Consider the following 57,671-nt stretch of genomic DNA (forward strand, 5'->3'; position numbering starts at 1 on the left):
TGCCGCTCTACGCGTCGCTGGGCTTCCATACGACGGAGTACTGGCAGGTGTGGTCGCGGCCTCGGTGGGTGCTCGGCGCCGCGTGACGGCCGACACACTTTCCTGCCTTTGTCTTGGTGGGCGGGCGCGAAACACGATGCCCATCAGTGAACGGCTTTCGATGTGGAAGCCGCGGTCGGTCTTTTTCACACCGCCGTGTATCGCAAGTCTCTCGGGGCGGCGCGTCGCGTCGTGAATGCGCATTTCTTTGCTTGTGTATGGGCAGGCGCCGAGCGGGGGCAGGAGGTGCGCCGACCACGATGGTGAAGGGGTAAACCATGAACGACAGAGGTCCTTCGGGTTCGCGGCTCGACCGCCGCGCATTGCTCATGGGGGGACTGGCCGCTGGAGTGGGCACCACGCTCGCGGCGAGCAGCATCCTCGCGCAGGCCGACGACCCCGTGGCCGTGACCCTCGCGGCGGGCGAGACCGACCCCGGCGCCCTGCTCGGGTGGGTCAACGTCAAGGCTGCCCCGTACAACGCGAAGGGTGACAACGCCGCCGACGACACCGCCGCCGTCGCCGCCGCGTATACCGCAGCGCAGCAACAGAACCGGCCGCTGTACTTCCCGCCCGGCATGTTCCGGGTGCGTTCGCTCCCACAGTTCGCCAACTACGCCAGCGTGTTCGGAGCCGGCGCCGATCTGACGACGATCGTGCACACCAGCTCGGGCACGCTGCTCACCCTCAAGGGCCGTCAGCGCGTCGCACTGAAGAACCTGGGCATCTTCTCGCTGGATCCCTCGTCGCTGGCCGTGCTTCTCGACGGGTGCTTCCGCTGCTCGTTCGACTCGGTGGTCTTCCGCGGTAACCACACCCCGCAGAGCTACCCCCGGTTCCTGCCGCAGAAAGGCGTGTCGCTGATCAACAACACCGGCGGAACATCGTTCGTGAATTGCGACTTCAACAATTACGGAACGGCGATGTCGACGACGGCCATTCAGTCGTACATCGCCAACTGCAAGTTCGCGACCAACTGGATCGGGCTGCTGGGAACGGGCAACAATTTCGCGTCGGGAATGTCGATCGTCAACACCGAGTTCGTCTCCGACATCAATGCGAACACCACCACGTCGCATCTCGTCGTGGACGGCCGGGCCAACGACTGGTGGCTCACCAACGTGTGGTTCGAGGGAGCGGCGACGGCCCTCACCATCGGTAAGGCGGGCACGGGCGGACCCTCGCAGTTCGGCATGGTCAACTGCAAGGTCGCCGCCCGCGGGATCTGCCTCGATCTGCAGCACTGCCGCCAGCCGTACCTCGCCAACGTGGCGTTCGACGCCGACCAACAGTCGAATCCCCAGCTCATCAGGGTGAACGCGCAGTATGTCGCGGAGGGGACCGCGATCAACCTCATCACCAGCCAGGGTGCCGACTTCCCCGGCAACACCTTCCCTGGTGGCTGGTCGGTGCTCGGCCGCGGCAAGCTCTTCTCCGCCGGCGGCGGACCCGTCGTCAAGTCGCCGGACGGCAAGAGTTGGCGGCTGTCGATCAGCAACACCGGTGTGGTGAGCGGGCAGAACCTCGGGGTGCTGTAGCGGTCAGCGCGGCCGATCGGTGCCGAGGGACTCGGTACTCAGGGTTCCGTCCGTCCCCACCACCAGACGCCAGTACGCGTTGGACTCGTCTTTGAGCACCACGCCCGCCTCGCGGCGGTCGGACAACCAGGTGCCGTCGGACAGGACGGCGGCGGTCACGGCATCGCCGCTGTCCCGCGCCTGCAGCAGGTCGACGTCGTCCTGCACGGTGCGCGTGACCACCGTGCTGGTGAAGGTGGGCCCCGACATGGTGCCGCGACCGATCACGGTCCACGCATCGGGGAAGACCGCGCCGTTCACGTCGTCGTTGACGCCCGAGATCAGGTTCACCGCGGTGCCCGTCGGGACGTGCTCCGCGTCGATGACCAGCTCGGCGGGCCGGCTGTTCGGGTCCGGATCGAAGATGATGTTGGCAAGGTAGGGCTGCCGGCAGTACAGCAGCTCGACACACGTGGTGCGCGCCGAGATCTTGCAGTTGACCATGCCGAACTGGGACGGCCCGCCGGTCTCGCGCGTGCCGATGCTCAGGGCCACCTCGGACCCCTCGAACCAGACGTTGGTGAACCACCAGTCGTTCGCGGGACCGTCGACGCGGACGTGCCGATCCGTCGTGTCCGGGTCGTTGTCCGACACGAACTCGACGTTGGTGAACGCCATGCCGGCGTTGAAGTCGCCACCGGTGCCGAGCACCCCGACGCGGTTGCTCGTGAACTTCGAGGCCGTCACGTAGTTCTGGATGCACTCCGACGTCAGGCCGATGCCGTAGTTGTTGATGTCGCAGTTGGTGAACGTGGTGCCGCCCGTGTTGTCGGTCAGCAGCACTCCGCGCTGGTTCTCGTACTGCGGGAACGTGGACGACGAGTGGTTGCCGCGGATGGTCACCGAGTCGAACGAGCAGCGGAAACACGCGGACAGTGAGAAGCACGTCGACGTGGCGCCGGTGGTGAAGAACCCCATCCGGCGGAAGTTGACGCGCTGGCGTCCCCGCAGGTCGATCAGAGTGCCGTTCTGTTCGTACAGGACGGTGGTGACATCGGCGCCGTCGCCGTACACGGTGGCGTAGTCGGCCATCGCCGGCCACGCCGTCACCCGGTAGGTGCCGCCGGGCAGATAGACCGCAGAGGCCTGGGTGATGCCCTCGAACGCCCGCGCGATCGCCTCGGTGTCGTCGGTGGTGCCGTCGCCCGTCGCCCCGAAGTCACGCACGTTGCGCGCAGCCGGGGTGTCCGTGACGTTCGGCGACTGGAACTGCACCGACTCGGCGTCGTCGCGCGAACACGCGACCGCGAGCGGAACGGTGGCGGCGACGAGGGTGCCGGTGAGCAGCCGTCGCCGGCCGAAGGAACTCGCGGTCACGCGGTGACCTGCTGTCTCTGCGGTTCGATGGTCCGGGCGAGCACCGAGGAGATGATCGTGCGGCGCATGTCGGCGTGGTACGCCGAGTGGTCACCGACGGGCGCGCTGACGATCAACGGCACGGTGCCGCTGCGGCGCTGGATGCGCGTGAGGCCCTCGGGCCCACGCTGATCGACGAACCAGCGGTGATCGGCCGGAGCCAGGATCACGGTGGCGTCGACGTCGTTGTCCGCCAGCGAACGCAGGATGACCTCGGGAACCTGGGTCACGCCGCGCACACCGAGCAGCCGCCACGCCCGGTACGGCAGGTGCGTCTGCAGTGCGTTCTTGATGCGCGCCCGGGGCGTCTTCTGCCACGCCGGATCCGACCGCGGGATCCCCAGATCGGCAGGATCGATCTCGCCCTGCGTCGACTTCTTGCGCTTCCAGCTCCACGCGATGGCGTTCACCATGACGGCGCCGCCGGCCCCGATCTCCGTGGCGGCGTGGGCCGCGTTCCACGACCCGGAGCAGATGCCCGTGAGCACCACGCGACGCGGATCCGCATGCGCCGCACGGGCGGCCGCGACCACGTCGTCGGCGCTCTCCGCCGAGTAGATCGGAGTGTGCTCGTCGGCACGCACCACCTCCGATTCACCGGTTCCGCGTCGGTCGAAGCGCAGCGCGGACGCACCGGAGCGCGCCGCCTCGCGAGCGAGCTCGACCCACAGCCGCGCCGGTCCGGTGCGCGTGTCGTTCGCCGTGGCGCAGAAGACCAGAGTGGGTGCGGAGTCCGGTGTCCCGACCGGAGTGGATCGGATGCCGAACAGGCCGTGCGCACCGATGCTCTCGATGTGCTCGGTGAAGGTCGACCCGTCGCTCGCCTGGTGCGTGACGCTCGTGGTCGGGGTGAACTCGACCGCGCAGTCGCGGGCGGAGTCGTGTGCGCCGTCGAGGATGTCGACGACCGCGCGGATCGCCGTGTTCGGCAACGGCACCAGGAAGCTCTCGGGCGTGACGAACTCGGTCATCGTGCCGACGTGCCGCACCGTCGCCCCCGACCGCTCGATCGCCTTGTCGAGCCGAGGCGAGGAGTACCCGTCACGCAGCGCGAAGATCCACTGCGACACGGCGGGTGACGCCGCGGTGAGCTCGAGGGCGGACAGCGCTGCCGCGGCCTCGGTGGACAGCGAGTGCCCGATGGTGTGCAGATCGGTGTCGTCGGTGTCGGTTCCGACGGTGTCCGTGCCCACGCCGAGCCGGTACAGCGCCTGCTGCTCGCGCAGGTACGCGCGGCCGCGCGGCACCGGATCCCACAGGACGACCGTGTGCAGCGGGCCGACCGCGTCCGCAGCGCGATCGAGAAGCAGGGCGCCGGCGCGCAGGCCGACGGCGGAGACCGTCGTGCAGCCGAGCGAGCGCACCAGGCTCACCGCGTCCCCGATACTCGCGAGCCACCCGTCCATCGCCGCAGCGTCGTTCTGGTCGCCGCCCGAGTCGCCCACACCGAGGTAGTCGAACCGCAGCACGGCGAAGCCGGCCGCGGCCAACTCCTGCGCGAGCAGCTTGAGGCCGCGGTAGGTGTCGACGTGCTCCTTGCCCATCGACGGGCACAGCACGATCCCCGCGCGCGCGTGGTCGCCTTCGGGAAGGTGAACCACGCCGAACAGGCAACGGCCGTCCGATCCGAACCAGGTCGGTGTCGTCGACATGGGTGCTCGGTCCTCTCGGGAGTGCGAGCCGATCGGGCTCGGGGTGCGGGTGGAGTGGAGGGTCTGCGTCACTTGGTGACCCGGAAGGTGCGGCGGCCGGTCTGCGTCCGAGGGCGGACGGGCCGCGAGGTGGTGGGCTCCGCGGGACGGGTCGCCTTCGTGACCGTCGTGTCCTGCGCGGCCTTGTCCGCCTTGTCGGACGCGGCCGGCGTGGTCGTGTCGGCCTTGGTGATCGAGACCGGCTCGGGCGTCGCGCTGGTGTCGGCGTCGTCCGTCTCGGACTCGTCGGTGTCGACGTCCTCGACGTCCGCGGTGATGGTGTCGTTCACCTCGGACTCGGTCGAGTCCTTGTCCGCGACACCATCTTCTGCGTCGTCCTGCGGAACCTCGATCGGCTCCGCCGTCACCGCGTGGAAGCGGTCGGTCTCGGCGTCCGCCGGCGACTGGACCACGTCGTAACGCTCCTCCTGGCGGGGCTCGGGACGGGCGGCGCGCTCGGCACGAGGTGCCGGCTGGACGGTGTCCCAGCGATCCTGGTGATCGTCCCGGTAGCCGTCGGTGCGGTAGCCGTCATTGCGGTGGTCGTCGTTCCGGTGGTCGCGGTCGCGGTAGTCGTCGTTCCGGTACTCGGACTCGTGGACCGGCGACGGCGCGCGGTAGGACTGCGGTGCGGTCGGACGCGCAGCGGTGGTGGTCCGGGTGGTGGTCGGCACGTCGCGCACCTCGGCCACGGGAGCAGCCTTCGGCGACGTCGCGGGCACGACGTCGTCCTTCGCGGCGGACGACTTCAGCAGCGACAGCGGCCAGCGGCGAGCCGAGACGTGCGGCACCAGAACGGTTCCGGCCACGGCGACCCCGATGCTGTCGAGCTCGGTCAGCAGTGCGCGGAGCTGCGCGGCGGTGGTGGTGCCGTTCTCGACGGCCACGACGACGTGGTCGACGTGCACGGCGATGGCGAGCGCATCGGTCGCGTCCGCCACCGAGGTCGCGTCGATCACCACGTAGTCACGATCGGCCTTCAGGCTCTGCACGATGGTGCCGAAGCGCGGGGAGGCCAGGAACAGGGTGGTCCGATCGTCACCCACGCCCATGGGCAGGATGCTCAGACCCTCGACCTGGCTCGGCCGCGTGAGATCGGTGGCCGACCGCTTGGGCGAGCGTGCGAGATCGGCGAGCCCGCCGGCGTTCTGCATGCGAGACGACACTCCGGTGCCGTCGGTGCAGGCGTCGACCACGAGAGTCGGGCGGCCCAGTCCGCTGAGCGCACGCGCCAGGGCGAGGACGGTGTCCGACCCGCCGGCGGGGGAGACGCCGATGACCGCGATGGAGTGCGGGGTCGTCCGGCCGACCGGGGCGTCGAGGCGCAGTGCGGCGCGCCGTGCGTCCGCGGTGCGCGTGGCCGCCTTGACGTCACCGAGGAACGTGGTGGGAGCGACCGCGGCGACCTGGCCGGTGGTGCGGATGCGCTTGTCGAGCCGGTCACGCAGGTACGCCGCAGCGCAGCCGAGCAGCATGCCGGCGACGGCGCCCATGAGCAGGGTGCGCATCGGTGCCGGCCCGCCCACGGCGGCCGGGGTGGTCGCCGGGTCGACGACCGTCACCTTCGCCGCGGGAGCCGCGCCGATCTCCGTGGTCTCGATCTCGTTGACCAGATCACGGAACTCGGTGACCACCGCGTCGTTGATCGCCCGCGCGCCGTCCGGCGTCGTGTCCGACACCGAGATGCCGATGAGCACGGTGGCCGGCGCGAAGGACGTGGTGACCGTCGACGCGAGAGCCGCCGGCGTGGTGTCGAGCTGCAGATCGGAGATGACACCCGACATGACGCGCTCGCTGGTCACCAGGTTCACGTAGGACGTGACACGCTGCTGCGCCGCCATGTTGCCCTGGTAGGCGTCCGACACCGAGGTGCCGGTCGCCATCGAGACGTAGAGACGGCTCGATGAGGTGTAGGAGTAGCTCAGCGTCGACGTGTACGCCGCCGCTGCCACCGTTCCCAACACGACGAAGGCCAGGATGGTCATCCACCGGCGTCGTGCGATGTTCACGTAATCGATCAAACCCATGATGCAGATCCTTTGCTCGAAGAGCGGTCGAGTGTGGAGATGTCGTCGGGAACGTGCGTGGTCGGAGGGGGTGTCTCCGCGCACTGTCGGGAGTACTCGCCGACGAGAAGCGTCACGATCCACACGAGAATGGCCAATTGGAGTGATTTGCCGATGGACTCGGTCGTCCCGAGGATCCCGCGCTCGAACAGCACCGGATACTCGATGAGCGTCAGCCCGAGCACCACGAAGAGGAAGTTCCTCGCGAGGAGCCATCGAACGGCGACCAGCACCATGACGAAGGTGAAGGTCATGGTGACGGCCACGCCGGCGTACCCGCCGAACACGAAGCCCTCACTGATGTTTCCCTCGGCCAGGGAGACGGACACGTTGCGCATGTCCACCGACGACCCACGGACCTGGTTGGCCCACGCGGTGCCGGACTGGAACTTCTCCGATCCGAGGAGCTGGGACGGGATGAAGTTGAGGAGCGCGTTCTTCACCACGTCGCCGTGCGAGATCCATTCCCGGCCCTGCATGTAGTACGCATCCGTCGCGGCCTCGAGGAGGTCGAAGCGGCGCAGGATCGGCAGGAACGGTTGCACGACAGGGGGATAGCTGGCCTCGGCGGCCGCCGAGATCGCGCGGGCCTCGGGATCCACCTTCAGCGACTGCAGGATGCCGAACGCGCCGATGGCGCCCGCCGAGATACCGAGCACGCCGAGGATGGTCCCGCGCGTCCACCCGATGAGGGCGAAGCGCACGGCGACGGCGAGAGCCGCACCGAGCACGGGGGTCTTGGACTCCACGATCACGGTCCACACGAGCTCCATGCCCATCAGGCCGAGCAGCAGGACCGCGGTCTGCCACAGCTTCTCCGGTCGCGCGAAGACGATGAGGCCGAGGGCGCCCACCGTCGCCATCGTGGCGGCGAAGTCGAGGAGCGGGTTGGAACTGCTGACCTCACCGGCGGATCCGGTGTTGCCCGTCGCGAAGGACACGAAGCGTCCGCCGAGACCCAGCACGTAGATGGTACCGAGGCTGCGGAAGAAGTACGGATCCGCGACGGCCGCGCCGATGGTGGTCCGCTCCTGCGGTCCCCGGCGCCACCGACGGAACAGCACGTATCCGACGACGAGAGCCACGTAGAACCACAGACCGAACACGACGGGCTTCAGCACCTCGGCGATGCCGATGTCGTAGCCGATGTTCGCCAGTCGCGGGTCCGCCAGGCTGTCCGCGAACTGCGGCTGCGGGAGCGTCCACAGCAGGACGAGGGGACGCGCCACGTAGCTCAGCGACCAGTAGGCGGACTGCGCCAGCAGGAACACCTTGGCGACACCCGGCACGAACATCGCGGACACGACGAGGGCGACGATGGCCGCAGTGGTGAGCGCGACGGCGGTGTAGGCGGTCACGACGCGGCCCCCGTCGGGCGGCGCAGGGCGACGATGTCACAACGCATCGGTCATCTCCCGTGCTCGGTCCACGTACGCGTGGTGATCACCGACGATCCGCAGCCGGCCGCGCTCCGCCATCTCTCTGGCTGCATCAGGTTCGGTGCGGCACCATGCCAGGATGTCATCGAGTTCGTCCGAACTGGAGAAAAGACGGCAATCCCGTCCGTCCTCCAGCAGCGCCATGTGCTCGTCCGTGCGCTCACCGACGAACAGACCGCCGGCCGCGGGCACCTCGAACGTGCGGCACGTGTGGGTGTCGCGGTTGTCCGAGTTCAGCAGGACGAGGTTGGCCAGCACGGCCGACACCGCCACCGAGAACCCCTCGCCGTACACGGCGCCGCCGATGTGAGCCGACGTCGTCCGCAGCGCGGACACGCGTCGCCATCCCGGACCCTGGACCGTCATCGCGGAGCCGTGCGTGCGGGCGAGCTCCACCATCGAGTCGCGGCGGTCCGGTCGGCAGGCACCGATGAAGCCGACGAGGTACTCGGCCGGATCACGACGGGCGGTCGGACGGTGCCAGGCCGGGTCGTACGCGCTGTGGACGAAGAGCGTCGACTTCGCGCCGCGCGACTCCAGCTCGGGCACGTTGTGCCGCTTGGTGGTGACGACGAGGTCCCAGTCGGCCTCGCGGCGCAGGTACTCCGGCGTGGTGTTGTACGGGTTGGACACGTCGTCCGGGCTGTAGTGCACGTGCAGACCCGCCGGCAGAGCCAGCAGTCGGTCCTGGTCGAGATGCACGGTGCGGAACGCGAACAGCATGTCGGGGCGGAACTGCGCTGCCGCCGCCTCGATGCGGCGGTGCAGCGCCTCGAGCACCCAGGGGGCGCGGCCGCGGCCGAGCTTGCTGTACACCCACGGCGGGGACAGCCGGGTCGGCAGCGCGACCGGAGTGGTGTCGACGACGAGCACGGTGTGGCCGGCCTCGCGGAACCCGTCGGCCATGGACCGGGCGTTGCTGCCGATCCAGTCGTCTCCGAGGAACAGGATCTTCATCGACTTGCCTCCCGGAAGCGGCGAACGGCGAGGGGAACGGTGGGGGCATCGGAGGCGACCACGGCCATCGGCACGGTGGGTGCCTCCGATTCCGCGTGCAGCGCATCGTCGTTGCGGCGATGCAGCATGCGCACCCGGAACAGGTACCAGGCCGCGACTGCGACCTCGCAGGTGAGCGTGCCGTAGACCAGCGCCCACACCGACTCGGTGGACAGCGCGGTGGCCAGCGCTCCCGCGGCGAAGACGGTGCCGACGACGGCGCCGATCAGCACTCCCTTGGTGTCCTGGCGGACCGGCAGGATCGCGGTGGTGACGAACGAGGTGATGGCGGTGAAGGGCAGGATGAACACCTGCACGCGCATGATGTCCACCGCGGACGAGAACTGATCGCCGAACACCAGCGAGATCAGCAGCGGCGCGCTCACCCACAGCCCGACGGTGGCCACGACGGCCACACCCACGCACGCGGTCAGTCCGCGCAGTGCGTTCTGCCAGAAGTGGTCCTCCCGGCCGCGGGCCAGCCGCGGCAGAAGGCCGTAGCCGATGGCGTCGAGCAGCGACTGGAACGCGCGGATCAGCCGGTCGCTGGCGGAGAAGATGCCGAGCGACGCCGCGGACAGCGCCACGGAGTAGAAGGTCGCGGCGCCCTGGCCGTAGCTGGTGATGAGCAGCCGCGAGGTCAGGACGGGCACGCCCATGCGGACCATCCCGGTGACGTCCTTCGGCTTGCTCGGCGGGCCGAACTCGCGGATGGTGAGCCGCCAGGTCAGGGCCACGGACACCACCGACGACGCCAGCAGGCACAGCATCGCGACCGCGGCGCTGGGGAACATCGGCAGCAGCGTCACCAGCAGCACGAGGTACAGGATGCGGCCGATGCCCTGGTAGACCACGCCGATGCCGAAGCGGGCCTGGGCCACGAGCACCCAGTCGTCGCCGAACGACGCGAAGCCGCCGGCGAAGAGGCCGAGCAGGATCATGTGCAGATGCACGTGCGCACCGACCAGAAGACTCGCTAGCAGCCCGGTGCCCATCACGGCGAGCACCGTGGCGCGCAGCGCGAGGTAGTTGCCACGCAGCTGGTTGAGGTTCTCGTCGTTCGCCATCGCCGCGAGGAACGTGGTGATGCCGAAGTCGACCAGCAGTGAGCCGATGAAGTACGCCGACATCGCGATCGCGAGCAGACCCAGCCCCTCGGTGCCGAGGATGCGGGCCGTGAGCGGCAGCGTGACGATCGTGACCAGGTACTGGCCGTACTTGCCGAAGCTGACGAAGGCGATGTCGCGTACCGCCGACAACTTGTGCAGCGATCCACGGCGGTGCTTCGGGGGCTCGGTGGTGGGGCCGCCGCGCGACCCGCCACGAGTGAGTTCACCGACCATGACGCACGCTCACGGTGTCGAGGACGTCCTCGAGGAAGCTCTCGACGGTGCGGGCCGATTCCTCGATGTCGAAGTGCGCGGCACGGGCCGGCGCGGCGGCGGACAGGCGCGTCCGCAGGTCACGGTCGGCGACGACGCGATCGAGCATGGCGGTGAGGCCCGCGCGGTCGCCGGAGTCGACGAGCATGCCGTTGACACCGTGCTCGACGATCTCTGCGGGTCCGCCGGGCCGCGACGCGACCACGGCGCAGCCGGCGAGCATGCCCTCGACCACGACCTGACCGAACGGTTCCGCCGTCAGGGTGCAGTGGACCAGCACGTCGGACATCCGCATGTAGTCCCGCGGATCGTCGACGTGGCCGGTGAAGGTGACGGGCAGGTCGAGCTCGGCGGCCATGGCCTCGAGCTCTGCGCGGTACGGCTCCTCGCCGAAGAAGGTGCCGCCGACGAGGAAGACGTGCGCCGGCCGGGTGGTCATCGCCGCGACCGCCTCGAGGAAGAGGACGTGTCCCTTCCACGGGGTGAGGCGGGCGACCAGACACAGCACCGTGTCCGCGGGAGCGGACTGCTCGGGGCGGGCACCCACCGGGCGGTCCGCCGACCCGTCGACGCCGGGGTAGGCGACCACGGCGGGCCGACGCCAGGTGGGCAGCGAGGCCAGTGTGGACGTGCTGTTGGCGATGAAGCCGCGGCACGCCGTCCAACCCAGAACGTGGAGGACGGCGGTGAACAGCGTGCCGAAGTACTCGCGGGAGATGCGGTCGTGGGAGTGCCACACCAGGGGCACGCCCGCTCGCCGAGCGGCGATGGTGCCCATGAGCAACGCCTTGGACGACTCGGCGACGACCACGTCGGCTCCCGACTCGCGAACGACGGCGCCCACGGCCCACCCCAGCCGGAGCAGGCCGGTGACTCCGCCGATCATGCGGCGGACGGACATGCCCTCGATGGTCACGGAGCGGCTGTCGAACGCGCCGTCCACGACGACGGTGTCGATGCCGTCGGCACGGAGCTTGTCCACCATCGGACCCGTCTCGGTGAAGACGACGGTGACCTCGGTCTTGTCCATGGCGCGCACCAGGCGGTGCAGCGCGATCTCGGCGCCGGACGGCGCCGCGGTGTGGGCGAGGAACAGTGCGCGGGTCATCGCTGGACCAGCTCTCGGTACACGTCGACGTGCCGGCGAGCCGAGGACTCCCACGAGAACGACTCGGCATGGGCGCGGCACGCGGCGGCACTCGGCACGTCGCCGCTCAGCGCGGTGGACAGGCGGTGGGCGAGTGCGTCGACGTCGCCGGCGGGCACCACGAGGGACGGATCGAGGCCCGCGACGGCGTCGGGCAGGCCGCCGCAGTCGGTCACGACGGGGGCGCGTCCGCTGGCGCAGGACTCGAGGGCGATGAGCCCGAAGCCTTCGAGGCTCAGGGTCGGGACCACGGAGACGGTGGCCTCGGCGTAGAGCGCTGCGAGGCGCTCGTCGCTGGTCCGGCCGGTGAAGACGATGGAGTCGCCGGCGGTGGACTCGGCGGCCTGGCTGCGCAGTGCCGCCTCCTCGGTGCCGGTCCCGACGACGACGAGCTGCGCGTCCGGGTGGTCCGCCGCGACCGCGGGCCAGGCCGCGACGAGCCGGTCGATGCCCATGCGGCGCTCGAGTCGGCGCACGCAGAGGACGGTGGGGCGAGCGTTGCTCGGTGCCGGGGTGACGGCGAAACGGTCCAGGTCGACGCCCGGCGGGATGATCGTGATCGCGGCCGGATCGACGGCGTAGTCCTCGGCGAGGATGCGGGCGGAGTGCCCCGACAGCACGATGAACCGGCGCACGTCGAGGAAGCGCAGACGCTCGACCCAGTACTTGGCGCGCACCACCAGATCGCTCTCGCCGGACATGGCGCTCTCGGCGGCCCAGGGTCCGTGGAAGTGCGCCACCGACGGGTGCGCACCGCGCAGGCCGACGGTGGGGCGTCCGAAGAGGCTGAAGTGGCGGTCGATCACCGTGTTCCTCGGCAGACCGCGATCGGCGGAGAGGGCCGACCAGACGCGCGAGAGCGTGGAACCCGTCGAGGGCCCCCACGAGGACGTGCCGTGGTGGCCGTCGTCCAGATCGGAGTCGCCGAACGCGGACGCGGAGGCGCTGACACCGTCGAGGGCGGAGAGCGCGACGTAGAGATCGGTGAAGTAGCGGTTGAGGCCACCCGGCGAGTCGGCGAACCACTCGGCGCCGGTCATGTGTACCTGCACCGTGGCCGTGCGGTCACGAGTAGCGGGTGCGGGGATCATCGGGGTCGACAGCCTTTCGTCTCGGTCCGGTGCTCGTCGGTGCGTCCACGGCGCCGGGTTTGTGACTCCGAACCAAACTTCTGGATCGGAGCGTCCGGTGCGCCGCGTCTGCATCGGCGAAGCTCGGCCGTGCGCGTCGGCCCCGCTCGACACGCTGCTCGGTGAGGGATTTCTGCGATCGATGTGCCACTGACAGTCGCCCTGGGGCCCTACCTGGCAGTAAGGTGTGCCCGGTCGCATCCACGACCGGTATCGATCTCGCAGTTCCCTATTTCATCGTTTAACATACCGGAAGATTCTTTTGGGCGCCATACAGCAGGAGCTGTCCGGTTCCTGCGCTCGAAGCGGGTGCGACGTGAACAGGGCTGTGACAAGTGACAACGCAGGGGAATCACCATCCACCGAGAGGAAGCGCCGACGGATGTCCGACACCGAAGCTGTGACGTCGGTCCCTCGGGACGTGGTCGATTCGGGCGTTCTGTCCGGTCTCACCACGGTGTTGCTCTACGACCTGGGCCGTGGCGGCGCGACGGCGAGCCTCGTGGACGTCGACGAGATGGCGGTCCTGGGCTCCGTCGACTCCTCGGTGGCCGGCGGGGATGTCTTCGATCACATCGTGCTCGATCACATCGTCGACCGCGGCATTCTGGAGCGCCCCGCCGAGGGCGCGGACGACACGGACGTCATCGTCTTCTGCCGCCGCGTGAAGGAGTCGCTGTCCTCCGCGACCGTTGCGCGCACCCCCGGCGGCGGCACCACACTGATCACGCGTCAGGAGTTCGAGACCGCGGTTCGCCCTCTGCTCGACCTCTCGCTCGACACCGCGGCGTCGCTTCTCGGCGAGCGCGACCTCGACGCGGTGATCCTCGTCGGGGGCGGTTCGCCCATCCCGATCCTGTCGATCGCCGCCGCGGAACGCTTCGGCGTTCCGGTCCTCACCGCGCTGGACCCGCGCGCGACGCGTGTGTCGGTACCGGCGCCGGCGCCCGAGCCCTCGTCCACGGATCGGACCGTCGCCTTCGCGGCCGCCCCCGCTGAGCCGGAACGCGAGCCCGACGCGTCGGCGCCCGCGGACGTCGTCGACGTGGGCGGGGAACCGGTGCCCGATCCGAAGCGCAGCAGGGTCCCCGTCGCCCTCGTCCTCGCCTTCTCGTGCGCCGTCATGGCGGGCGCCGCGGCGTGGGCCTTCACCTCGATGCCCGAGCCGATGGACCCCGCCACGGTCAGCACCCCGTCCGTGGCACCCACCAGCGCGGTGGCGCCCGTCGGGTCGCGTGGAGTCCCGCCGCCCGTCACCACCACCGCCGACCCGTTCGCCGACGAGACCGACGGGGACTTCGGCGGTGGCGGGGACTTCGGTGGCGGGGACTTCGGTGGTGGCGGGGACTTCGGGGGGTTCTGATCACCTCTCTCGCGGCTACTGTCGTGCGTGATGTGAACGCGTGGGCCGACACCTCGTGTCGACGACCAATGGAGGAGCAGTGACGGTGAATCTCTCGGCGACGCCGGTGGGCGGGTCCCCGTTGCCCGCGGACCTCGATCCCGCGACGTACCGATCGCACTCCCTGCACTCGTCGGAGCGCACGTGGTCCGAGACCAACTGCTACGTCGACCTGTGGATCGAACTGCTGCACGCGATGGGCGCAGATCCGACACCCGCACTGGCGTTCGCCCTCAGCGCGGGGTTCGACGGCCGGCAGTGGGACTTCGTGAAGTTCCAGCCCGAGGATCTCCGCCTCCTCTACGGGGTGGACGTCTCCGAGATGAACATCTGGAAGCCGTTCGGAGAGCACCTGATCGAGAACATGCACGACGGTGTGCTGAGTACGGTCGAGATCGACGCCTTCTACCTCCCCGACACCGACGGCACCAGCTACGGCCGGGAGCACACCAAGACGACGATCGTGCCGACGGCCATCGATGCCGACGCGCGCCGGCTCGACTACTTCCACAACGCCGGTCTGTTCCGCCTCGAGGGTGACGACTTCGACGGCGCACTCGCTCGGTCGCTCGCTCCCGGAACGGTGGCGCTGCCGCCCTACGTCGAACGGGTCGTCGTCGACCGTGACGCTCTGACCGCCGGTCCGGAGACCGACGATCACGACCTGCAGGTGGTGCGTGCTCACCTCGAGCGCGCCGATGCGGGCAACCCGGTGGAGCGCCTCGGAGAGCGGGTCGTCGAGGACGTCGCGCTGATCCAGCAGGCGGGCCCGGACTTCTTCCACCTGTGGTCGTTCGGCACCCTCCGTCAGTGCGGCTCCACCGCCGAACTCGCGGCCGACCTGGCCGAGTACCTCGAACGCCGCGGGGTCGCCGGTGCGGCGGCTGCCGCCGAGCCCTTCCGGGAGGTGGCGTCCGGCGCCAAGTCCGTGCAGTTCCGGATGGCGCGAGCCGCTCGGGGACGCGACGTCGACGTGCGTGACTCGATGGCCGGCATGGCAGCGGCCTGGCAACGCGGTATGGACGCAGTGCGTTCGGCGCTGTGACCGCGCCGATCGATCTGCTGGCCGACGCACACTGGACGCTCCTGTCGACCGATGCCGGTGCCGTCGAGAGCCCCGATGGTCTCTCGGACACCGATACTGCTGTGCCCGCACGGGTTCCGGGTACAGTCGCCGGCGCGCTGGCCGCGGCGGGGCTGCCGATCGAGGGCCTCGACGGGCGCGACTGGTGGTTCCGCACCGAGGTGTCGGTGCCGGACGGGACGGAGTCGATACGGCTGCATCTCGAGGGCATCGCCACCCTCACGGAGGTCTGGGTCGACGGGACGCTGACGACCACCAGCACGTCGATGTTCGTTCCCGTCACCGTCGAGGCCCTCGTCGCCGGCACCGTCTCGATCGCGCTGTGCTGCCGTTCGCTCGACGCGGCACTGGCGAAGCGCCGCCCGCGCGGCCGGTGGCGATCGTCCATGATCTCGTCGCAGGGCCTGCGGTGGATCCGCACCTCGATGCTCGGCCGCGCCCCCGTGTTCACCGGCGCCCCGGCTCCTGTCGGACCCTGGCGCGCTGTGCGCTGTGTCGCCGTGGACGTCCCTGCCATGACGGTGCGCGCGCTGGTGCGGGACGGACGCTGCGTCCTGCAGGTCGACGGCACGGCCGCGACCGGCGCTGCTGTGCGGATCGAGTTGGGCGACAGCGTGTTCGAGCTCTCGGCCGATGCCGACGGACGAGTGACGGACGAGATCGACGCGGGTGAGCGGGCCCTGTGGTGGCCGCACACGCACGGTGATCCGACCCTCCACGACGTCACCGTGACCGCCGACGGTCACGTCGTGCACTTCCGAGTGGGGTTCCGCTCGAGCGCACTGCGCGACACGACGCTGCTCGTGAACGAGGTGCCCGTCTTCTGCCGCGGCGGATGCTGGGTCCCGCTCGACCCGATCACGCTGCAGAACGATCCCGACCACCTGCGGGACACCCTGACCTCGTATGTCGAGGCCGGGCTGAACATGGTGCGACTCACGGGCACGATGGTCTACGAGTCGGCCGAGTTCCACACGCTCTGTTCGGAACTGGGCATCATGGTGTGGCAGGACGTCATGCTGGCGACCATCGATCCACCGGACGATCCCGCCGTCGAGTCCGCCGTCGTCGACGAGGTCCGGGCGATGCTCGCGACCGCCGGTGGGCCCTCCCTCGTGGTGGTGAGCGGAGGTAGCGAGACGTACCAGCAGCCGACGATGCTCGGGCTCGCCTCGGACGAGTCACGGATACCACTGCTGGACAGCATCATCCCAGACGTGGTGCACGCTTTCTCCGGTGTCGCGTACGTCCCGTCCACCCCGTCGGGCGGCGACCTCGCCACCCACGTGGGCTCCGGCTTCGCGCACTACTTCGGCATCGGCGGCTACCTGCGACCTCTCTCGGACGTGCGGTACGCCCGGGTGGCATTCGCGACGGAGTGCCTGGCGTTCTCCGTGCCCCCGGAGCGGCGCGTCGTCGACTCCGTGTTCGGCTCGGCACATCCGGCGGGCCACGATCCGCGCTGGAAGGCCACGGTTCCGCGTGATCGGGGAGCGTCGTGGGACTTCGAGGACGTGCGAGACCACTACGTGCGCACCCTCTTCGACGTGGAGCCGTCCGCGGTGCGCCGCGACGATCCGGAGCGCTACCTCGACCTGGGTCGCGCGGCCGTCTGTGAGGCGGTGACGCAGTCGTTCGGGTTCTGGAGGCAGGTGGACTCGGGTTGCGGGGGAGCGCTGGTGCTGACTCTGCGCGACCTCGAGCCAGGCGCGGGATGGGGATTCACCGACAGCACCGGCATCGCCAAGGCGCCCTGGTACGCGGTGGCGCGGGCCAGCGCACCGATCACCGTCCTTGTGACGGACGAGGGGATGGACGGGCTTCGTCTCGACGTGATCAACGACGGCGCGGATCCCGTCGCCGGAACACTCACCGTGCGGGCGCATCAGCGCACGGGAGCCGTTGCTGCCGAGGGTGTTCGGCAGCTCGCTCTCGATGCACACTCGTCGTGGACCGGTACCGCGGACGGTGTAGTCGGCAGGTTCACCGACATGACGCACGCTCACCGATTCGGGTCGCGCACCAACGACGCGGTGAGTGTCGTGCTGGCCGCCCCGGACGGCACCGTGCTCGCCGAGGCAGTGCATCTGGTGGAGAACGGGCTGCTCCCGCTGCAGAACTCGGTGGGTCTCACCGCGTCGGCGGCCCCGGAGGGCGACGGCAGGTGGACCCTCACCGTCGCGTGCACGGATGCCGCGCAGTACGTGTGCGTGGACGTGGACGGCTACCGGGCGTCCGACTCGTGGTTCCACCTCGCCCCCGGAACGAGCCGCGCCCTGACTCTGCTGCCACGCTCGGGTTCGACCACGCCGCGAGGGCATGTCCGAGCGGTGAACAGCACAGCCAGGGCGACGGTGACGGTTCTCGAGAGGTAGATCAGCTCAGGCGGAGCGACGCCGGCCACTGCGAGGTGTCGAGGCCGTGAGTACGCACCATCGCGAGGGCGATGCGCTCCATACCGAAACCGACACAGGCACTGTGGGCCTCGTTGCCGTCCGCGGTGCGGATGTCGAAGGTCTGGCCGAAGTGGTCACGGTGGCAGTTGCACGACACCACCGCGGTGCCCTCGTCCAGGTCGCCGTAGAGTCGCACGACCAGCTCGGTCTTGAGGTTCTCGTTGCGCTGGTTCGCGGCCAGCATGCGTCCCGCGCGACCGAAGAACGGGTCGTTGGCGATGACGGGCGAGGCGTCGAGCCCGAGATCGGACAGCACCGTCATGCCGCGTTCGATCCACGACTCACGGTGCTCCACTGCCTGATCGGGCGTGCCGACCTGGACGAACTCGTGCATCCGGAACGCCTGCATGCGAGCAGGATCCACGGCGGGCTCGTGGCGGAAGCAGTACCCGTAGACGTCGAGCATGGTGCCGCCGTCGGGAAGCTGACCGGTGAGCATGGAGTAGGACGGGTGGCACGCGGCCGACACAAGCATGGTGCCGGCGGACTCGAGCCAGTGGTCCCAGTCCTTGCCCTCGGACCGTGCCGCGAGCAGCTCGGCGTGGGCCTTGTTGTCACCGGAGAAGGTGGTGATGGCACCGGTGAGGTTGGGGAACGAGGCGATGTAGTCGGTCTTCTCGAACGCGTCGCGCGGGAACACCGGCGGGAACCGGAAGCGGCGCAGCGCATCTCCGTGTGCGGCAGCGCCTGCGGCCTTCACCTTGGAGTCGATGAGATCGATGATGTCCTCGAACTCGCCCGAGCGGCCGTAGAGACCGTCGAGGGAACTGGGGACGAGGAGACCGGCGCCGACGAGCTGATCGCGGAAATCGGCACGGGCGAGATCGAGATCGGAGACCACGTCGCGGTCGAGTGTGGAGGTCATGGTCAGATCCCCTTGTAGACGAGCGAGAGCTGCGCGTTGTGGTTCAGGATGCGCTCGTTGCTCACCATGATTGCGGAACCGTGCGAGTCGCGGAGGTGGCGGCTCATGCGCAGTTCACTGTCCTCGCGGTAGCCGGCGATGCCGCAGATGAGCAGCGCGCGGGCGACGATGTCGATGAGCAGATCGGACGCCGTGACCTTGACGTTGTTGATCTGCAGCGCGAAACCGATGGCGCTGAGCGCAGCCGGATCGTCGGCGATGGAGTCGAACTTCGCGGCGGCCGTGAACACGGTGTCGGACAGCTGCTGATGGACCACGAGCAGCTCGGCGAGGCGCGCGGCGGACGGCGGCGTGACACCGGGCGTCTTGCGGGCCAGTTTCTGCACGGACTTGCGAGCCTTGCGCACCGCGGCGTCGGCGATGCCCAACCAGGCGCCACCCCAGAGGACGTGTGCCGAGGGCAGCATCGTCTGGGCCGAGATGTCGCTGTACGTGGCGGGAACGACCCACTCCGCCGAACCCGATGCGCGGAGCATGAAGCCGGGGCTGCACGTACCGCGGAAGCCCATGGTGTCCCACGTGCCGGTCTTCTGCAGCGTGACGTCCTCGCGCTGACACGCGACGAGCACCTGATCGCTGGGCGCTGCGTCGGGGGACCGACGGGCCGTGGCCAGGATGACGTCGGCGTACTCGCCGTACGAGATGACGGGGGCGTTCTTGGTGAGCGTGTAGCGGTCGCCGTCGTACTCCACCGCGCACCCGCTGGTGCGGACGTCGCCACCGATGTTGATCTCGGTGGTGGCGGAGGCCACGAGGGGCTGCTCCACGACCATGTTCGCCAGGAACTCCCGGATGACCGGGGACTCCATGCCGTGGCGGGTCAGCGACAACACCTGCGTGTGGTGCATCGCGTAGATCATCGCGGTGGACGCGCACTCGCCACCGAGAGCGCGGCCCACGGTCGCGAGTTCGGTGAGTGTGAGTCCGGCGCCCCCCAGCGACGTCGGAACCGACGCGGAGAGCAGGCCCGCGGACTTGAGCGCCTGCACCGACTCCGTGGGGAAGCGAGCCTCACGGTCGACGAGCTCGGCGTTGCTGCGCACCACGGCGAGCACGTCCTCGAGCGGGATCTGCGCCAGGCCTGCGGGCGCGTCCGGATCGATGGGGGGAAGGGCGGAGGGAGCCTCGAGTGTGGTCATCTCAGATCACGCCAGCTCTGCGACGGCGTCGGCGATAGCCGAGACGCTCGCGAACGTGGCCTTCTGCAACAGGCGATCCGGGAACTCGACATCGAACTCGTCCTCGAGGCCGATCATCACATTGACGCTCGCGTGCGACGTCAGACCTGCGTCGTACAGATCGGCGTCGTTGGCGACTGCGTCGATGGCGACCGGGAGCTTTCCGTACTTGTCGAGTACCCGGCGGATACGGTCGACGTCCTCTGCGGCCAGAGTGTTCATTGTGTGTCCTCACATAGTCGTCGTGCTCTGCGAAGTTGCGTCAAACAAACGCGCAGGTTCCCGAACCCACTGAAACAATACAGGAGAATGTTTTGTAGTGCCAGTGCATACCTCGTGGCCGAACTCTGTGAAGTTTCCCGATGCGCGGTCGAGCGTCAGCGCGCGGAGTGCCGACCGCTCACGGGGGCGCGTCCGCGGGGCGGCCGGGCGAGCATCACGGCGATCGCGGTGGTGAGCGGAACGGAGAGCGCGAGCGCCGTGCCGCCCACGCACGAGCGGACGATCTCGATGGCCACCGCGTCTCCGGTCAGGACGTTGCCGAACGAGCGGCCGGCGACACTGAAGAGCAGCAACAGCGGCAGCGCACCACCCGCGTAGGCCAGGACGAGCGTGTAGACGGTGCTGGCGATGTGGTCCCGCCCGACGCGCATCGCGGACGTGAAGATCGACCGCCGGGTGGCGTCGGGATCGAGTGCCGCGAGTTCGAAGGCTGCCGACGCCTGGGTGATCGTCACGTCGTTCAGCACGCCGAGCGATCCGATGATGAACCCGGCGAGCAGCAACCCGGTGATGCTGACGTGGTCGAGATAGGCCTGCACGTCGGTGTTCTGTTCCTCCGACAGACCGGTCACCCGGGTCAGCCTGATGGCCGCTTCGGACAGTCCCGCGGCGACGCCCATCGACACCACGGTGCCGAGCAACGCTGAGCTGGTGCGCAGATTGGGCCCGTGCGCCAGATACAGCACGCCGTAGAGGATGACTGTGCCGCCGACCAGGGCGACCAGGATGGCGGACCGGCCGTCGAGGATCGCGGGGAGCACGAAACCCACCAGCACTCCGAGCGCGAGACCGAGTCCGAGCAGGGCGCGCAGCCCGCGCCACCGTGCGACCACACAGATGACGACGGCGAAGACCGCGACCACCAGCAGCAGCGGCGTGGTGCGGGAGTAGTCGTCGAACCCGTAGATCGCGGTCCCGCTGTCGTCGGTGCCGCGGACGAGGCGGATCTCCTCGCCGACGCGCAGATCGGGGGTGCCCGGCCCCGGCGTCACCTCGAGCAGGGTGCGGGTGCCCTCGTTCACGCCGGTGTCGATCGAGACGATGCTGCGGTTGCACTCGAAGCCCGAGACGGTGGGCGGAGTGGGGGCGCCGCTGAAGACGCGACCGTTGGACGAACTGCCACACGGACCGATGTCCTGCGACACCACGGTGCCGTACTCGGTGGCCACGACGCCGCCGGCCGCGCTCTGGAACGGCGCGGGGACCTCGACGGTGCGATCGCTGGGCCACAGCAGCACCACGCCCACGATCGCGGCGATGCCGACGATGGCAAGGATGCCGAGCACCAGTCTCGCGGCGATCTTCCCGATGGGGGCGGGACCGGAGCTGTGTCCGTGGCCGTGTGTCACGACGCCAACACTAACGGTGGCGCGGACAAGGATTTGGGGGCGCGAGCGACGCGGGACGAAAGCGGGTGGCGGGGAAGCAGGGGGGGTGTCCCCCGCCACCGACCGAGCGGCCCACCGGGGGGGTGGGGGGCCGTTCGGCGCTTTCGGAACCCCGAAGGGCTCATGTACGAACATACCCGCGAACGCACGGTTCGATCATCACGGGGTTGAAAAATGTGCCCGAGACGTTGTGTTGTGTCACACAGCGCGGTGTATGGCACTGCGCGTCACACCAAGTGCAGGTCAGGGAGTGTGCCGGCGCTTCCGTAGGGGTTCCGGGTTCTGGTAGGTGTTGCAGCATCCGCGGGAACCTGGAACGCCCGCGGGAATACCGGCACGCCGTGCTGCGCGGGTTCCGTGAGGCGCACACCCCCTGCAGCCTGCGGGGAGGGTGTGGAGCGCTGGACGGCGTGCGGTGGTGCCGGCGCTCCCGTAGGGGTTCCGGGTTCTCGTAGGTGTTGCAGCATCCGCGGGAACCTGGAACACCCGCGGGAATACGGGCACGCCGTGCTGCGAGGGTTCCGTGAGGCGCACACCCCCTGCAGCCTGCGGGGAGGGGTGTGGGTGGCTGGAGGGCGTGCAGCGCCCCTAGACCTCCGGGAGTTCGACCGCCGCGATCTCCGCCCGCAACTGCTCCTTCAGGTCCGCGTCCGCGTACGACGCGTCCACCCCCGCGAGGGCGAGCGAACGCAGAGCCGACGCGTCCAGCCCCATGCCGTGCGCGGCGAGGTACTCGGTGGTGAGGTCGGTGCCGAACATCGACGGGTCGTCGCTGTTGAGCGTCACCGTCAGCCCCGCGTCGATCATGGCCGGCAGCGGGTGCACGTCGAGCGACTCGACGACGCGGGTGCGGATGTTGGAGGTGGGGGACACGTCGAGCGGGATCCGGTGCTCGATCAGGTGCGCGACGAGCTCGGGGTCGCCGAGCGCGGCGATGCCGTGGCCGATGCGTTCGGCCCCCAGATCACGCAGCGCCGACCAGATGCTGTCCGGCCCGCCGGTCTCGCCCGCGTGGGGGAGTGAGTGCAGTCCCGCCACGCTCGCCCGCGCGAACACGTCGGCGAACTCCGCCCGCGGCACCTCGATGCCCCCGATGCCGAATCCGACGATCGAGTCGACGCGATGCGCCAGCACCGCGTCGAGGGTGCGGTTCGCGGCGTCGGTACCGAAGTCACCGGGGAAATCGGGGATCCATCGCGCGACGATGCCGGTCTCGGCCTCAGCACGCAGCCGGCCCTCCTCGACGCCCTCGAACACCGCCGCCGCGTCCACCCCACGCATGAGGTGCCCGAAGAGACTGATGTGCATCTCGGTGTACCGCACGGCGTGCGTCGCCAGCGCGGTGAGGCTGTCGTACGCGAGCCGCGCGAAGTCCTCGTGATCGCGCAGCACGCCGATCGACGTCAGGTACACCTCGATGAAGTGCGGGAAGTCCCGGAACTCGAACCACTCCCGCAGCGCGTCCTCCGTCCGCGGGATGGCCTCGACCTGATGCTTGTCGGCCAGCGCCTTCAGCGTGCTCGGCCACATCGACCCCTCGAGGTGGACGTGCAGCTCCACCTTGGGCAGCGCCTCGACGAACGCCCTGGCGGTCACTGTCGGTACGACGACAGGAAGTTGCCGAACCGTTCGATCGCCGTGCGCAGATCGCGGGCCCACGGCAGCGTGACGATGCGCAGGTGATCGTGGTCGGGCCAGTTGAAGCCGGTTCCCTGCACCACCAGGATCTTCTCCTGCAGCAGCAGGTCCTGCACCAGCTTCTCGTCGCTGTGGATCTCGTGCACCTCGGGATCGAGGCGCGGGAAGGCGTACAGCGCACCGCGCGGCTTGACGCAGCTCACGCCGGGAATGGCGTTGAGTCCCTCCCACGCGACGTCACGCTGTTCGAGCAGTCGCCCGCCCGGCAGGATGAGGTCCCCGATGCTCTGGTGGCCACCGAGTGCGACCTGAATGGCATGCTGCGCAGGCACATTGGGGCACAGCCGGGTGGACGCCAGCAGATTGATGCCCTCCAGGAAGCCCGCGGCGTGGTCCTTGGGTCCGGTGATCGCGAGCCAGCCCGCGCGGTATCCGGCCACCCGGTAGGCCTTGGAGAGACCGTTGAAGGTGAGGCACAGCAGGTCCGGCGCCATCGTCGCCATGGACACGTGCTGGGCGCCGTCGTAGAGGATCTTGTCGTAGATCTCGTCGGCCAGCAGCAACAGGCTGTGCTTGCGTGCCAGCGCCGCGATCCCCCGCAGCACCTCTTCGGAGTACACCGCACCCGTCGGGTTGTTCGGGTTGATGACCAGCAGCGCTTTGGTGCGATCGGTGATCTTCGACTCGATGTCCGCGAGGTCCGGGTTCCAGTCGTTCTCCTCGTCGCAGCGGTAGTGCACCGCCTTACCACCGGACAGCGTCGTCATCGCCGTCCACAGCGGGTAGTCGGGCGCCGGGATGAGGACCTCGTCGCCGTCGTCGAGCAGCGCCTGCATCGTCATCGTGATCAGCTCGGACACGCCGTTACCGAGGTAGATGTCGTCGACGTCGAGGAACGGGAAGCCGTCGACCAGCTCGTAGCGAGTGACGATGGCGCGGCGGGCCGACATGATGCCCTTGGACTCGGAGTACCCCTGAGCCGTGGGGAGCGCGGCGATCATGTCGCGCACGATGACGTCGGGTGCCTCGAAGCCGAACGGCGCCGGGTTGCCGATGTTGAGCTTCAGAATGCGGTGGCCCTCGGCCTCGAGACGGGCGGCGTGGGCGTGCACGGGTCCACGGATCTCGTAGAGGACGTTCTGCAGCTTGACGGACTGCTCGAGCGGGCGCAGCGTGCGCTGGCCGGCCTGGCGCGGCGTCGTGTCTGATGTGCTCACGTCCGCCATCGTCTCACTGCCGGCCCCGTCGAGTGGTCTGCCCCCGAGCAGTCCAGTGACTGTCGGGGGCAGACGGTGAGTCGACGGGCGGTGTCAGCTGTCCTTCGACGCCTCCGCGACGTCCGCCAGGCGTTCGGCGTCGTCGCGCTTCTCGGCGGCGTCCTCGAGCTTCTCCGCCGCGTCCTCGATCTCCTCGGTGCGCGGAGCCTTGGCCTCGGCCTCGCGGCGTTCGACCTCCGACAGCTTCGCTTCACGCTCGGCCTCGGCCGCCGAGATCCGCTTGTCGGCGATGTCGTCGGCGCGCGACTTGCGGTCCTCGAGTCGTGCGGCGGCCTTCTTGCCCGCGGCCACCTTGTTCTCGATCTCCTGGTCGGCCGCGTCGGTCGCCTTCTCCTCGGCGGTCTCGCGAGCCTTCTTCGCCCGCGTCGTCGCCTCGTCGACCCTGTTCTGCGTCTCGCGCGTCGCCTGTGCACGCTTCTCGCGGGCCTGTGCCTCGAGACGGGTGGCCTTCTCCAGATCCGCGGCCGCGCTGCGCATCTTCTGGCCGCGCCGCGCGAGGTCCTCGTCACCCAGGACGGCACCCGCGGTGGCGTCGATGCCTCCGACGATCTGCTGGTACGTCGCACGGACCGGACCCTCGGCGTCGAGCCGACTGATCACGGTGGACTCGAACGCCTGCAGCGGAAGTCGCGCGATCGAGTACTGCAGTCGCAGGATCCGGCGGGGCAGGGACAGGCTCACTTGGTCTCCTCGGTGTCGGTCGACGCGGCCTCGCGCTCGGCCCGGGCGGCGCGCTCGCGTGCCTGCGCCGCCTCCTGCTCCAGTGCGTCGGCCTCGTCGAGCTTCTCGTCGTACTCGCTTCGCGCAGCGGAGATCTCGTCGGCCGCACGGGCCTCCTCCTGCTGCCGCTCGCTGGTGGCCTCGGCGATGCGCCGCTCCGACTGCGCCTCGGCGGCGACGCGACCCTGCTCGGCGTCACGCATCGCGTCGGCTTCCGCCGTCGTGTGCGCACGGAGCCGATCGTTCTGTGCCGCAGCCTCGGACGCGTCGGTACGGTCCTCGACGGACTGCCGTGCGACGTCCGCCTCGGCCTCCGTCTCGGCGATGTCCTGCTGCGCCTCCTCGATCTCGAGGGCGGCGGCGGTCTCGGTGGCCTCGGCCTCGCGGCGGCGTTCCACCTCCGCCTGCTCGAGCCGTCCGCGATCGGCGAGTTCGTCGTTGTTGGTCACGGCACCGGCCACTTCCTTCGCCCGGCCCTTGATCTTGTCGACGAAGTCGCTGCGCGCCTCGGAGGCTGCACCCTGGTTCTCGGTCACGAAAGGCTCCTTCTGATGATCGTCACTTGGGGTCTTCCTTGGCGAGTGCGCGAAATCCCTTGGCGCCGGCGCGGTCGACCCCGGCCTTGACCAGCCCGTACACGACACCGTGCAGCGCTGCGGCGATCAGGACCTCACGGTTGGTGCGTGAGAGGTCCTTCGGATCGGGCATCTCGGCGTCGTTCTTGCCGACGCGCTTGTAGATCTGGTTGAAGATCTGTCCGGCGACCAGTCCACCGACGATGCTCGTGGCCAGGGAGAGCGGCTTGTAGAACGCCTTCGACGTGCTGGTCATCGGCCGGCCAGGATGTCGAGGACGGTCTGCCGGCGCAGCGCCGTGCGCGCACGGCGGCGGCGGACCAGGGCCACGAGGACCACGGCGGCGAGCGCACCGGCGAGCGAGATGCCCGCGACCTGCGGGTTCTCCTTCACCTGCGCGACACCCTCCTGTGCCTTGGCGACGCCCTGCTGAGCTACCTCCTGCACCTTCTCCGTCGACTCGTGGGCCGCGGCGGAGACGCGAGCGGGCACGTCGACCTTGGCCGCGAGCGCCTCGACGGTCTCGGCCAGCTCCTCGCGCTGCTGCTCGACGGACGGCGGCTCGGCATCGGCCTCGGTACGCAGGGCGTGACGCGGTTCGGACGCGTCCTTCGGGTCGGTCATGAGTGAGCCTTTCGGGCGTTCTGGACGGTCTCGACGTCGCGCTGGACGCTGGCGACGGTGGCGGCAGGTGCAGGCGGAACGGCATTTTTCGCCTTGGTCGCGCCGACCTTGGCGAGGATGCCGCCGACGATCAGCAGGACGACGGCGACGATCAGTGCCGCGAGCCACGGGTCGAGCACCGTCGCCAGGCCGAGGACGGCGGTGGCGACGAGGGTCGCGAGGCCCAGGAACAGCAGCAGGGCGCCGGCGCCGGAGACACCGATGCCGACCCCGAGCTTGGTGCCCTTCGACTTGACCTCGTCGAGTGCGCTGCTCACCTCGGTGCGCACCAGCGTGCTCACCTGCTGGGTCAGGCGCTCGACCAATTGCACGGTGGACAGATCGGCCGCGGCCGGTGCGCGGCCGCCCGTATCGCTCGTGTGCCGGGATTCGTTCATGAGCCGGGTTGTACCCGCGACCCGACCGGGCGAAACGGGAGCCTCCAGAGGTCCGCGCCCAGATCGTGGACTGTTCACAACGTCGGGACGGCCTCGGGTGGTGTCCGAAATGACACAGTTGGACGTCGAGGATCGGATGTGGGGGACGTGGCTGTGAGAAGTGTCGTGGTGCCGGCTGTGGCCAGCCTGCTCGTGGGTGGGGTGTTGTCCGCGGGCGCGGTGGTGGGCCTGACATGGTCCGCCGAGGAGACCGTCCGGCCGGAGCCGGTGGTCACCGCCGATCCGTCGGCCTCGGTGCTCGGCGACGTGCAGTACGGGAGCAGGTGATCGACGTGGCGCGACCGACCCTCCTGCGCGGCAGCGCGTGTGTCCTGCTCGCGATCGGCAGTGCGGCCGTGGTGGGGGCGATCATGCTGCCCACCTACGTCGAGCATCGACTCGCGGTGACGCCCCTGGACATCCGCACCACGACGGTCGCGGTCACCGATCCGGGAACCGGCGGCGACGTGCTCGACGCGACGTCCATCACGCGTCCCGGCCCGCTGTCCGTGGCCACCGGGGTCCCGCTGGTGGTGCAGCGCTTCATCACCACCGAGGATCCGAGCGACGCGGATCGCGTGACGTTCCAGTCCGGCGCGACCGTGCGCCGTGCGGACCGGGAGGGCGATGCCGGTCTGCTGACCGCGTCGGTCGACCGGGTCACCGTCGATCGACGCACGTCGCAGCCGGTCGATCCGGTGGCGTCGTTGCAGACCACCGTCGGCAAGCCGGCCATCCCGGTGCCGCGGACCGGATATCAGCAGCGCTTCCCGTTCGACACCCAGCCGATCACGTACTCGGTCTACGACGCGACGGCCTGGACGAGCTTCCCTGCAGAGTTCGTCGAGGAGATCTCGATGGACGGGCTCCCGATCTACCACTTCCGCACGCAGGTCACCGGTGCCGATCTCTCCGAGACGACGCAGTCGCCGATCAACTCCGTGACGCTGCCCGCGTCGAAGTGGGGGCTCGAGGGGCTCGGTGAGCAGTCGATCACCATGAAGCGGTACTACTCCACCGTCCGCGACATCTACGTCGAGCCGCGCAGCGGCAGTCTCGTCGGCGGTCGTGAGCAGCCCTACCAGTACTTCGCGCGCGACCCTGCCGTTCCGGAGGTCACCGTGTTCAAGGCGACCCTCGGGCTCGACGAGGACGGGCAGAAGGAGCAGCTCGACCGCGCCCGCGAGTCGGCCACCAAGCTGATGTGGCTCACCGACCGCGGACCTGTGCTGCTGTGGTCCGTCGGGGGTGTCGGTCTGGTTCTGGGTGCGGCGCTACTCGTCGTCTCGGGTCGGCGTTCTCAGCGCTGACGGTGCGCTGCCCCGGACGGGGTGGCGGTGAGGAAGGTGGGGGTGGGCAGCCCGGCTGCCGATGCCGCCTCGGTGACCGCGTCCGCGACCGCCTCGGTGCGCGTCCGGTCGACCAGGGCGATGGCCGAACCGCCGAACCCGCCGCCGGTCATCCGGGCGCCGAACGCGCCGGCGTCCAGCGATGCCCGGACGGCGGAGTCCAGTTCGGGCGAGCTCACCTCGTAGTCGTCACGCAGTGATCGGTGCGATGCGGTCAGCAGCGCCCCCAACACCGCGAGATCGGGTGTGGCGTTCAGGAGTTCGGCCGCTTGCTCCACGCGGACGATCTCGCTGGTGACGTGCCGGACGCGTGCCGCCGACACCTGGTCGGTCATCGCGGACGCCGCCGCCTCCGGGTCGAGACCGCGCAGAGTCGTCACGCCGAGGTCGGCGCACGCCTTCTCGATCGACGCGCGCCGCCGGCCGTACTGACCGTCGACCAGCCGATGCGGTGCGTTCGTGTCGATGACGAGGATCTCCGCGTCCGGGAGATCGAGCGGAATCTGCCGGGAGGAGAAGTCGAGACAGTCCAGCAGCAGCGCGTGGCCCGGTTCCGCGAGCATCGCGATCGACTGATCCATCCCGCCCGTCGATGCGCCGGCGATCTCGTTCTCGGCGCGGATGCACGCGTCGATCAGTGCCCGCCGGTCGGCGTCGAGATCGAACAGGTCCCGGAGTGCCACCGCCACAGCACATTCGAGAGCAGCCGAGCTGGACAGGCCGGAGCCCACGGGGACGGACGAGTGCACCGCGATGTCCGCGCCCATCGTGAGCCCCAGCGCCCACGAGACGCCGGCGACGTACGCGCCCCACCCGTCCGGGCTGCCGGGAGCGATGGCCGACAGTGCGATACCCCAGTGCATGTCGGAGCCTGTCGACGCCGCCCGCAGTACTGCGTCGTCGCGTCGGCGGGCCGCGACGGCGGTGACGTAGGGCAACGCGAAGGGAAGGACGAGCCCGCCCGCGTAGTCCACGTGCTCGCCGATCAGGTTCACCCGTCCCGGCGCGATCCAGACGCCGTCCGGCTCGCCGCCGAAGGTCGTGCGGAACCGTTCGACGGCACCGTCGGCGAGCTCGGTCTCGTCGACGACCGGCAGCCACGCGGTCACGCGAGCACCTCCCGGAACCTGTCCGCGATGGCCTCGGGTGTCGTGTCGTTGATCCACGCGCCCATGGCGGACTCGGATCCGGCCAGGAACTTCATCCGCCCCGGCGATCGCATCATCGAGAACAGCTGCAGGTGCAGACTCCCCAGGTCACGGTCCGCACCGACGGGCGCCTGATGCCACGCGGCGATGTAGGGCACCTCGTCGACGCCCTCGAAGAAGTCGTCGACGGCACGCAGCAGAGCGCGATACACACCGGCCAACGCGTCGCGTTCGGCCGTCGACAACGCAGCGAGATCGGGAACGGCGCGGCGCGGGGCGAGGTGCACCTCGACGGGCCAGCGGGCGGCCGCCGGCACGTAGGCCACCCAGTGCTCGGTGTCGACGACGATGCGGCGGCCGGACCGCAGCTCGGTGTCCAGTACGTCGGACAGCAGTGAGCGACCGGTGCGCTCCCGGTGCAGCCGGGACTGCCGGATCATCGCGTCGGTCCTCTGCGGCAGGTACGGGTAGGCGTAGATCTGCCCGTGCGGGTGAGTGAGGGTCACCCCGATCTCCCGCCCCCGGTTCTCGAAGCAGACCACCTGGCGCACCCCCGGGAGGGCGGACAGCGCCTCGGTGCGGTCGGCCCACACGTCGACGATGGTGCGCACCCGGTGCAGGTCGAGCGAGGCGAAGGAGGCGTCGGGGTCGCTGGCGAAACACACCACCTCGCACCGGCCCGTGCCGGCAGCGAGCGGCCAGAGCTCCTCGCCGTCGACGTGCGACGGAAGGTGCTGCGCCGCTGCCGACTGCGCGAGGGAGGGGAAGCGATTCTCGAAGACCACGACGTCGTAGTCGGCAGCGGGGATCTCGGTGGGTGGGCGTCCCGGGCGGCTCGGCGCGAGCGGGGACGCGTCGGGCGGTGGGAGAAACGTGCGGTCCATCCGCTGCGCGGCGATGACCACCCAGTCGCCGGTGAGCACGTCGAGTCGCATCTGCGACAACGACTCCGACGCGGGGAGGGGGCGCGTGTCCACCAGGTCCCGCGTCTTCTTCCCGGACACCCAGGGCTCGGAGTCGTCGAAGTACAGCAACTCTCGACCGTCGGCGAGGGTGGTGCTGGTCTTGCGAACGACGTGCGTCGACGGTTCGTGCATGGTCATGCCTGTGTGTTCCTCGCTCTCGGCTCCCCGGACCACATCGTGCACGGAATCGTGATCAGGCGCTGACGGTTGCGAAGATCTCCGGGCCTCGGCTGGTCACCAGAGCGACGGCTCGACGCCGGGCCACCGCCACGAGGCATCCGCCGAGCAGCAGGGAGACGACGGGCGCGAGCCAGACGAGGACGCCCGGGAGGGCCAGCGCGATCAGGACGCCCGGCAGGCACAGGAGGGCACCCCCGGCCATCACGGCGAGCGTCCACCCGATCGCACGGCCGGTCATCGACCCGCGGGAGTTGAACGCGCTCCCCGCGGTCTGTCCTGCGACGACGTACGGGCTGGCCGCCGACTGCACGGCGCCGGCCGCGGCAGTGGCCAGGGACGCGGCCACGACGACGGCGGCCGCCACGGGGAGAGTGCGCGGCGACGGATCGCCGACGAGGCGACCGAGGACAGTCCCGACGGCGCCGAACACCACGGCCACCACCGCCGCGATGACGAGACGCGCGTCGATGACGCGTCGCGCCACACCCGGCGCCGACGTGACGCGCCACGCCGCTGCGCCGTCGAGGCCGTACGAGTTGGCGAACATGCTGCTCGTCAGCAGGATTACGATCGGTGCGCCGTACTGCAGGCCGTAGATGTCGGTCGAGGTGGCCATGAGCACGACTCCGACGAGCAGGAACACCCCCGGCATCGTCAGCAGTCCCACTCGGCGCGGATCGACCAGCAGCAACCTGCTCTCGGCGGCGATGGCCGTGATCATCGGTCCACGCGCACGGAACGTCGTCGTCGTCCGACGGCGGTCGGTCCGGGAACGGGGCGGCGTGCTGTCGAGCGCGGCCGACACCGCCGAGGTCCACCACCGCACCACCAGTGCGCCGAGTCCGGCGAGCGCGACGGCGACGAGGACGGGCACCCACCACCTCCCGTCGTCGACTGCCTCGCTCGACACCGCCGCCCATCCCGTCGGCAGGACGCGCACCGCGGTGCGCAGAAAGGTGTTGTCGGCGAACGACGTCGAGACGTTGCCGAGCAGAAGGAAGGCCGCGTACGCGGCCGCGGCGACGACGGTGCCACCGATCGTCGAGAGGATGCGGCCGCGTGGAGTGCGCGATGCCGCATCCAGGCGGAGGACGGCGACACGGGACACGGCGAGCGCGACACCGACGGTGAGCAGGGCGATCACGGCGGTCACGATGCGTGCCACGGGCGAGACGTCCGGAACCGCGACGGGCGTGAGGGCGAGTCCGACGACGAGGAAGACGGTCACCCCGCTGCGCGCACCGATGAGGGCGAGGGCTCTCCGCAGATCGTCGGCACGCACCGGTAGGTGGCGCACGTGTGCCGGGACGAGTCCGCGATCGCCCACTCCGGTCAGCAGGGGAGCGACGACGGTGAGGACTACCACCACCACGGCGCACAGTGCGGCGAGCGTGGCACGCGCCGAGGGCTGTGCGCTCAGCGTGATCGCGTACATCGCCCCGAGCGACGCGATCGCGGTGATCACGATCGCGATGCGGGCACCCGATCCGGTTGCTGCTCTGCGTATCTCGCGATCCAACGACAACAGTGTGCGGACCGGCGCGCTGATCATGAGCCCAGCCATGGCAACTCGGCCGCCTGGTCACCGCCGCCGACCGCGTCGAACAGCGCGCCCTCGAGGGTGCCGCCGGCACGCACGTCGTCGATCGTGCCGGCGGCCAGCAGAGAGCCGCGGGCGAGAATGGCCACGTGCGAGCACATCTGCTCGATGAGCGGCATGGAGTGACTCGACACCATCGCGGTGCCGCCCCGCGCGACGAAACTCTCGAGAAGGTGCCGAATGGTGCGGGCGGACATGGGGTCCACCGCCTCCAGCGGCTCGTCGAGCACGAGGAGCCGCGGCGAGTGGATCATCGCCGCGGCCAGGCCGATCTTCTTCTTCATTCCGGCGCTGTACGTGGAGACCGCGCGGTCACCGGCCTCGGCGATGTCCAGCACCGCGAGCAGTTCCTCGCAGCGTTCGTGCGCCACCGCCGGATCGAGACCGTGCAGCACTCCGACGTAGTGCAGTGCGCGCCGACCGGGCAGGGCCTCGGGGAGGGACGGCCCGTCGGGAAGCAGTCCGACGCGCCCGCGGGCGGCGACCGGGTCGGCCCACACGTCGTGACCGTCGGTCCACACCTGCCCGGCGGACGGTCGCACGATGCCCGTCGCCATCGACAGGAACGTGGTCTTGCCTGCTCCGTTGGGTCCCACCAGCCCGTACAGCGTGCCGGGCGGTACGAACAACGACAGGTCGCGCACGGCCGGTGCGCTCCCGTCGTACTGCTTGCTCAGCCCCCACGACTGCAGCGCGCCGGGTGTCTCGTCCACGGTCGACATGCGATCCCCCTCGTCGGTTGCGGTACTTTCCGACACTAACCAGACCGCCTGGCATGTCGCTACCCGTGCGGGGCAGAATCGAGGGATGTGCGGTCGCTACGCCAGTACCCGGTCCGACGACGACCTGTCGTCCATCTTCGATGCCGCCGTGGCGCTGGGGGAGGCGCCGGAACCGTCCTACAACGTGGCGCCCACGGATCCGGTGCGCATCGTGCTCGAGCGTGGGGAGGAAGCGCGCCAGCTGCGGACGGTTCGATGGGGTCTGATCCCGTCGTGGGCGAAGGACCGGAAGATCGCGAGCAGGCTGATCAACGCGCGGTCCGAGACCATCACCGAGAAGCCGGCGTTCCGCAAGGCCGCGGCGAAGCGGCGCTGCCTCGTTCCCGCCGACGGGTACTACGAGTGGGAGAAGCGCGAGGGGAAGAAGATCCCGCACTTCCTGCACACGGACGGTGTTCTCGCGATGGCGGGACTGTACGAGCTGTGGCCGGATCCCGCACTGCCCGAGGATGATCCGGGCAAATGGGTGTGGACCACGACTGTGCTCACCACGACGGCCACCGACGCGCTGGGGCACATCCACGACCGGTCACCCGTCGTGGTGCCTGCGGACATGCGCGATGCCTGGTTGGACCCGACGCTGACCGATCTCGGCGCGGTGGCGGACCTGGTCCAGTCGATGCCCGAGCCGCACCTGTCTCCGTACGAGGTGAGCACGGCCGTCAACAGCGTGCGCAACAACGGGCCGCAGTTGCTCGAGCCGGTGGCCTGACCAGGGGTCGAGTTGCACTTCGAGCACTTCTGCGCCATGCTTAGCGCATAATCACGCTAAGGAGGCGTCATGACCCTGATCGAGTGGCTCGGATCCACCGCGTTCGTGTCCTTCGGGGCACCCACGTCGTGGGTCGAGGTCGTCGGATTCGTCACGGGCGCCACCTGCGTCGTCCTGGTCGCACGGCAGTCGGTGTGGAACTGGCCCATCGGTATCGCCAACAATCTGGCGTTCGTCCTGCTGTTCTTCGGCGCCGGGCTGTTCGCCGACGCGGCGCTGCAGTTCGTCTACATCGCTCTCGCCGTGTCCGGATGGGTCCTGTGGGTCGGCGGCGGCACGCAGGGTCCGCTGGTGGTCACGTCCACCAGCCGTCGGGAATGGTGGTGGCTCGGCGCCGTCGGCGTGACGGCCACGTTGGCCATGACGTGGTTCCTCGACACCGCGACGACGTCGGTCGTGCCGTTCTGGGACGCGGTGACCACCGTGCTGTCACTGCTGGCGACGTGGGGCCAGGTGACGAAGCGTCGCGAGTCCTGGTTTCTGTGGATCGCCGCGGACGTCGTGTACGTGCCGCTCTACCTCTACAAGGACCTGGTGCTGACCGGTGTTCTCTATCTGGGATTCATCGCGCTGTGCGTTGCCGGGCTGCGAGCGTGGACACGGTCGATGACCCCCGCCGCCGTCGAGGTGCCGGCATGAGGCACGCGCTGATCATCGGCAAGTTCTATCCGCCGCACGTCGGTCACCACGCGATGGTCCGGTTCGCCGCCACGGTGGCCGACCGGGTGACCGTCGTGGTGATGGCAGCCACCGTGGAGTCGGTGTCTCTGCGAGACCGTGTGGCGTGGATGACCGAGTCGCACGCAGGCGACGAGACGGTCACGATCACCGGCATCGTCTGCGACGCACCGATCGACCACACCTCACGGGCCGTGTGGGCGGCCCAGGTGGCGTGCATGCGCGCGGCCGTCGGGAACGAGCCCGTCGACGTGGTGGTCACCAGCGAGCCGTACGGCGAGGAACTGGCGCGGTGGTTCGACGCTCGACACGTGCCGTTCGATCTGCCGCGCAGCACCTTCCCGGTGTCCGGGACCGCGTGTCGACGCGACCTCGCCGCCTCGTGGCGCTGCCTCGACGCGCCCGCCCGAGCCGGTCTGGCGACGCGCATCGTCGTGGTGGGTTCCGAGTCGACGGGCACCACCACCGTCGCCGGAGCGCTGGCTGCCCACTTTCGGCAACGGTGGCCGGACACCGAGTGCGTCGACGAGTTCGGCCGGCAGGACACCCTCGACAAGGTCGCGGAGGTCGGATCGGTCGACGACATCGTGTGGACCGGTGACGACTTCGCCCGCATCGCGCGCACCCAGACTGCCCACGAGGACGCGGCAGCGCGGCGCGGATCGCCTGTGCTGATCTGCGACACCGACGCGTTCGCGACGACGGTGTGGGAGCGGCGTTACCTCGGCCCCGAGTCACACCACGCCGTCGCCGACGATCGCCCCGCCGTGTATCTGGTGACGGATCATCACGGAGTTCCGTTCGTGCAGGACGGTATTCGTGACGGTGAACAAGTGCGGGCGGACATGACCGGGTGGTTCCTCGACGCGCTCACGCGCACCGGCAGGTCCTGGGTGTTGTTGACGGGGAGCCGTGAGGAGCGCCTGCAGTTGGCGATCCGGGTGGCGGAGCAGGAACTTCGGCGACGAACCACCTTCACGGCGCCGCTCGGCGGCATACTCGAGGCATGACCGCACTCGAGCATTCCGACTCCATCGTGATCGCCGCGTCGCCCGACGCCGTGTACGCCCTCGTCTCCGACGTCACCCGGACCGGGGAGTGGAGCCCGATCTGCCAGGAGTGCTGGTGGAACGACGGTGGCAGCGCCGACGTGGTCGGGTCCACCTTCACCGGGCGCAACGTCACCGCCGACCGCACCTGGGAGACGGTCTCGACTGTCGCCGTCGCCATCCCGGGCACCGAGTTCGCCTGGCTCGTCGGCGACTCGTTCGTGCGGTGGGGATACACCCTCGAGGCGATCGACGAGAACTCGACGCAGCTCACCGAATCGTGGCTGTTCACCGACCAGGGGATCGAGTACTTCCACACGAAGTTCGGCGATCGCGCGCAGGAGGAGATCGAGATCCGCCGTACCGCCGCACTCGACGGGATTCCCCGCACGCTCGCCGCGATCAAGGCAATCGTCGAGTCCTGACATGCACGGTGAGCACGTGGTGGTGGTCGGGGCCGGCATCGTGGGCCTCGCGACGGGGCGGGCGCTGGTGCGCCGCGGGTACCGGGTGACGGTGCTGGACAAGGAGTCGGACACCGCGACTCATCAGACGGGCAACAATTCCGGTGTCATCCATTCGGGTCTCTACTACGCGCCCGGCAGCCTCAAGGCCACGCTCGCCGTGTCCGGTTCCGTGTCGATGCGGGACTTCGCCCGCGAGCACGACCTACCCGTCGACGTCTGCGGCAAGCTCGTGATCGCCACCACCGAGGCGCAGGTACCGGCACTGCGAGCCCTGGCCGAGCGCGGCGCCGTCAACGGGGTGCCGTGTCGGATGATCACCGCGGACGAGGCTCGAGAGTACGAACCCGCGGTGCGCGCGGTGGCGGCGCTGCGGGTGGAGTCCACCGGCATCGTCGACTACCGGGCGGTGTGTGCCCGGCTGCGACGCGAGATCGAGGACGCCGGCAGCGACGTGCTGCTGGGCGCCGAGGTCGTCGCGATCAGTGGATCGGTCGAGGTGCGCTGTCGCACAGGGCAGTCGGAGACGCTGATCGCTGCCGACCTGCTGGTGAACTGCGCCGGACTGCACAGCGACCGCATCGCCCGCATGGCCGGAGTCACCCCGGCCGTCCGCATCCTGCCGTTCCGCGGCGAGTACTTCGAACTGGCACCGCAGTACAGCCACCTGGTGCGCGGGCTCATCTATCCGGTGCCCGACCCGACGCTGCCTTTTCTTGGCGTCCACCTCACCCGCATGATCGACGGCACCGTTCATGCCGGACCGAATGCCGTTCTCGCACTGGCGCGCGAGGGCTATCGGTGGCGCGACATCGCGCCGCGCGACGTGGCCGACGCGCTGGCATGGCCCGGGCTGTGGCGACTCGGTCGGCGCTACTGGCGCACCGGAGCGCAGGAGGTGGCGCGGTCGGTGTCGTCCGCGCGCTTCCTCGCCAGTCTGCGCGAGCTGGTGCCGGACCTGCCCTCGGACAGCCTCGTCCCCACCCATGCGGGAGTGCGGGCGCAGGCGATCCACCGCAGCGGTGCACTGGTCGACGACTTCTACTACGAACAGCGGCCCGGGCAGGTGCACGTGCTCAACGCGCCCTCACCCGCCGCCACCGCGGCGCTGGGTATCGCGGAGCACATCGTCGGGCAGTTGGAGGGGGCGCGTTAGGGGCGGTGTGTCTTCGGGTGCTGCTGGTGGCGCCGTGCACCGGTTGCGTTGAGCTGCACCCCGTTCCGCAGGCTGGAGGCGGTGTGGATGTCACGGTCGGCGTGCGGATCGCGCCTCGGCGCGGCGGATCCGCCCGATGATCGACTCGGGGAACTCCAGATCGCCCCACGTCCAGCGCGCCATCTCGTACCCCGTGTCTCGGATCTCGTCCTCCCGGAGCTTCTCGCGCCACAGCACGTCAGCGGGAGTGTCACCCGTGGGCACGAGGCGGCCGTACTTCACGCGCCCGTCGAACTCGCCCACCACGTTCGACTCGGGCAGGAAGAAGTCCACGCGATGAGATCTTCTCGCGCAGTGCACCACCCGCTGCACCTCGACGACGAAGCCCGACTCGTGGAGCAGTACGCGGCTCCGTGACTCGCCGACGCTCTCCGCTCCCGCGTTCATGAACCGAGCCACCCGCAGCGCCCGAGCGTGGCCGTTGCGGGTCGGCCGTCGGGCGAGCACCGCCGCCACCTCCGTGCCGAGTACCCCGAGCCGACGCGCGGCATCGTCCGCCGCGCAGACGGCCTGCTCGAACGGGAGGCTGCAGGCCAGGTCCGCGATCGTGCGGGCCACAGTGGTCACGCGGAGGCCCTCCGCCTCGGTGATCTCGTCCGGGTCGTAAGGCGATGCGTGCACTGTGCGGAGCTGTCCGCCGCGACCCCCTGTTCTACGGTTCCGCGTCAGGTGGACGGTGCCCAGCGGCACGTCCCACAGCGTGATCCCGTGCAGTAGGGCGGCACTCGCGTGGCTCGACACGGTGTCGGGGGCGGTTGCGCGCGCCATGGTGGCCCGCACGACGAGGAGGTGCCGATCGGTGTCGGTCAGGTTCTCGATGTCACGCGCACCCGCGTAGGCCCCGCGGCGCAGGCGGGTGAGGGTGCCGTCGCGGCAGAGTCGGCGGAGCTCGGAGTCGGTGAATCCGTCGGTCAATGCCTGAGAGCGCGTGATGATGCGAGCCATGCCCCGATCGTTGCCGCACCGGTGGTGCTCGGGCGGGGCTCCGGTGCCGCGCTGGGGATGGCCCGAGGCCTGTGGATGCGTGAGCTGCACAGAGTCCGTGACGCGTACACCCCTCGCAGCACGCCGGACAGGGTGTCTGAGGCGGCAAGTGGTGTGTGGCTCTGGGGGAGCGGAGCCGCGTGCCGGGTGCTGCCTTCTGCGGTGCGGGGCCTGTGGTGCCTTCTGCGGTGCGGGGACTGCGGTCCCGAGCCGCACACCGCACACAACGCGAACACCCTCCCCAGCACGCTGGAGAGGGTGTTCGGCTACTGCAACGGGTGTTCGGTCAGGACCTCTTGCCCGGCGCCTTCGCTCCCGACTTGAACCCGAGCCCACCGGCCTTCGGCTGCGGCGGCGCCGGGGTGTCTGCGGGTTCCGCGGCACCATTCGACTCCGCAGCACCGTTCGACTCGGCAGCACCGTTCGACTCCGGCGTAGGAGCGGCCGTCTCCTCGGGCGCCTGCTCTGCGGGTGCCGCCGACTCGGCAGGTGCCGCCGGCTCGGGCGCTGCGGCGGGTGCCGCGGAACCCGGTGCCTTGGCGCCCGGCTTCTTGAACCCGGACTTCACGGCGAGACCCTTGGCCTTGACGGTCGGCATCGACTCGGTCGCCTGTGCCGGTGCCTCGGCGGGAGCCTCGGACGGTGCCTCAGCAGAAGCCTCGGCAGGAGCAGAAGCCTCGGACGGTGCCTCAGACGCCTCGGCAGGAGCAGAAGCCTCCGCCGGTGCCTCAGCCGCCGGGGAACCCGGTGCCTTGGCGCCGGGCTTCTTGAACCCGGACTTCACGGCGAGACCCTTGGCCTTGACGGTCGGCATCGACTCGGTCGCCTGTGCCGGTGCCTTGGCAGAAGCCTCGGACGGTGCTTCGGCGGGAGCCTCGGAAGCGGGAGCCTCGGAAGCAGGAGCCGCAGAAGCAGGAGCCGCTGAACCCGGTGCCGTGGCGCCGGGCTTCTTGAACCCGGACTTCACGGCAAGACCCTTGGGCTTGACCGTCGGCAACGACTCGGATGCCTCACTGGCCGTCTCGGCGGGAGCGTCGGTCGGTTCCGGCTTCTCGGCCGGAGCAGCTGCGGCAGATCCCGGCGCCTTCGCGCCCGGAGGACGACCCTTGAGCTGCAGCCCCTTGCCGCCCGGTGCCTTCGCCTTGCCGGCCATGCCGAGGCCCTTCGGCTTGGACGCGTCGGCTGCGTCGTCACCGTCGGCGTTGGGCGACTCGGCGGGCTCGGCCGGAGACTTCGCGCCGGGTGCCTTGGCGCCCGGAGCCTTGGCCAGGCCCTTCATCTTCAGACCCTTGCCGGGCGCGGGGGCAGCGGGATCGCCACCCGCAGCAGCCGTCTCGATCTCCTCGACGCGACCCTTCTCCTCTGCGGCGGCGACGTCCTCGGTGGCGACGGACTCGGCCTTGGGGGTGTCGACGGGCTCCTCGGCAGGGACGACCACGGGCTTGGCCCGCGGCACCACCTTGATGTTCTCGCCGAGCTGTGCGGAGTCCAGACGCGTGATCGAGCTGAGCAGCATCTGCGAGACGTCGATGACCTCGACGTTGTCGTTGCCACCGGCCTCCTGGCGTGCGGTGACACCGTCGTTGAGCATGACCCGGCAGAAGGGGCAGCCGGTCGCGATCTTCTGCGTCGCGGTGGTGCTGCCACCCAGGGTGTCGAGCGCTTCGTCGACGCGGTCGATGTTGATCCGCTTGCCGATCTTCTCTTCCATCCACATGCGAGCACCACCGGCGCCGCAGCACATGGAGCGCTCGCCGTGGCGCGGCATCTCCTTGAGTGTGGAGCCCGACGCCGCCATCAGCTCGCGGGGTGCGTCGTACACCTTGTTGTGGCGTCCCAGGAAGCACGGGTCGTGGTACGTGACGTCCTCTTGCACCGACGCCACCGGCACCAGCTTCTTGGCCCGCACGAGGCGGTTGAGCAGCTGGGTGTGGTGCACGACCTCGTACTTGCCGCCCACCTGCGGGTACTCGTTGCCGAGTGCGTTGAAGCAGTGCGCGCACGTGACGACGATCTTGCGACGGCTCTCGTCGACACCCTCGAACACGGAGTTCAGGGTCTCGATGTTCTGCATCGCGAGCTGCTGGAACAGGAACTCGTTGCCTGCGCGGCGAGCGGAGTCACCGGTGCAGGTCTCCTCGGCGCCGAGCACCATGAACTTCACGCCGGCGGTGGCGAGGAGTTCCGCGACGGCCTTGGTGGTCTTCTTCGCGCGGTCCTCGTAGGCGCCGGCGCAGCCGACCCAGAAGAGGTACTCGAAGTCCTCGAAGCTGTCGGCGTCCTGGCCGAAGACCGGCACGTCGAAGTCGAGCTCCGAGATCCAGTTGGTGCGGTCCTTGGCGTTCTGGCCCCAGGGGTTGCCCTTGTTCTCCAGGTTCTTGAACAGGCCGGCCAGTTCGGAGGGGAACTCCGACTCGATGAGCACCTGGTAGCGACGCATGTCGAGAATGTGGTCGACGTGCTCGATGTCGACGGGGCACTGCTCGACGCAGGCGCCGCAGTTGGTGCAGCTCCACAGCACCTCGGGATCGATGATTCCGCCGAGACCGCCGTCGAGAGTGGTCTCGCCGACCAGCGGGCGCTCGGCCTCGTCACGGGCGGCCTGCGGGATCTTCGCGAGCTTGGCCTCGTCCGGCTTGCCGTCCGCGTCGACCAGGCCGATCTCGTCGCCCGCCATGTCCTTGCGGCCACCGGCGAGCAGGTACGGCGCCTTGGCGTTGCCGTGGTCGCGGAGCGAGGTGATGAGCAGCTTGGGTGAGAGCGGCTTTCCCGTGTTCCACGCCGGGCACTGCGACTGGCAGCGCCCGCACTCGGTGCACGTGGTGAAGTCGAGCCAGCCCTTCCAGGTGAAGTCCTCGATCTTGCCGGCACCGAACGCGTCGACGTCGGGGTCGGCCTCCTCCATCTCGAGGACCTTGCCGCCGGACATCATCGGCTTGGCCGCGCCGAGCGCGACTCCGCCGTCGTCCTCACGCTTGAAGTAGATGTTGAAGAACGCGCTGAACCGGTGCCATGCGACACCCCACGTGATGTTGCGGCCGACGATCAGCAGCCAGACCATGCCGGACATGAGCTTGACGAAGGCGAAGATCGAGACCAGGACCGCGCTCGCGGGGAGCAGCTTGGCCAGGTTCATGGTGAAGAAGTCGGTCCACGGGTTGGCGTGCCCGTAGGTGGCGATCTTGCCGGCCTTCACGAAGATCATGCCGAGGCCCTCGAGCAGCACCACGAACTCGACGAAGTAGGCGGCACGGAAGTTGGAGCCGGAGAAGCGGGAGAGGCGCTCGGGGGAGCGAGGGTGGTTCCGTTGCCGGATGATCATCAGCGTCACGATGCCGATGACGGTGCCGAGGCCCAGGATCTCGTCCATGAGGTGGTAGATCGCGAGGTCACCGATGAGTGGCCAGTGGAACTCGGGATTGAACGTCTGCCCGTAGGCCTCGAACCACAGGATGGCGCCGAGCATGAAGCCGACCATCACCAACCAGTGCGCCCAGCCGACGGAGCGGAACTTGTTCATCCGGGTGTGCGCAGCGAACTCGATGCACATCTGCTTGAACCGCGGAACGAACGGTCGCAGACGTGTCCTGTCCGGCTGTCCCAGCGCGATGGATCGCACCATCATCGCGGCACCGCGGAAGAAGTAGGCCCAACACACGATGCTGAGCAGGGCACCGACGGTGCCGAGGGTGATCGTCAGGGCATTCATGACGCTGCCTTTCTTCGGCGACGGCCATTCCGTCGCCCTACGCTTCCGGCCGGCCACAGGGGGCGGTCCGACGATAAGCCCGGATGCATCTGTCCCACTCGAAGTTACCAGCCGGTAACCACAAGGGTTCTACCGATCGGTAACTTAGCATTTCGGTCGACATCACCGCAGGTCGGACGGAGGGCTGGTCCGTCCCGCACACGCGATGAGCCCTACCGTATTACGGCACAGCGACAGGCCTCCCGCACAGGTATTCCTAACTTGCCTCGTGGGTAACTTCGGGCCGCCGAGGAAGTCGCCCCTCATCGCGACCATTTTGTTACCCTTCACGAGCCACCTCGTCCGTGGGTGAGGTCACATCGTGGCTGTTCACACGGACAATTCCCGGATCGAGCACTGGAAACGGACCTGATATTCGGTTGTGTCCCTGTCAACCGCTACAGTGCTCGTGTCGGGGTCCGACACCACGAACCTGAACGAACGGAACATCTAGATGACACTGCGTCGACTCGTCGCAACCTCTGCGATCGCGATCGCCTCCCTGGGCGTGGCCACTGGTACTGCGTACGCGCAGCCGGCCACCACCACCCCCTCCGCGACGACCACCGAGAGTGCTCCCGCGGAGAACTCCGAGCTGAACTGGGCGTCGCGCGTCGAGGCCGGTGGCGTCGTCACCACGGTCGACGCCGGTATGTTCCGTGCGTCCGACGACGGCAAGGCCGTCGTCCTCGAGGACGAAGAGGGCAACGACGTCCTGAGCCTCCCGCTGTCGTTCAACCTCAACGGCATCGAGTTCCCCTACGGTGTCGAGTACACCGACGAGGGCCGCACCGTGAAGCTCATCCCGAACCTCGCGGCACCGATCGGACCGGCTTCTCCCGTCGCGCTCGAGCAGAATGCGGCATCGCCTGCTGAGAACACCGCTGCTACCCAGGACTTCGCCTCGCAGCTGAGTCTCGCGACTGCAGTCGGCGGCCTCGGTGGCACCATCGTCGGCGGCATCATCGGTGGCGCCATCGGCCTCAGCACGTGCGCGGTCATCGCGCTCGCTTGCTTGGCAACCATCCCGACTGCCGCCACCATCGGTGGAGTTATCGGCACGATCGTAGTTGGCGGCCCGGCTCTGGCCGTAGCCGGCTTCGAGTACCTGAACACGCTGAATGCGGCGCCGGGAACCACGAAGTACGCGAACTAAGATCGACAGCGAAGAAGGCCGCCACCCATCGGGTGGCGGCCTTCTCTCGTTTCAGGCGGAGTGGATCAGAGCCAGGGAACGGCGGCGGCGAGGAATATGCCACCCGCGATCACACCGACGGCTCCGGTGAGCAGTCCGATGACGGTGTCTGCGCGATCGGCATCGGGAACGCGTGTCGCCAGGACGCCGGCGACGAGCGCGGCGATGCCCAGCAGAACGCCGAAGCCGAAGCTCCAGAACGCCACCACCGACAGCGCGCCCAACAGCACGGAAGCGTCGGCGAGTCGGGGATCGCGGGCAACGGAACTCAGGGCCGCCCGAGCAGACGACATCTTTGCCGCTGTGTAGATCGCGGCGGGGGATTGAGTCTCGCGGGGGAGTGACGAATCGGCGATGTCGGTCACAGCGATACCTCCTTCGGGGAACGGCCGAAGGTCATCGGGTATCGAACGCAGCGCAGCACAGCGGTACACCTCCTCGTGGGATGAACGGAACGGTCGACACTCGGACGTCACCGACGCTGGTGACGGAGTGGACTGCGCGTGTCCCACGATACCACTGTGACCAGAGTGCGTTACGCGACGGAATCCGAAAAGTGATGCGCCCGTGTCATATTGGTTCCCTCCAGAAATGGCGACAGCCCGCCGTCCGAAGACGACGGGCTGCGATCACTGCGCAGTCGGTCAGCTCAGAACGCCGGCATTCGAGACGATCTGCACGATGTAACCGATCACCGTGAAAGCAAGTTCGAAGAAATCCATGTCGGGCCTTTCATGAATGAAACGCACCCACTCGAGGCGCGGAGGCGCCTCGCCTCGACACGTGACATTACCGCACCAAGGAGACCGAACGTTGTGCTATCTCACGATGTGCGGACGGTCGTTCCGGTGGCCGCGGTGACGGCGTCGACAGGGATCCCCAGGCTGGCGGTTCCGCCGTACTGAGCCAAGGCCAGGTTCGCCTCGCCGCAGCTCGGAGCAGCGCCGCTGTTGGATCCGCTGGTGATGCCCAGTGCGAGTGTCCCTGTGACGATGGCGCCGCCGCTGTCACCCGCGAGAGTGCAGGCGGTACTGGCGAATCCACGCACCGTGCGGCTGTCGCCGTCACCCAGGAAGAGCTGCGTCTCGACGCGGTCCGCAGCGACGAGACCACACGTGAAAGACGACGCCTGACCGGACTTGCACACCGGGGCACCGATGACGGGCGAGGCCGTTCCGGTGATCGTGAGGGCGGTGCCGTTGGCTCCCCGCACGGTGGGCTGGTCGAGCCCCGCGGCCACGCCGGCGTCGTTCAGCGCGATGACGGAGTAGTCGAGTCCGTCGCCGCCGCCGACACTCGACGTGGTGAAGTCGCCGACGGGAGTACTGGCGCGGATGTCGTCACGATTGGGCAGGTAGACCGAGGCGGAGTTGCCCGGATCACAGTGTCCCGCAGACAGACTGACCGGCGTGCCGGCCCCGTCGGTGGCGCTGAACCCGAACGAGCAGATCTCGATGTCCTCGAGCGGCGCGGTGGTGATGTCGCCGGCGGACGTCACGTAGTCGTCGCCGCCCATCACGGCAGGCGGAGGCGTCGGACCGGGAGCGGGTGGGGACAGCTGCACCTGGAGGTTGGCGATGGCGGTCGGCAGATTCAGTGCGCGCCCGATCGGACTGTTGGCGATGTCGACGATCACCCGTCCGCCGAGCACGTCGACAGCCGCCGAATTGATCTGTGACGAGACCTCGCGGGGCAGACCCGACACCCAGCGACCGAAGTCGTCGAGGGACTGCTCGAGCGTGTCCGCCGACACGGGCGACTGGCGGCTGCGGTAGCCGTCCTGCGCCACCTGGCTTGCGGCCTCCGAGGTGGTGACCGCGACGACGGGAACGCCGTCGTCGCCGATCCAGGCACCCGCGAAGTCCGCCGGGCGCTGCTGACGGAAGTCGTCGGCGTAGGTACGAAGCTTCTGCGCCTCGGCAGCGCGGTCGAGGTACTCCTGCGGCGACATGTGCAGATCGCGCTGCACGGCGTCGACCAACTCGGACGGGAGGCGATCCGCGGACAGCTGCTCGGGAGCCGCCGACGCGGGTGCTGCGCCGGCAGTGGCGGTGCCGAGGCTCAGCATCAGCAGCGACGCGCCCACCACCCCCATCACCCGTGCGCTGCGAGATGCGCCGCTCGACTCGGAGTGACTCTGGCCCGTGGCCGCTGTGGCCGCCGAGTTACGCAAGAAGTTCCCTTCGCAGTGGTGACAGTCCGTGGCCCGTCGGGTCCGCACATGGTTCGCAGAGGTACCGATGCCAGCGCACGAGCATAGGGCATCATCCTGAGCGTTTCCGGCGCCCGACGAGCGTCAGGGACGGTTCACAGAACCGGGAGAGGTACGCGAGACGGACCGGGCCGGGGCAGTGGTCTCCGAGGCCGAGGTTTCCGGTGTCGTGGTGGCGATTGTCGTGGACGGTGCCGTCGTGGTGGTGGTGGTGGTGGTGGTCGTGGTGGTGTCTGGAGGGGGTGGGGACCCGACTCCACCGAATATCCCACCATCAGGAAACAGATCGAGCGGCTCCACGATGTCGGTGAGGCCGCTGGGTTCCGGCAGCGAGGGCGGCATCGTCTCCGTGACAGGGTCGAGCGTGTCGATCTCCGGAGCCGGGGCCTCCTGCACCGGAGCCGGTGCCTGCTCCTGGACGGGCAGCGGCGCGGCGGACGTCGTGGTGCTGTCCAACGACGACGTCACGACGGGAGCGGCGGGCGTGATGGCCTGCTGCGAGTTCAGGGGCGCGACCGAGCTGGAGTCGAGGTCGTGGGTGCCCACGGCACCGCCGACGGCGAGGAACGCGAGAGCCACCGCGGCGATCGAGACCGCCGCACGCGTGGGTGTTCTCCTATGTGGTCGAGTGTGAGCGGTCTTACCGGTGGCCGAGTCGGACACCATCGCCGCGAATGCCTTGTTCGAGGCCGCCGAGGTGAGCGGCGACGACCGACGTGAGGCTGCGGCGCGAACGGCCGCCGCCGGGTTCTCCGACGTCGCAGGAGTCAGCGAGCAGTCCTGCAGACCGACGTAATCGAGGGCGTCCCGCAACTCGGCTACCGAGTCGGCGGACAGTCCTGCTGGGTGGAGCAGCGTGCATCGAGCGTCGGCGGGCAGAGAGTAGAGCTCCGACAGCGTGCCCGTCAGAGCGTGGACGAATCCGGCGACGAGATCCTCGGCGCGCACCACGCGACCGTCGGCCAGGCCGAGTCCGCGAGGGTCGCCCACCGCGACGAGAAAACCGCGAACGCCCTGGTCGGAGTCATCGAGGCGCACGCGTCCATCGGGGTCCAGGCCAACCGCCGTCGGGCACTCGAACAGCTCGGTACCACCGTCGATGTCGACCGACACGGCCGTCTCGGCATCGGTCACCGCCATGACGAGGTGGATCGTCTTGTCGACCCGGGGTCCGTCGAACCCCTGGCTGCGCGCGCTCATTCGGACTCGACCCCCTCGGCGAGTTGCAGACACGGTGCCACGTCGACCGCGAGCACCCGTCCGATCACCGTACCGGTCGTCACGGTGAGGGGGTACCCGATGAGCTCCGCCCCCGGGCCCGCTTCGCGCATCCCGGGGCACGCACAACGCGCACGGGAAGCACTCAGCCGCCGGTCGGCGGGTCGTCCGCGGTCTCGTCCGAGTCTTCGATCGGTGCATCGGGCGACGGTGACGGCGACGGACTGGTGGGCGAGGGCTCCACGACGACGGGCGGGTCGCTCGGCACGGGTTCGGGTGCCGGCTCGGGTGCCGGAGCCGGGGCGGGAGCAGGAGCAGGAGCGGGCGCGGGTGCCGGCTCGGGGTCCGGTGCGCGCGGGGGCACCGTCGTGGTGATCCGAGCAGGTGCACGTGTGGCCTCGACGGGCGCGGGTGCGCCGGGGACGACGGTCGGGAAGCCGATGCTGGTGGACGGAGCGGGACGAGTCGTCGTCGGCCGCGCGGTGACACCGGCGGCGTCCTCGACGGCCGGAACCGCGGTGCTGACCGTCCGATCGGACGCGAGGTAGGCGATGCCGCCGCCGACGATCAGCAGGGTCGCGACTGCGGCCGCCACGAGGAGGGCGAGGGGCCCGCGCGGTGTCGACCTCGATGCACCGCTGTCGGTGGCTGTCGAGGCGGCAGCGGTCGCGAGCAGCGGTGCCCCTGTCGTCGGCGCGAGCCCGGCGGCGGCACGCGCGGCAGCCGCGGCGGCCGCCAGCCGTTCCTCCGACGCGCCGAGGGTGGCGTGGGGATCGGCCGACTCGGGATGCAGCGTCAGCGCGGTGAGTCCGACGAAGTCGAGCGCCTCCCGCAGCGCGGCGATGCGCTCGGGTGACCAGTCGGCGGGATGGGCAGCTCCGGCCGTGAGGACGCGGACGTCCTCGCCGGCGTCGACGGTCTCACTGAGCAGCAGGAACATCATGGTCGCGACGAGATCCTCGGCGCGCATGGGTACGCCGCGGGACGAGACCACGCCGGACGGGTCACCGACGCGAGCCATGAAGCGATCGACGACGTCGATGTCCGCCGTCAGCGCGTCGGGTCGGTGCAGTGTCGTCGTGCCGTCGGGCAGGAGGTAGAGGACCGTCTCGGCCGTCACCGGCACGCGGACCAGTTCACCCGAGGTCGTCGACACCACGACGGCCGTCGACGTCAGATCGGTGATGTGGATCCCGGTGGCTCGGGTGATCGGTGCGGCGTCGTGCCCGGTGTTCATGCGTGTACCCGTCGTTCCTTGTCCTGTGCGTAGCCGGCCGCGCGGAGCATCGACAGCATCTGCGAGCGCGACTGCGCTCCCAGACGTCGACGGATCCGTGCGACGTGGTGCTCGACCGTCTTGGCCGAGATGTACATCTGGGCGCCGATCTCGCGGTACGTCAGGCCCAGTACGAGATGATGCGCCACCTCCGCCTCGCGCTCGGTCAGCGCCCCCAGCGACGCGGAACCGGGCTCGGTGGGCTCGGCCGTCGCCGCGACGGCACCGATGTCGCGGGCGATCTGCAGCAGGGCGGTGGCGTCGCGGGTGTCGGCGACACGCAGGGCGGCGTCACTGGCGAGCCGCGCCGCGTCCCAGGCGTGCCCGAACTTCTCCAGGGTGCGAGCGGACGTCTCGACCTCGGCGACGTCGGGCTCGCCCTGCAGGACGCGGAGCCATGCTTTGCCGGCGGAGGCGAGTGCTGCGGCGTGGGGACTGCGGTCGGCGAACGAGCCGAGCGCACGAGCGTGGGGGAGCAGGTCGGCCGGGGCGCCGCCGAGGATGGCGGCCTGCACGCCGTACCAGTGCCACGTGGCCGCCCAGGTCGGTGGTTCGCCGAGCGAGGCGACCAGTGCGGTGGCCGCGGAGACGGAGTGCGCGATGCGTGCCGTGTCCCCGAGGCGCACTGCGGCGAGCCACAGTTCACCGAGCGGGATGAGGGAGAAGAGATCGGGTTCGGCCTCCGCGACGGTGCGCCGGGCCTCCTGCCACGCGGACATGAGGGCGCCGGTATCTCCGCGTCGGCGGGCGGTGGCGACGCGAAGTGCGAAGTAGGACAGGGCGTCCCGTTGGGGGAGCGTGGCCGGGTCGACGCCCGAGGTGGGATCGACACCCGTGTCGCCGGCCACGAGTGCCGACCAGGCGAGCAGCAGACGGCACCGCGTGGACACCGCGCATCCCGGATCCGCGGCAATGGTCTCGGTCAGCACCGCTCGGGCGGTGGTGGGGTCGCCGGTGTGCAGAGCGATCAGTGCCGCGATCACCGCGGGATGTTCCGGCTCGGCCCGGGCGCCCACCGCGGTGTCGGCCATCGAGGCGGCGCGCAGCAGCGAACCCGTTGCCACAGTGGCGGGTTCGGTCAGCGAGTCGAGGAGCCCGCGGGCCACCAGCGTCGAGCGGGCGTTCGCCGACGTGGGCGGGACGGGGCGGAGGCCGCCGTGCGCGCGGACGAACGTCGCGGCGCAGTCGGCGTCCCCCACGGCGAGAAGCGTCGTCACCGCGTACGCCGCATCCGGTCCGATGCGGTCCGGCCCGAGCCACCGGTAGAGGTCGGCGGCGTGCGACGCGGTGCCGCGCATCAGTGCGACCGTGGACGCGACGCGAACGGCTCCGCGTACTCCGTCGGGTGACGGCGCCTCGGCGGACAGCACCGCGTCCACTGTGAGCGCCGCGGTGTCGAGATCGCCGCTCGCGAGCAGGGCGTCGGCGTAGGGCACGGAGATGTCGGTGCCCTGCGCACCCGCCGCGGAGGCCGCGTCCCAGAGTCGTCGTGCGGCGAGACGGTCTGCGGCGGAAGCCAATCCGACCAGGTGCTGTGCGAGATCGGGGTCGCGCAGACCCGCATCCGCGAGCGAGACCGCGAGATCACCACCGAGACCGCCACTGTCGAGGTGCACCCGTGCCAGGCGACGCAGCACGCCGAGCATTCCGTGCTCGCCCATCACCACGCGCAGGGCACCGCGCGCGGAGTCCGACAGCAGGCCCTCGTCGGACAGGACCCCGCAGCCCCGGGTGCGCTCCACGGCGGCGGCGGCGTCGGGCATCGGGACGTCGGCGACATCGGCGACGAGATACGGATCCGGGGCCACACCGACCGACGCGAGCGTCACCACCACGAGGGCGGTGTGATCGTGCGCGGACAGCAGAGCGTCGAGAGCCGACCGCTCGTCGGGGGAGGTCACCGCTGCGGAATGATGAATTCAGTGACACCGTTCACGGCTGCACCCGTGTTACCGAGCAGCGCGCCGGGTAGGCCGAGCGCCCCCTCGACGAGACCTTGACCGGGAAGTCTGGTGGGTACCGACGGCAGGGTGGGTAGCTGAGCCGAGGGAACCTGCACTGACGGCACCTGCGCGGTGGGAAGATTCGGTGCCGTGAACTGAGGCACCTGCACATCCGGCGCCTGCACATCCGGCACAGCAGCGTTCGGCGCGGTGGCGCCTGGTACCGCGGCCGATCCGGTCGAGCCGGGCGCGGTCGCGCCGGGCGCCGCAGCCCCCGGTGCTGCTGCGGCGCCGCTGGTCGGCGCTCCGGCGGCTCCGGTGGTGCGCGGCTGCCCCGTCACGGGGTCGACGCCGGCGGCGGCGGTGGTCGGGGTCGCGCTCACGGAACCGTCCGCGGCGGCCGGGGCCACCGCGCTGCTGGTGGAGGGGCCGGTGTTCTCCGACGATCCGCCGACGAGGCCGGTGCCGACGGAGAGGCCACCCGCGGCCAGCAGGATCACGGCAGCGGCGACGCCACCGATGACGGCGGTGCGCTTACCGCGCGACGGGGCGTCCTTGGCGTGTGCCGAGCGCGACACCGGTGCGGGCGTGGAGGTTCGGGCCGAGGCGGGGCGCTCGGTGACCGGAGGGAGCAGGTCGGTCTCGTCGTCGTCGACGGTGGAACCGGCGGCGACGGCAGCGAGTGCCGCTGCGCCCGGGCGGTTCAGTTCTGCCCCGGCAGAAGCGATGTCGGCGGCGAGCAGTGCGGCTCCGGTCGCGGCGGTGGCCGCGGGCTGTTCGCCGACGGTCACCGGCTTGCGCAGCGCGGAGGACACGGTCTCGGTGAGCATGGGGATCGACGCGCCGCCGCCGACCAGCAGCACACGGTCCACCGCGTCGCCGTCGACACCCGCGGTGCGCAGCGCCTCGCCGAGTACCCGGGTGACGTCGTCGAACGTCTCGCGCAGTAGTTCCTCGATCTCCGACCGCACCAGTCGCACGTCGGTGTCGATGCCGGGCAGGTGCACCGGCACGACCGTCTCGGTGTCGGAGGACAGTGCTTCCTTGGCCGTCGCGCAGTGCGTGCGCAGGGTCGTGAGGGCCTCGACCGTCGCGGGATCGAAGGGATCGAGCGACGACGAGTCGACGTTGTCGAGCACGTGCGCCAACACGACCTGGTCGATGTGGGCGCCGCTGACGTCCTCGCTGCGCGCACCGCGTCCGAGGATCGCCGAATCGGCACCCGTGCGCACGACCGACACGGTCAGGGCGCTCGCACCCAGGTCCGCGACCAGCACGACGCCGTCCGCCACCGCGTCCGGCGACTGCTGCATCCATGCCGTCGCGGCGAGAGCGTCGGGAACGAAGGTGACGTCGGTGAGGCCGTGGCGGGCAGCCGCGTTGCGGAGCCGGTCCACCGTGTACTCGGGCCACGACGTCGGGTAGGTCACCACGATTGCGGCATCGTCGTCGGCGCCGGCCGTGCGTGCCTCGCGGACGAGGCAGTCCAGCGTCGTCGCGTAGAGCTCGTCGCCGGTGTAGCTGCGTCCGTCCTCGGTGACCAGCGCGACCGGATCGCCGACGCGGCCGGCGAAGCCGGTCAGGGCCGTGGTGTCGACGGTGCCCGGCGCGGCCAGGGCGGGTTCACGGTCGGGCGTGACCGACAGTGCGGTGGACCGCACGACGGTGACGGCGTCACCGAGGTGTCCCGGACCGTCCACGGCGACCGCCGTCGAGGTGCTCGAGCCGACGTCCAGTCCCAGACCTGATGATCGTCCCTGATCCGTTGCCATGGCGCCGACTCCGTTTCCGTGCTCGTCGATATTCGTGCTCGTCAAGGCTGTGTCGGACCTGCTGTCGGGCACGTCGCCGTGACGCCGTAGCTGTCCACCGGCACTGTCGTCCCGATGGTCCGTTTCGTTACAGGTCACAAGAGTAGAGCGGTCCTATCCCCTATGCCCCCTAGTCACCCCGATCTGCCCCGGGGCGACCCCCGGGGTGCAGGAAGGGGGCTGCGCCCCGTTGGGACACCTCACTAGTCGACCTAGTTTTGATCTCAACGTGCCGAGACAGTCGGCCCGACCACCTCGACGCCTGCACACACACCGTCTGCCGACACCGGTTCACACACACCCAGGAGATCCCGATGGCCACGAACGCCGTACTCGACTTCATCCTCAGCCTTCTTCGCGACGACAAGGCCGCCGCCGCCTACTGCGCGAACCCCCAGGCCTCGCTGGACGCTGCCGGCCTGCCCGACGTGTGCCACGCCGACATCGTGGCCGTGGCGCCCATGGTCGCCGAGTCCGGACTGTTCGCCGGCGGATCGCGTCTCGCCTCGATCGTGAACGCGGGCAGCTCCTCCAACGTCGTGAACTCGACCGTCGTGAATGCGGGCAGCGTGAACAACAGCACCGTCTTCGGCGGCAACAACGTCGCCGTCGGCGGCCCCACGTTCGGCAGCAACGCGGTGAACTTCGGAAACAACAACAACAACGGAAATTTCAGCAACAACAACTTCGGGGGCTTCGACCTGGGTGGCTTCACCTTCAGCCCGACCCTCATCGGTGGCGGCCTGGCGATCGGCAGCATCGGCAACATCGGCAACCTGAACCTCGGTGACCTGGATCTGAGCGGCCTGAACCTGGCCTCGCTCGACCTCAGCGGTCTGAACCTGGCCTCGCTGGACCTCGGCGGAATCGGCGACATCGACCTGCTCGGCGGACTCGACCTCAGCCTCATCGACCTGGGCGACCTCGACATCGCGGGCCAGTTCACCACCGTCCTCGCCCTCGTCCTGGCCAACGGACTCTCTCTCGGTGGCGACCTCGCCGCCGAGTTCGGTGCCGCACTGGGCGCGGCGTTCGACGCCTTCCTCGCCCTCGGCGGCGTCCTCGACCTCGACACGCTCGTCGACCTCAGCGCCACCCTGGCCGGTGCGCTCACCGCAGCACTCGGCCTCGGCGTGGGTGCCGGAGCCCAGCTCACGGCCGCTCTCGACGCCGTGCTCGGCACCGTCGCCGGTCTCGACCTCGACGCCGTGGTCGGTCTGTCCGGCGTTCTCTCCAACGCACTCTCGGTGGGCGGTGTGCTCGGCGCGAATGTCGGCGCCGCACTCGGTGGCGTGCTCGGCGCAGCGGTCACCGCCGGTGGCTCGCTCGGCGCCGATCTGGCCGCCGCCCTCACCGCCGGACTCGATGTCGCCGGATCGCTCGGTGTCGTCGTCGGTGGCGCGCTCGGTGTGACCACCGACATCACCGCTGCTCTCTCGGGTGCTCTCGCCGCTGCCGTCGACGTCGCCGGTGATCTCGGCGCGACGCTGACCACCATCCTCGACGCGAACGTCGTCGCCGCGCTCGCAGGCACGCTGACCACCGAGCTCTCCGCGGCTCTCGGCGCAGCCCTCGCTGCCGGCGGAGACGTCGCCGGTGAGTTCGGCGCCTCCCTCGGCGCGCTCCTCGGAGCCGTCGCCGGCCTGTCCGGCGCACTCGACCTCGACGCTCTTCTCGGCGTCGGCGGCACCCTCGGCGCGACCCTCGCCGGTGTGCTCGGCCTCGGTGGCGGTATCGGTGCGCAGCTCGGCGCCGCGCTCGACGGTGTCCTGGAGTTGGCCGGTGGCCTGGACCTCGCGGCCGCCCTGGCCGGCGGAGCCGACATCGCGGCCACGCTCGGCGCCACTCTCTCCACTGCCCTCAGCGGCGTGCTGGTCGCCGGCGGTACCGTCTCCGGCACGCTCGGCGCGGCCTTCGGTGCCGCCCTCGGCGGCGTCCTGGGGGCCGACCTCGGTGCTCAGCTGGTCGGACTGCTGGCCGGTGAGCTGGACCTCGGTGCGGCACTGGCCACCATCCTCGACGGCGCTCTCGGCCTCGGCGGCCTCCTGGACATCGGCGCTCTCGCCGACCTCGGTGCCCTGCTCGACGTCGACGGCGCACTCGGCCTCGGTGCCGGTGTCCTGGCCACGCTCGGCGGTTCCCTCAAGGCTCTCCTCGGTGCGGGCGGCCTGCTCGGTGGCGATCTGACCGCACTGCTCGGTGCCGATCTCGGTGCTCAGCTCGCTGCCGCGCTGGCCGGCGCTCTCGCCGTCGGCGGCGACCTGGGCGGCGACCTCGGACTCGCCCTCGGCGGCGTGCTCGCCGGACTCGTGGACGTGGCGGGCGGTCTCGACGTCGACGCGGTGGCCGGACTCGGTGCCACCCTCGCCGCAGCCCTCACCGGCGCACTCGGTGTCGGCGCAGGGCTCACCGGTGGACTCGCAGCGGGCCTCACCGCTCAGCTCGGTGCCGCTCTCGACGGTGTCCTCGGCCTGGCCGGCGATCTCGACCTGCTCGGCGGACTCGGCGTGCTGGGCGACCTGAACGTGCTGAACGACCTCAGCGTCCTCGGCGACCTGGACCTCGCGGCCACCCTCGGTACCGCACTCTCCGGCGCTCTCGCCGCCGGCGGCGCGGTGGCAGCCAACCTCGGTGCCACGCTCGGCGCGGCCCTCGGTGGTGTCCTGTCCGGCGACCTCGGCGCCGAGCTCGTCGGCCTGCTCGCCGGTGGTCTGGACCTCGGTGCCGGCCTCACCACCCTGCTGGGCGGTGTCCTCGATCCGTCCGGTGCCCTCGGCCTCGGCGGCGACCTCGTCGCCACGCTCGGCACCTCGCTCGCAGCCGTGCTCGGTGCGGGCGGTCTGCTCGACGCCGATCTCGCGGGCCTGCTGACCGGCGGCCTCGCCGCGCAGCTCTCCGCCGCACTCGCGACGGCTCTCGCGGCCGGCGGCGACGTGGCGGCGAACGTGGGCCTGGCCCTGGGCGACGTGCTCGGCACGGTCACCGCGGGTCTGGACCTGGACGGCGTCCTCGGCGCCGACCTCGCAGCGGCGCTCACCGCGGCCCTCGGCCTCGACGGCGACCTGACCGGTGGACTCACCGCGCAGCTCGCCGGCGCGCTCGACGCCGCACTCGGTGTGGTCGGAGGCGCCGACATCACGGCCGCGCTCACGGGCGCACTCGCCGCCGGTGGCGACGTCGCCGCAGGACTGGGCGCGACACTCGGCACCACCCTCGCTGCCGTGCTCGGCGCCGACCTCGGCGCCCAGCTCACCGGACTGCTGGCAGGCGGCGCCGATCTCGGTACCGCACTGACCGCCGTCCTGGGCGGCGCTCTCGACCTCGACGGGGTCTTCGGCATCGGTGCCGACGCGGCCGCCGGCCTGGTCGGCACGCTCGGCACCACGCTCGCCGCCGCACTGAACACCGGCGGACTGACCGACGTCGACCTCACCGCACTGCTCGGCGGCGACCTCACCGCCGTCCTGGGCGCCGCACTCTCCGGCGCCCTGGGCGCCGGCGGCGCACTGGGTGGCGACCTCGGCCTGGCACTGGGCGGGCTCGTCGGTGCGGCCACCGACCTCACGGCCGGCGCCGATCTCGGACTGGTCCTCGCCGGTGCACTCGGTGTCACCGGCGATGCCGCCGCCACGCTCTCGGGCGCACTCGAGGCGATGCTGGGAGCTGCGGGCGGTCTCGACCTCACCGCGATCCTCGGTGCCGACGCGGACGTCGCCGCCACCGTCGGAGCCGCGCTCAGCGCAGCACTGTCGGCCGGTGGCCCGCTGGCCGCGAACGTGGGCGCCGCCCTCGGCGGCGTGCTCGGGACCGCCCTGTCGGGCGACCTCGGCGCACAGCTCGCAGGTCTGTTGGGCGGCGGCGTCGATCTGGACGCCGCACTCGGCACGGTCCTCGGCGGCGCACTCGGACTCGGCGGGCTGGTCGATCTCGACGGGCTCGCAGATCTGGACGGGCTCGGAGCCGTCGGCGGTCTGCTCGACGCCGACCTGCTGGGCGGCCTGACCGGCGCACTGGACACCGACATCGTCGGTGCGCTCGCCGGCTCGCTCGGCGCTGCCCTCGGCGCCGGCGGGCTGCTCACCGGTGACCTGCAGGCACTGCTCGGCGGCGATGTGGCGGCGCAGCTGTCCACCGCCCTCGGCGTGGCTCTCGGCCTCGGCGGCGACGCTGCCGGTGAACTCGGACTCGCCCTCGGCGGCGTCCTCGCCGGCGTCACCGACCTGACCGCGGGTGCCGATCTGGGTGCCGCCGTCACCGCCGCTCTCGGCATCACCGGTGAGGGTGCGGCCACCCTGGCCGGCGCCCTGAACACGGCGCTCGGACTCGGCGGGGCGCTCGATCTCGACGGCCTGGTCGGCGGAGATCTCGCCGCCACGGTCGGCGCTGCACTCGGCGGTGCTCTGGCCGCCGGCGGCGACGTCGCCGCCACGGTCGGCGCCACTCTCGGTGCCGCTCTCGGGGGCTCCCTGACCGCCGATCTGCAGGCCCAGCTCGGTGCACTGCTGGCCGGTGGGCTGGACCTCGACGCCGCGCTCGGCACGGTGCTCGGTGCGGCTCCGGATCTCGATCTGGACGCCGACCTCGCCGGCCTGCTCGGCGGCGCTGTCTCGACCGGCCTCGGCCTGGTCGCGGGAGTCGGCCTGCCCGACACGGACCTGCCGGACCTCACGGGCAGCCTGGCCGCGGCACTGGGACTGGGCGGCGCAGCCGCAGCAGGACTGGGAACCGCACTGGGCACGGTCCTCGGCGGCACGGTGCTCGCCGATCTGGATGCGAACGGACTGCTCGAGGGTGACCTCGGCGGCATCGTCTCCGCCGCACTCGGCGACGCACTGAACGTCGGCGGTGTCCTCGACCTGGAGACCGACCCGGTCGGCCAGTTCGGCGCGGCGCTCAACGGGGCGCTCGGCCTCGTCGGCGGCGTGGACACCGGCGCCCTGGGCGACCTGCCCGCGACGCTGACCGCAGCCTTCGGCGTCGGCGGCACGGCGGGTGCGGAGCTCGGCGGAGCCTTCGGCGCTCTGCTCGACATCGCCGGCGGCGGCGATCCGGTGGCGTCCCTGGGAACGGCACTCGGAGCCACGGGTGACCTCACCACGATGCTCGACGCCGCACTCGACACGGCGGTCTCCGCCGGCGGCGCGCTCGACGCCGAGGGTCTGCCGATCAGCGGACTGCTCGACGCGAACACCGGCCTCGACGGCAGCCTCAGCGCACTGACCACCCTGACCGGTGGCCTCGGCGCCGTGGGTGCGGTCGCCGGCGGACTGGACGGCACCCTCACCGGTGTCGGCGGCGCGGTCACCGATCCCGACGCGGTCACCGGTGCGGTGGCGAGCCTGGGCGGCGGCCTCGCCAGCGGCCTCGGGCTGGGCCTGAACAGCGTCACGCAGGGCGGGCTCGAGCTCGGCTCGGAGCTGCAGGGCGGCCTGACCGGCGCTGCGACCGGCGCGGGCGGCGTCTTCGGCGGCTTCGAGATCTCGCCCGACGGCGAGGTCACCGGCGGACTGGACAACACGTCCGAGTTCACCGGCGCACTCGACGGCGGCATCGACGCCACCGCCGACGCGGTGGGCCAGTTCCAGAACTCCACCGACGCCGTGCTCGGCGGCGTCACCGGAGCGACCGACGGACTGGGCCTGAGCGCGGTCACCGACGTCACCGGCGACGCGCTCGGCGCAGTGACCACGGACGGCGGACTCGGCGGCGACATCGCCGGCGAGGCCACCTCCTGGCAGGACGTCGACGCCGAGGGTGCCTTCGACGGCCCCGCGGCGGCGGTCGGCGGAGTCGGCGACGGCCTCACCGACACCGTCTCCGGGCTCGGCGGCGGACTCACCGGTGGCCTGACCGACGGCCTGTCGAACACCCTCGGCGGTGGACTGAGCTCCGCGGACGACGGCCTCGACACCGGCGCTGTGGCCGATGACAACGCGGCCGACGCGGGAGACGCCAACTGATCACCCGCGCTCTGTAACACCGACGACCCCGTACGCGCTTATGCGTACGGGGTCGTCGGCGCTTACCGTGAGGGTCACACCGCCGCAGATGGTGAATGCTCACAGACGCGCTCGACCCGTTGCCACCGCAGACAGATCGGGACCACATGCAGAACGACGCACCACCCGCCGTGCAGACCGGCGCCGGGAAGACCCCCGCGCCGACGCAGGCGACGCAACTGGCCGAGCTCCTGTCCCGGATGGGCGAGGTGGCGTCCGGTGCCGGTCGCCGCG

46 protein-coding genes (2 of these 46 running past the window's edge) are annotated in these 57,671 nt (G+C 70.1%); 15 read left to right on the forward strand and 31 right to left on the reverse strand.

What is annotated here, in order from left to right:
* On the forward strand, nt 1-86 hold the end of the coding sequence (locus tag HQ314_RS17765; RefSeq protein ID WP_222640710.1) for a GNAT family N-acetyltransferase. 691 nt of this gene lie to the left of the window's left edge; only the last 86 of its 777 coding nucleotides appear in the window; the start codon falls outside the window, past its left edge; its stop codon occupies nt 84-86.
* A 231-nt stretch (nt 87-317) separates the two neighbouring features.
* Entirely contained in the window at nt 318-1,577 is a 1,260-nt protein-coding gene (locus HQ314_RS17770) for a glycosyl hydrolase family 28-related protein (protein ID WP_261781771.1), read from the forward strand.
* Nucleotides 1,578-1,580: 3 nt separating this feature from the next.
* Here the strand turns inward: HQ314_RS17770 and HQ314_RS17775 are convergent, their stop codons facing one another.
* The 8 genes from HQ314_RS17775 to HQ314_RS17810 form a co-directional block, all read right to left on the reverse strand.
* Nucleotides 1,581-2,933, reverse strand: a complete 1,353-nt coding sequence (locus tag HQ314_RS17775) for a glycosyl hydrolase family 28-related protein (RefSeq protein ID WP_027506969.1) — start codon at nt 2,931-2,933, stop codon at nt 1,581-1,583.
* Nucleotides 2,930-4,624, reverse strand: a complete 1,695-nt coding sequence (locus HQ314_RS17780; protein WP_222650761.1) for an alpha/beta fold hydrolase — start codon at nt 4,622-4,624, stop codon at nt 2,930-2,932. The genes HQ314_RS17775 and HQ314_RS17780 overlap by 4 nt, the downstream gene beginning before the upstream one ends.
* A gap of 68 nt (nt 4,625-4,692) precedes the next feature.
* Nucleotides 4,693-6,690, reverse strand: coding sequence for a Wzz/FepE/Etk N-terminal domain-containing protein (locus HQ314_RS17785; protein ID WP_222650762.1), 1,998 nt, complete (start codon nt 6,688-6,690; stop codon nt 4,693-4,695).
* On the reverse strand, nt 6,681-8,087 hold the full coding sequence (locus HQ314_RS17790) for a hypothetical protein (protein ID WP_051613634.1): 1,407 nt from the start codon (nt 8,085-8,087) through the stop codon (nt 6,681-6,683). The genes HQ314_RS17785 and HQ314_RS17790 overlap by 10 nt, the downstream gene beginning before the upstream one ends.
* A 36-nt stretch (nt 8,088-8,123) precedes the next feature.
* Nucleotides 8,124-9,125, reverse strand: a complete 1,002-nt coding sequence (locus tag HQ314_RS17795) for a glycosyltransferase (protein WP_027506967.1) — start codon at nt 9,123-9,125, stop codon at nt 8,124-8,126.
* Nucleotides 9,122-10,507, reverse strand: coding sequence for a lipopolysaccharide biosynthesis protein (locus HQ314_RS17800; protein WP_082544422.1), 1,386 nt, complete (start codon nt 10,505-10,507; stop codon nt 9,122-9,124). Before HQ314_RS17800 ends, HQ314_RS17795 begins: the two co-directional genes overlap by 4 nt.
* Entirely contained in the window at nt 10,497-11,654 is a 1,158-nt protein-coding gene (locus HQ314_RS17805; protein ID WP_027506965.1) for a glycosyltransferase family 4 protein, read from the reverse strand. Before HQ314_RS17805 ends, HQ314_RS17800 begins: the two co-directional genes overlap by 11 nt.
* Nucleotides 11,651-12,733: a glycosyltransferase family 4 protein gene (locus HQ314_RS17810; protein WP_222650763.1), complete on the reverse strand. Its 1,083-nt coding sequence runs from the start codon at nt 12,731-12,733 to the stop codon at nt 11,651-11,653. Before HQ314_RS17810 ends, HQ314_RS17805 begins: the two co-directional genes overlap by 4 nt.
* Before the next feature lie 472 nt (nt 12,734-13,205).
* On the opposite strand from HQ314_RS17810, the gene HQ314_RS17815 reads away from it, so the two are divergent.
* From HQ314_RS17815 to HQ314_RS17825, 3 genes are all read left to right on the forward strand, one after another.
* Nucleotides 13,206-14,186 (forward strand): Hsp70 family protein, encoded by a 981-nt coding sequence (locus HQ314_RS17815; protein ID WP_222650764.1) that lies wholly within the window; start codon nt 13,206-13,208, stop codon nt 14,184-14,186.
* A 79-nt stretch (nt 14,187-14,265) separates the two neighbouring features.
* A complete protein-coding gene (locus tag HQ314_RS17820) occupies nt 14,266-15,270 on the forward strand; it encodes a DUF1839 family protein (RefSeq protein WP_374197846.1) in 1,005 nt (334 codons plus the stop codon).
* Nucleotides 15,267-17,684 (forward strand): beta-mannosidase, encoded by a 2,418-nt coding sequence (locus HQ314_RS17825; RefSeq protein ID WP_308119461.1) that lies wholly within the window; start codon nt 15,267-15,269, stop codon nt 17,682-17,684. The genes HQ314_RS17820 and HQ314_RS17825 overlap by 4 nt, the downstream gene beginning before the upstream one ends.
* Before the next feature lies 1 nt (nt 17,685).
* On the opposite strand, the gene HQ314_RS17830 is transcribed toward HQ314_RS17825, so the two are convergent.
* The 11 genes from HQ314_RS17830 to HQ314_RS17880 all read right to left on the reverse strand — a co-directional run bounded on the left by HQ314_RS17830 (nt 17,686) and on the right by HQ314_RS17880 (nt 26,809).
* The gene (locus HQ314_RS17830; RefSeq protein WP_222650765.1) at nt 17,686-18,630 is read right to left on the reverse strand and encodes an amino acid--[acyl-carrier-protein] ligase; all 945 of its coding nucleotides are present in this window, start codon (nt 18,628-18,630) and stop codon (nt 17,686-17,688) included.
* Nucleotides 18,631-18,632: 2 nt separating this feature from the next.
* Nucleotides 18,633-19,829, reverse strand: coding sequence for an acyl-CoA dehydrogenase family protein (locus HQ314_RS17835; protein WP_027506959.1), 1,197 nt, complete (start codon nt 19,827-19,829; stop codon nt 18,633-18,635).
* A gap of 6 nt (nt 19,830-19,835) precedes the next feature.
* Nucleotides 19,836-20,090 (reverse strand): acyl carrier protein, encoded by a 255-nt coding sequence (locus tag HQ314_RS17840; RefSeq protein WP_027506958.1) that lies wholly within the window; start codon nt 20,088-20,090, stop codon nt 19,836-19,838.
* Between the two features lie 155 nt (nt 20,091-20,245).
* On the reverse strand, nt 20,246-21,499 hold the full coding sequence (locus HQ314_RS17845; protein WP_308119462.1) for a YibE/F family protein: 1,254 nt from the start codon (nt 21,497-21,499) through the stop codon (nt 20,246-20,248).
* 627 nt (nt 21,500-22,126) lie between these two features.
* Nucleotides 22,127-23,134, reverse strand: a complete 1,008-nt coding sequence (gene add, locus HQ314_RS17850; protein ID WP_222650767.1) for an adenosine deaminase — start codon at nt 23,132-23,134, stop codon at nt 22,127-22,129.
* Nucleotides 23,131-24,402, reverse strand: coding sequence for a pyridoxal phosphate-dependent aminotransferase (locus tag HQ314_RS17855; RefSeq protein ID WP_307096178.1), 1,272 nt, complete (start codon nt 24,400-24,402; stop codon nt 23,131-23,133). The genes add and HQ314_RS17855 overlap by 4 nt, the downstream gene beginning before the upstream one ends.
* 84 nt (nt 24,403-24,486) lie before the next feature.
* Entirely contained in the window at nt 24,487-25,134 is a 648-nt protein-coding gene (locus tag HQ314_RS17860; protein ID WP_222633033.1) for a hypothetical protein, read from the reverse strand.
* Nucleotides 25,131-25,709, reverse strand: coding sequence for a hypothetical protein (locus HQ314_RS17865; RefSeq protein ID WP_056443995.1), 579 nt, complete (start codon nt 25,707-25,709; stop codon nt 25,131-25,133). The genes HQ314_RS17860 and HQ314_RS17865 overlap by 4 nt, the downstream gene beginning before the upstream one ends.
* A gap of 22 nt (nt 25,710-25,731) precedes the next feature.
* A complete protein-coding gene (locus tag HQ314_RS17870) occupies nt 25,732-26,004 on the reverse strand; it encodes a DUF4235 domain-containing protein (RefSeq protein ID WP_027506952.1) in 273 nt (90 codons plus the stop codon).
* On the reverse strand, nt 26,001-26,372 hold the full coding sequence (locus HQ314_RS17875; protein WP_222647317.1) for a DUF3618 domain-containing protein: 372 nt from the start codon (nt 26,370-26,372) through the stop codon (nt 26,001-26,003). The genes HQ314_RS17870 and HQ314_RS17875 overlap by 4 nt, the downstream gene beginning before the upstream one ends.
* Nucleotides 26,369-26,809 carry a phage holin family protein gene (locus tag HQ314_RS17880; RefSeq protein WP_222650769.1) on the reverse strand — a complete coding sequence of 147 codons (441 nt, stop codon included), beginning with the start codon at nt 26,807-26,809 and terminating at the stop codon, nt 26,369-26,371. The genes HQ314_RS17875 and HQ314_RS17880 overlap by 4 nt, the downstream gene beginning before the upstream one ends.
* Nucleotides 26,810-26,956: 147 nt before the next feature.
* Between HQ314_RS17880 and HQ314_RS21805 the strand changes: the two genes are divergently transcribed.
* Together HQ314_RS21805 and HQ314_RS17890 are read left to right on the forward strand one after the other, a co-directional pair.
* The gene (locus HQ314_RS21805; protein ID WP_235579024.1) at nt 26,957-27,136 is read left to right on the forward strand and encodes a DUF2613 domain-containing protein; all 180 of its coding nucleotides are present in this window, start codon (nt 26,957-26,959) and stop codon (nt 27,134-27,136) included.
* A 5-nt stretch (nt 27,137-27,141) separates the two neighbouring features.
* Entirely contained in the window at nt 27,142-28,158 is a 1,017-nt protein-coding gene (locus HQ314_RS17890; RefSeq protein ID WP_162246758.1) for a DUF3068 domain-containing protein, read from the forward strand.
* Here the strand turns inward: HQ314_RS17890 and galK are convergent.
* From galK to HQ314_RS17910, 4 genes are read right to left on the reverse strand one after another with little or no spacing between them, the layout of a single operon-like run.
* Complete coding sequence (galK, locus tag HQ314_RS17895; RefSeq protein ID WP_222650770.1) at nt 28,149-29,306, reverse strand: galactokinase; 1,158 nt, start codon at nt 29,304-29,306, stop codon at nt 28,149-28,151. The two genes, HQ314_RS17890 and galK, sit on opposite strands and share 10 nt — an antisense overlap.
* Nucleotides 29,303-30,448 (reverse strand): galactose-1-phosphate uridylyltransferase, encoded by a 1,146-nt coding sequence (gene galT, locus HQ314_RS17900; protein WP_056444359.1) that lies wholly within the window; start codon nt 30,446-30,448, stop codon nt 29,303-29,305. Before galT ends, galK begins: the two co-directional genes overlap by 4 nt.
* Before the next feature lie 55 nt (nt 30,449-30,503).
* Nucleotides 30,504-32,054 (reverse strand): hypothetical protein, encoded by a 1,551-nt coding sequence (locus HQ314_RS17905; RefSeq protein ID WP_222650771.1) that lies wholly within the window; start codon nt 32,052-32,054, stop codon nt 30,504-30,506.
* Nucleotides 32,039-32,812: an ABC transporter ATP-binding protein gene (locus HQ314_RS17910; RefSeq protein WP_222650772.1), complete on the reverse strand. Its 774-nt coding sequence runs from the start codon at nt 32,810-32,812 to the stop codon at nt 32,039-32,041. Before HQ314_RS17910 ends, HQ314_RS17905 begins: the two co-directional genes overlap by 16 nt.
* 85 nt (nt 32,813-32,897) lie before the next feature.
* Here HQ314_RS17910 and HQ314_RS17915 point away from each other — a divergent pair, with 85 nt between their 5' ends.
* The 5 genes from HQ314_RS17915 to lhgO all read left to right on the forward strand — a co-directional run bounded on the left by HQ314_RS17915 (nt 32,898) and on the right by lhgO (nt 36,991).
* On the forward strand, nt 32,898-33,584 hold the full coding sequence (locus HQ314_RS17915) for an SOS response-associated peptidase (protein ID WP_056444003.1): 687 nt from the start codon (nt 32,898-32,900) through the stop codon (nt 33,582-33,584).
* Nucleotides 33,585-33,653: 69 nt separating this feature from the next.
* Entirely contained in the window at nt 33,654-34,283 is a 630-nt protein-coding gene (pnuC, locus tag HQ314_RS17920; RefSeq protein WP_037186937.1) for a nicotinamide riboside transporter PnuC, read from the forward strand.
* The gene (locus HQ314_RS17925) at nt 34,280-35,332 is read left to right on the forward strand and encodes an AAA family ATPase (RefSeq protein WP_222650773.1); all 1,053 of its coding nucleotides are present in this window, start codon (nt 34,280-34,282) and stop codon (nt 35,330-35,332) included. Before pnuC ends, HQ314_RS17925 begins: the two co-directional genes overlap by 4 nt.
* Nucleotides 35,329-35,796 carry an SRPBCC family protein gene (locus HQ314_RS17930; protein WP_222640661.1) on the forward strand — a complete coding sequence of 156 codons (468 nt, stop codon included), beginning with the start codon at nt 35,329-35,331 and terminating at the stop codon, nt 35,794-35,796. The genes HQ314_RS17925 and HQ314_RS17930 overlap by 4 nt, the downstream gene beginning before the upstream one ends.
* A 1-nt stretch (nt 35,797) precedes the next feature.
* Nucleotides 35,798-36,991, forward strand: coding sequence for an L-2-hydroxyglutarate oxidase (lhgO, locus tag HQ314_RS17935; RefSeq protein ID WP_222650774.1), 1,194 nt, complete (start codon nt 35,798-35,800; stop codon nt 36,989-36,991).
* Nucleotides 36,992-37,081: 90 nt separating this feature from the next.
* Here lhgO and HQ314_RS17940 read toward each other — a convergent pair whose 3' ends face one another.
* Nucleotides 37,082-37,996 carry a type IV toxin-antitoxin system AbiEi family antitoxin domain-containing protein gene (locus tag HQ314_RS17940; protein WP_222650775.1) on the reverse strand — a complete coding sequence of 305 codons (915 nt, stop codon included), beginning with the start codon at nt 37,994-37,996 and terminating at the stop codon, nt 37,082-37,084.
* Between the two features lie 325 nt (nt 37,997-38,321).
* On the reverse strand, nt 38,322-41,744 hold the full coding sequence (locus HQ314_RS17945; RefSeq protein ID WP_222650776.1) for a (Fe-S)-binding protein: 3,423 nt from the start codon (nt 41,742-41,744) through the stop codon (nt 38,322-38,324).
* 493 nt (nt 41,745-42,237) lie between these two features.
* Here HQ314_RS17945 and HQ314_RS17950 point away from each other — a divergent pair, with 493 nt between their 5' ends.
* On the forward strand, nt 42,238-42,939 hold the full coding sequence (locus HQ314_RS17950) for an ammonium transporter (RefSeq protein WP_222640653.1): 702 nt from the start codon (nt 42,238-42,240) through the stop codon (nt 42,937-42,939).
* Nucleotides 42,940-43,004: 65 nt separating this feature from the next.
* On the opposite strand, the gene HQ314_RS17955 is transcribed toward HQ314_RS17950, so the two are convergent.
* The 6 genes from HQ314_RS17955 to HQ314_RS17980 form a co-directional block, all read right to left on the reverse strand.
* The gene (locus tag HQ314_RS17955; RefSeq protein WP_308115504.1) at nt 43,005-43,343 is read right to left on the reverse strand and encodes a hypothetical protein; all 339 of its coding nucleotides are present in this window, start codon (nt 43,341-43,343) and stop codon (nt 43,005-43,007) included.
* Between the two features lie 458 nt (nt 43,344-43,801).
* Nucleotides 43,802-45,046 (reverse strand): S1 family peptidase, encoded by a 1,245-nt coding sequence (locus HQ314_RS17960; RefSeq protein ID WP_222633226.1) that lies wholly within the window; start codon nt 45,044-45,046, stop codon nt 43,802-43,804.
* Nucleotides 45,047-45,274: 228 nt separating this feature from the next.
* Nucleotides 45,275-46,390 (reverse strand): hypothetical protein, encoded by a 1,116-nt coding sequence (locus tag HQ314_RS17965; RefSeq protein ID WP_222650777.1) that lies wholly within the window; start codon nt 46,388-46,390, stop codon nt 45,275-45,277.
* Between the two features lie 163 nt (nt 46,391-46,553).
* On the reverse strand, nt 46,554-47,645 hold the full coding sequence (locus HQ314_RS17970) for a hypothetical protein (RefSeq protein WP_222650778.1): 1,092 nt from the start codon (nt 47,643-47,645) through the stop codon (nt 46,554-46,556).
* On the reverse strand, nt 47,642-49,585 hold the full coding sequence (locus tag HQ314_RS21810; RefSeq protein WP_222650779.1) for a LuxR C-terminal-related transcriptional regulator: 1,944 nt from the start codon (nt 49,583-49,585) through the stop codon (nt 47,642-47,644). The genes HQ314_RS17970 and HQ314_RS21810 overlap by 4 nt, the downstream gene beginning before the upstream one ends.
* Entirely contained in the window at nt 49,582-51,399 is a 1,818-nt protein-coding gene (locus HQ314_RS17980) for an Hsp70 family protein (RefSeq protein ID WP_222650780.1), read from the reverse strand. Before HQ314_RS17980 ends, HQ314_RS21810 begins: the two co-directional genes overlap by 4 nt.
* Before the next feature lie 353 nt (nt 51,400-51,752).
* Between HQ314_RS17980 and HQ314_RS17985 the strand changes: the two genes are divergently transcribed.
* Both HQ314_RS17985 and HQ314_RS17990 read left to right on the forward strand, forming a co-directional pair.
* Nucleotides 51,753-57,398, forward strand: coding sequence for an IniB N-terminal domain-containing protein (locus HQ314_RS17985; RefSeq protein ID WP_222650781.1), 5,646 nt, complete (start codon nt 51,753-51,755; stop codon nt 57,396-57,398).
* Between the two features lie 146 nt (nt 57,399-57,544).
* A protein-coding gene (locus HQ314_RS17990) for a dynamin family protein (protein ID WP_056444035.1) crosses the window boundary here: on the forward strand, nt 57,545-57,671 show its beginning. The gene runs 1,796 nt beyond the window's last position; the window shows 127 of its 1,923 coding nt (coding positions 1-127); it begins with the start codon at nt 57,545-57,547; its stop codon lies beyond the right edge, outside the window.

It is taken from the genome of Rhodococcus sp. BP-332 (assembly GCF_019836065.1).
Taxonomy (GTDB): Bacteria; Actinomycetota; Actinomycetes; order Mycobacteriales; family Mycobacteriaceae; genus Rhodococcoides.

What these genes read in the sequence shown, in the direction of transcription:
- HQ314_RS17770 (WP_261781771.1), top strand. Translation starts at nt 318, where the DNA reads ATGAACGACAGAGGTCCTTCGGGTTCGCGGCTCGACCGCCGCGCATTG.
- HQ314_RS17780 (WP_222650761.1), bottom strand. Translation starts at nt 4,624, where the DNA reads ATGTCGACGACACCGACCTGGTTCGGATCGGACGGCCGTTGCCTGTTC.
- HQ314_RS17785 (WP_222650762.1), bottom strand. Translation starts at nt 6,690, where the DNA reads ATGGGTTTGATCGATTACGTGAACATCGCACGACGCCGGTGGATGACC.
- HQ314_RS17795 (WP_027506967.1), bottom strand. Translation starts at nt 9,125, where the DNA reads ATGAAGATCCTGTTCCTCGGAGACGACTGGATCGGCAGCAACGCCCGG.
- HQ314_RS17800 (WP_082544422.1), bottom strand. Translation starts at nt 10,507, where the DNA reads ATGGTCGGTGAACTCACTCGTGGCGGGTCGCGCGGCGGCCCCACCACC.
- HQ314_RS17805 (WP_027506965.1), bottom strand. Translation starts at nt 11,654, where the DNA reads ATGACCCGCGCACTGTTCCTCGCCCACACCGCGGCGCCGTCCGGCGCC.
- HQ314_RS17810 (WP_222650763.1), bottom strand. Translation starts at nt 12,733, where the DNA reads ATGACCGGCGCCGAGTGGTTCGCCGACTCGCCGGGTGGCCTCAACCGC.
- HQ314_RS17815 (WP_222650764.1), top strand. Translation starts at nt 13,206, where the DNA reads ATGTCCGACACCGAAGCTGTGACGTCGGTCCCTCGGGACGTGGTCGAT.
- HQ314_RS17830 (WP_222650765.1), bottom strand. Translation starts at nt 18,630, where the DNA reads ATGACCTCCACACTCGACCGCGACGTGGTCTCCGATCTCGATCTCGCC.
- HQ314_RS17835 (WP_027506959.1), bottom strand. Translation starts at nt 19,829, where the DNA reads ATGACCACACTCGAGGCTCCCTCCGCCCTTCCCCCCATCGATCCGGAC.
- HQ314_RS17840 (WP_027506958.1), bottom strand. Translation starts at nt 20,090, where the DNA reads ATGAACACTCTGGCCGCAGAGGACGTCGACCGTATCCGCCGGGTACTC.
- HQ314_RS17855 (WP_307096178.1), bottom strand. Translation starts at nt 24,402, where the DNA reads ATGGCGGACGTGAGCACATCAGACACGACGCCGCGCCAGGCCGGCCAG.
- HQ314_RS17870 (WP_027506952.1), bottom strand. Translation starts at nt 26,004, where the DNA reads ATGACCAGCACGTCGAAGGCGTTCTACAAGCCGCTCTCCCTGGCCACG.
- HQ314_RS17875 (WP_222647317.1), bottom strand. Translation starts at nt 26,372, where the DNA reads ATGACCGACCCGAAGGACGCGTCCGAACCGCGTCACGCCCTGCGTACC.
- HQ314_RS17880 (WP_222650769.1), bottom strand. Translation starts at nt 26,809, where the DNA reads ATGAACGAATCCCGGCACACGAGCGATACGGGCGGCCGCGCACCGGCC.
- galT (WP_056444359.1), bottom strand. Translation starts at nt 30,448, where the DNA reads ATGACCATGCACGAACCGTCGACGCACGTCGTTCGCAAGACCAGCACC.
- HQ314_RS17905 (WP_222650771.1), bottom strand. Translation starts at nt 32,054, where the DNA reads ATGGCTGGGCTCATGATCAGCGCGCCGGTCCGCACACTGTTGTCGTTG.
- HQ314_RS17910 (WP_222650772.1), bottom strand. Translation starts at nt 32,812, where the DNA reads ATGTCGACCGTGGACGAGACACCCGGCGCGCTGCAGTCGTGGGGGCTG.
- HQ314_RS17915 (WP_056444003.1), top strand. Translation starts at nt 32,898, where the DNA reads ATGTGCGGTCGCTACGCCAGTACCCGGTCCGACGACGACCTGTCGTCC.
- pnuC (WP_037186937.1), top strand. Translation starts at nt 33,654, where the DNA reads ATGACCCTGATCGAGTGGCTCGGATCCACCGCGTTCGTGTCCTTCGGG.
- HQ314_RS17925 (WP_222650773.1), top strand. Translation starts at nt 34,280, where the DNA reads ATGAGGCACGCGCTGATCATCGGCAAGTTCTATCCGCCGCACGTCGGT.
- HQ314_RS17930 (WP_222640661.1), top strand. Translation starts at nt 35,329, where the DNA reads ATGACCGCACTCGAGCATTCCGACTCCATCGTGATCGCCGCGTCGCCC.
- lhgO (WP_222650774.1), top strand. Translation starts at nt 35,798, where the DNA reads ATGCACGGTGAGCACGTGGTGGTGGTCGGGGCCGGCATCGTGGGCCTC.
- HQ314_RS17940 (WP_222650775.1), bottom strand. Translation starts at nt 37,996, where the DNA reads ATGGCTCGCATCATCACGCGCTCTCAGGCATTGACCGACGGATTCACC.
- HQ314_RS17945 (WP_222650776.1), bottom strand. Translation starts at nt 41,744, where the DNA reads ATGAATGCCCTGACGATCACCCTCGGCACCGTCGGTGCCCTGCTCAGC.
- HQ314_RS17950 (WP_222640653.1), top strand. Translation starts at nt 42,238, where the DNA reads ATGACACTGCGTCGACTCGTCGCAACCTCTGCGATCGCGATCGCCTCC.
- HQ314_RS17960 (WP_222633226.1), bottom strand. Translation starts at nt 45,046, where the DNA reads ATGCTGAGCCTCGGCACCGCCACTGCCGGCGCAGCACCCGCGTCGGCG.
- HQ314_RS17965 (WP_222650777.1), bottom strand. Translation starts at nt 46,390, where the DNA reads ATGAGCGCGCGCAGCCAGGGGTTCGACGGACCCCGGGTCGACAAGACG.
- HQ314_RS17970 (WP_222650778.1), bottom strand. Translation starts at nt 47,645, where the DNA reads ATGAACACCGGGCACGACGCCGCACCGATCACCCGAGCCACCGGGATC.
- HQ314_RS17980 (WP_222650780.1), bottom strand. Translation starts at nt 51,399, where the DNA reads ATGGCAACGGATCAGGGACGATCATCAGGTCTGGGACTGGACGTCGGC.
- HQ314_RS17985 (WP_222650781.1), top strand. Translation starts at nt 51,753, where the DNA reads ATGGCCACGAACGCCGTACTCGACTTCATCCTCAGCCTTCTTCGCGAC.